Consider the following 54,225-nt stretch of genomic DNA (forward strand, 5'->3'; position numbering starts at 1 on the left):
TCGGCAACGGCACCACCACCGACAGCCTGGTTCCCGTCCAGGTCCCCGGCCTCACCGGCGTCACGGCCATCGCCGCCAGTGGCAACGCCGGGTACGCGCTGCGCTGGGACGGCACCGTCTGGGCCTGGGGTTACAACAGCCTCGGCCAGCTCGGCAACGGCACCACCACCGACAGCCTGGTTCCCGTCCAGGTCCCCGGCCTCACCGGCGTCACGGCCATCGCCGCCGGTGACACCAGCGGGTACGCGCTGCGCCGCGACGGCACCGTCCGGGCCTGGGGTGGCAACTTCTTCGGCCAGCTCGGCAACGGCACCACCACCAACAGCCTCCAACCCGTCCGGGTCCCCGGCCTCACCGGCGTCACGGCCATCGCCGCCAGTGGCGCCAGCGGGTACGCGCTGCGGCGCGACGGCACCGTCCGAGCCTGGGGTTACAACAGCCACGGCCAGCTCGGCAACGGCACCACCACCGACAGCCTGGTCCCCGTGCCGGTCACCGGCCTCACCAACGTCCGCGCCCTCGCCGGCAACTTCCTGCACGCCTACGCGCTGCGCGGCAACGGCACCCTCTGGGCCTGGGGCAACAACACCCAGGGCCAGCTCGGGAACGGCACCACCACCAACAGCTCGGTTCCCGTTCCCGTCAGTGGCACCACGGGCCTGGTCGGCGTGACCGCGATCTCCGCCGGCTTCGTCAGCGGGTACGCGGTGCGCCAGGACGGCACCGCCTGGGCCTGGGGGAGCAACTTCCTCGGCCAGCTCGGCAACGGCACCACCACCGACAGCTCGTTGCCCGTCCCCGTACTCGGGCTGAACAACGTCCGCGCCATCTCGGGCAGTGACTACAACGGCTACGCGATGGTGAGCGACTAGGCCTGGTGAGCCGTACCTTGGCTGGCCGTACTGGCCAGCCAAGGTGCCGATCACCACACACAGCGCGCCCGGCCGAGTCAGCGCTGGGCGGCGAGGGCCTCGGGCATGAGTTCGGTCAGGACCCGGCGCATGTAGGCCAGGGCCTGGTGGTCGTCGAGGCTCGGCTCGGGTGGGGCCGCGGGCTGTGGGACGGCCCGCGCCGCCGCGTCGATGATCTGGCGGGCGGCGGCGACCAGGGTGGCCCAGTAGGGGGCCGTGTGGTCGAGGTGGCGCAGGATGCGGGCGGCCTCGGGCAGGCGGTCGACCTGGACCATCATGTTGACGAACTCGACGGCGGTGACGCACACGGCCTGCATGTTGCCGGAGTCGAGCAGCTCGTCGACGTAGCCCCGCAGGACGGCGAACGCGCGGCCCGCCTCGCCGCGCCGGAAGTAGGCGCCGGCCTCGACGCACCGGTTCGGCGAGTGGGTGCGCGCCGGCACCTCGACACCGACCGCCTCGCCGAACAGCTCCTCGGCGCGGTCGCGCCGGCCCCGCAGCATCGCCGAGTAGCCGAGCAGGATCAGCGACACGTTCAGCAGCGTCGGCGGGCCGCCGGCGCGGTAGCGGTCGACCAGCGCCGCGACGATCGGATCGCCGTCGTCGAACCGCCCCGCGAAGATGAGCGCCGCGGCGACGTCGATCTCGAAGTGCTCGGCCAGATCGTGGTCGCCGCGGCGGCGCAGCCCCGCGATCAGAGGTGGGGTCGCTTCTTCTAGCGCCGGGTAGTCCTGGTGGACGCTCGCGCGGGCGTGGCGGGCCGCCGCGTCGTCGCGCGTGCCGTGGCGGGCCGCCAGGCGCTCGAACGCCGCCGGGTCCTGGGCGAGCTTGTAGCGTTGACCGGCCCAGGTCAGCCCGAACGCGACCACGTCGGTGTCCTCGGGGTCGGTGTCCTCGGGCGGGATCATGGCGAGCAGCCGTTCGACCCAGTCGCCGAGCTCGCCGCGGCTACGGCGCGGGATCTCCGTCACGATCGGCCGGACCAGCGCGTGCGCGAGCCGCCGGTCGCCCCGCGCGTGGGCCCAGCCGAACGCGGCCCGCAGGTTCGGCCACAGCTCGTCGAGCCGCGCGACCCCGGCGACCTCGCCCTGGCCGGTCAGCAGCCGGTGGATGGCGCCGAGCCGCTGGACGCACCAGGCGGCGTGGTGCTCGGCCATCAGGTCCGCCTCACCGGAGGCGGCCAGCTGCTCGGCGGCGAACTGGCGGATCGGCGCGAGCAGCCGCAGGCGCCGGCCAGACGGGCCGGGCTCGGCGATGACCATGGAACGGGCCACCAGCCTGCCCAGCAGCTCGTCGACGCCGGTAGCGACCGTGTCGGCCTCGATGGTCGCGTCTCCTCCGGCGCGCCCGCGTGCCTCGGCGTCCGCGCCCTCCTCGGCCGCGGCGGCCCACGCGGTGACGGTCTCGGCCGCGGCGACGTCGAACGCGCCGACGAAGACCGCCAGCCGGCGCAGCAGCCGCCGCTCGGCCGGGTCGAGCAGGTCATGGGACCACCGGATGGTCGCGCGCATCGCCCGGTGGCGAGGCGCGCCGGACCGGCCACCGCCGACGAGCAGCCGCAGCTGGTCGTCGAGCCGGGCGAGCAGGTCCGCCGGAGTGAGGGTGGTCGTCCGGGCGGCGGCCAGCTCGACGGCCAGCGGGACGCCCTCCAGGCGGCGGCAGATCTGGACGACCTCCTGGTGCGCGGCGGCCGGGTCGAAGGCCGGCGACAGCGCCGTCGCGCGCTCGGTGAACAGCTCGACGGCCGGGCCGTCGGGCACCAGCGGGCCCACCGGGACGACCCGTTCGTGGCCGTCGCGCAGGCCGAGCGGCTCCCGCGACGTGGCGAGCACCCGCGTGCCCGGGCAGCCGTCGGCGATCGTCTGGGCGAGCGCCGCGGCCCCGTCCACCACGTGCTCGCAGTTGTCCAGGACGAGCAGGACGCGGCGCGCGCGCAGGGACGCGACGACGGACGCGGTCAGCGCCCGCCCGGCGCTCTCCTTGACCCCGAGGGCGACGGCGACCGCCCGGGGGACGTCGGCGTCCGAGCCGATCTCGACCAGGTCGACGAGCCACGCGCCGTCGGCGTCGTCCTCCCGGCTCGCGGCGGCGACCGCGAGCCTGGTCTTGCCGATGCCGCCGGGCCCGACGAGGGTGACGACCGGAGCCGCCGCCAGGGCGGCGCGCACGGTCGCCAGGTCCTTCTCCCGGCCGATGAGCCGCCCGAGGCGCGGCGGCAGGTTCCCCGGCCGGCCCGTCCCCGCCGTCGGCGAGGCCAGCGCTGGCGAGGCCGGCGTCGGCCGGGGCGCGGGGGCCAGCCGTTCGTCGTGACCGAGTACCTGGGCCTCGAGCTCGCGCAGCCGAGGCCCGGGCTCGACGCCGAGATGCTCGACGAGGACACCCCGCGCCTTCTGGTAGGCGGCCAGGGCGTCCGTCTGCCGGCCCGACCGGTACAGCGCCGTCATCAGCAGCGCCCACAGCCCCTCCCGGAACGGGTGGGTGGTGGTGAGCTCGGTCAGCCGGCCGACCGCCGCCTCCGGGTCGGTCTCGACCCGGCGCGTGAGCTCGGCCTCCACCACGGCCAGCCAGCGCTCGACCAGCCCGTCCACCGCGGGCGCCAGGCCGGGGACGTCCAGGCCCGCGAGCGGGACCCCGGACCACTCGGCGAGCGCCGCGTCCAGGTCACCGGCGTCGGCGTGCCGGGAGAACCGGACCACGTCGATCGCCTCGGGCGCCAGGTCCAGGCGGTAGGCGGCGTTCACCGTGGCGATCGCGGACGGGCCGAGGGCCTGGCGCAGCCGGACGACGTAGGACTGCAGGGTCCGCTCGGCCGTGCGCGGCCGCTCCTCGCCCCACACCAGTTCCACCAGCCGCCGGACGGGCACCGCCGCCCCGGGCGACAGGGCGAGCGCGGCGAGCAGCGCCTGGCACTTCGGCGGGCCCACGTCGGCCGGTTCGCCGCGTCCGGTGACGGCGCCGACGCCGCCCAACAACGTGACCCGAACATCCAGGAGGATTCGGGCGTCCTGGACGGCCACGGCGCTCACCGCCCTCCCCGCGCGCCGATCCTGCTCCGCGTCGGTCCTTCTCGGTGCCGGTTGGCTTCGGCGCCCCGATCCTCGCGCACCTGGACGGGCCGTCGGGTCCGAAAGCCGCCTCAACCGTATCTCAACAGATCTTCGACAGCGGCCAGGCAGCGTCGAGGGAGAACGGCACCGAGCGTGGGAGGCGGACGGCGATGACAGGCCCGGCGGCGACACCGATGATTCCGAGGGCGACCGTGACGAGCCCGAGAGCGGCAACGACACGCGTGGCGGTGGCGAGGACAGGTCCGATCGCGCCAGGCGGCCGCGACGGCGGGATCGTGTCGCCGCTTCGAGCGGCGGGTGCCACCAGGCAGGCGGACGCTGCCTGGGCGGCGGCGCACGCCGCGCCGGACCCCGCCGTGGACGGCGCGGATCGCGCGGCCGACGGGCTCGCGCCGGGGCGCGACCCGTCGGGCAGGTTCGCGCGCGGTGTGCCGCCAAGGCTGTGGGGCGGCCTGCTGCTGGCCGGCTTCGGGACGATCGCGGCGATCCAGCCGGGACCGGAGGCCCGTCCGCCGACCCAGCCGCCGTGGGCCGACGCAGCCTCGGCCGTCACCGTGGTGCTGCTGCTGGCGTCCGCCGCCGCGCTGCTCGCCGGCCGGCGCTGGGCGTTCGGCCCGGCGAGCTACGCGGCTGGCGGCCTGACCGTGCTGTCGGCGCTGTGCCCGACCTGGCAGCACCACCAGGTCGGCGCGTGGTGGGTGGCCCAGTCCGTCATCAGCGCCGCGCTGCTCGCCGGGTCGCTGTACGCGCGGTCCCAGAAGGCCGGCGACGTTCTCGTCGGCGGGTGCGCGCGTGAGGCCGTCCGATGAAGGCGATCGTCCAGGAGCGGTTCGGCCCGCCGGACAGCCTGCGGCTCGCCGACGTCGACATGCCCAGGGTCGGCCCGGACGACGTGCTGGTCCGGGTGCGCGCCGCCGGGCTCAACCCGTACGACTGGCACATGCTGCGCGGCGACCCGTACGTCGCGCGCCTGATGGGCGGGGTTGGCGCGCGGCGGCCGAAGGCCCGGGTGGCCGGCATCGACGCGGCCGGGACCGTCGAGCGGGTCGGGGAGAACGTGCGCGACGTGCGGCCGGGTGACGAGGTGTTCGGCCTGTGCGCCGGCGCCCTCGCGGAGTACGCGCTCGTCGCGCCGCGCGGGCTGGTAATCCGGAAGCCGGCGGGCCTGACCTTCGAGCAGGCGGCGGCCATCCCGCTGGCGGGCGGGACGGCGCTGCGGGCGGTCCGGGACGTCGCCCGGCTGCGCGCCGGGCAGCGCCTGCTCGTCAACGGCGCCGCCGGCGGAGTCGGCACGTTCGCGGTCCAGATCGCGGTCGCGCTGGGCGTCGAGGTCACCGGGGTGTGCGGCACCCGCAACGTGGAGCTGGTGCGCGCGCTGGGCGCCACGCGCGTCGTCGACTACACCGCCGAGGACTTCCTCGACGGGCCGGAACACCACGACGCCCTTCTCGACAACGTCGGCAACCGGCGGCTGCGTCACCTGCGCCGCGCGCTGACGCCGACGGGAACCCTCGCGATGAACAGCGGTGGCGCGCCCGGCCAGGTGATCGGGGCGGTCGCCAACTTCCCGCGCGGTCTCGCGCTCAACCTGTTCGTGCGGCAGCGGATCCGCCCGTTCGTCTGGAAGCCCGAACGCGCCGACCTGCTGACCCTCGCCGAGCTGGTCGAGGGCGGGAAGCTCACCCCGGTGCTCGACCGGACCTACCCGCTGCCCGACGCCGCCGAGGCCCTGCGTCACGTCGAGGGCGGCCACGCCCGAGGCAAGGTGGTCGTCACCGTCGGCTGAACAGGCGCGGTTCGGCCGTCAGCGCGGCGCGCCGGCGGATTCGTGCCGGGCCAGCAGCGTCGCCGCGCTGTCGCCGGACAGGCGGGGCAGCGCGCCGTCCGGCCAGCCAGCAGGAGCATTCATTCGCACGGGGGGTCGTAGGGCGTGTCTGGGAGGACGATCCTCCACTCCGCCTCCGTGAGATTGTTGACGGGGTCGGCGCAAGCGCCAGCAACTATCCGGGTGGTGTCGAGCTCCCATAGTCGTGCGCCTGTGGGATTTCCAGTGGCGAGCAGACCTCCGTCCGAAGTGAATTCCGCGTCGTAAACGGCTTTCCCGTGAACCAGGACGGCTAGTGGACGGTCTATTTGGCCCCGGCTGGAGGAATCCCACAGCCGTACGCCCCCGTCTGGACTGACCGTGGCGATCAGGGAACCGTCGGGGCTAAAAACGGGGTCGTAAAGCGTTGAAGCTCCTCCCAGCGATGCCAATAGGCCCCAGCCGTTCCCGTCCCACAATCGAACAGTTCCGTCTGAACTGCCGGTGGCTAGCAGATCGGCGCCTGCGGGGGTGAACGCGACGTAGTCAACCGTGTCATTGTGTCCGAGTGTGGCGACTGGAGAGTTGGCTTTGCTGGCAAGGTCGATCTTCCAGACCATAGTTGTCTTATCCTCACTGCCCGCTGCTATCACTCTGCCATCGGAGCTAAAGGCCAGGTTGTTAATCGCGTCGAGATGTCCGACAAGAGTCGATGCTGGACGATCTGACTTATCTAGGTCCGAAATTCTCCATACGTATACCAAACCCTCGTCGTCACCACTGGCAAGCAAATCGGATCCTGCGGGGCCGAAATCCACGGCATTCACGGGGGAACTTGAGCTTCCGAGGGTTGCAAGGGGTCGATCTACCGATCCGCGGCTGGTAGTGTCCCACAACCACACCTTGCCCGTCTGGTCACCCACCGCTAGAAACTCCCCGCCGGGACTGAATGCCACATTCGAGGTGCTCACGTTGGATCCCTTGAAGGTGGCCAGCGGCCGGTCGACCAGACCTTGGCCCGCGAGTCCCCACAATAGTATGGTGCCATTTTTCGCCACGGTCGCGAGCAAATCAGTATTCCTCGGCCCGAAAACGACGCCATCGTACACGTCGCCCAACTGATGACGTCCAAGAGTGGCTAAGGGTTCGTCGATCTCGCCACGGCTTCCAGTGGTCCAGAGCCTAACGTCAGCGTCGTTGTCTCCGGTGGCGAGAAGGTCGCCATCAGGGCTTAACCCGAGACTAAATACTTCTTCCGGATGTCGCAGCAGGGCCAGCGGCCGATCAGTTGGTACGAGTAGGTCGATCACGGCAATACGGGCCTCTCTGGTCGGTGCTACGCGGTAGGCGGCAATAGCATAACGGCGCGCGAGCGCTGGCCGGTCGTCGACAACAGTTGACGCGGCAGTGGCGAGTTGTCGTGAGGAAGCCTCGGCATCAAACGCTTGATGATCACTGTCGAGATTATTCCATGGACTCCAATGCGCTAGCATTGATGCTGCAGATACTAGTGCTAGCAGCGCGGCGGTGAGCATTAATTTTCGTGGCGGCCTGTGCGTGAGAAGAAAACCCTGAGGCGTGATGGATGTCTTCACCATACGGCGCCTTGGGATATCACTCGCAACATGATCGTATGGGCCTGGCTTGCTGATCGGCGTGACATCGAGGAACTCGCCGCGCCGATGTGGGAGCGCAGCCGCGTACCTGCCGCCGTCTTTAGACCATCGACTGGCGCCAGTCTCTCCTTTGGGCGGATGCGATCGCTGCTTCCGGCCGATTCGGTACTGTGAGTCAACAGGGGCTGGTCGCTGGCCCGGAAAATCGGGCGCCACGTCCGAAAGACCTGACATCGGGGCGGGCGGTACCACCTTGGTCGGGAAAGTTGGCTCAGACTGCGGTTTCGCGCGACCGTCAAGCGCCGCTCGTATCTTGGTCAACAAGAGGCTGCGGGCTTCGTCTGTCTCAAGATCGAACAAGTCAAAGGATACAACGCCGTCTAGAAGAGCGGGTCGCGGACATTCCTCGACCCTGATAGGGATAACCTTTCTAGTGAATCCATCGGGATCCTGTATGTAGGCCGCCTGCCATTCTGCTTGCCCGTAGACGGAGGTCAAATATGCGTGTGAAAGGATGGAGATAATCCGATCCGCGCCTCGCACTCCATCTATCATCCGGCTCATCCAATGGGCGCCCGGGACGAAGTCCCATGCTTGAACTAGGACGCTGAACCCTTCGTCCTCGAGTTGCCATGCGATCCACTCCGCCCATTCTCGATCGGCTCCTGAATAGGAAACGAAGAAATCCCAGTGGTCGCCGCTGGATGGGGTCACCATTGTGAAAGCGACACAAGCGCGTCGCGCCGTTCGATAGCCACGACATCCCCCGATGTCCACTCTGCGAGGTCCTAGGACCGGCGCGCCTCAGACTTGAGATGGTCATGACGATAGTCGGTCGGCTGTAGCGATCCGGCGACGAACCGGTGGTACTCAGGTAGAGCCAGTCCTCGATCTGGTCCGGTGCCAGAGATCGACGGCGATGCCTTCGAAGCGCTCGTAGGGGGTGACCAGCCGGCGCCGGGCGGGCGCGTGCGGCAGATCACGGGGCTGAGTTCGGCGGCGCGGATGACGTAGACGGTTCGACGAGTATCTGGCGCACAAGACCTGCTCACGGGCATGTTCGTTCGACGGCGTTGTGTGCTCGGCGCCGTCATCACGACACACTGGCCTTGGCGTGGAACCTCGCGCCGGACCGGGCGTGCTACCCATCGATCGTCATTCGCTTGTGGAGGTGGTCGCCGCGACGCGTCGTTGGCCGCGATTTCCCCAAGCATTTGGCGATCACGGCACGGCCAGGCCCGGCCGTCGCATCGTCGGGACAGGCGGAAGCCGCGGTCCGAGTATCCGTCGGTGGGATGGGCAGTCCGATACGGTTGGGGCCGTGCCGGCTCGGTCATCTCCACGTCGCGGTGCCTCGTCGGGGCCGCGGGAGCCCGCGCCGCCAAGGGTGCCCACGTCACTCGGCGTCGCCACCTCGCCGGAGCACGACCTGTACGACGAGGCGGCGTTCCGGCGGCTCGACTTCACCGACATCGACCTCGGTGGCCAGGCGGCCGACGCGGTCGAGTTCGAGGAGTGCGGCTTGCGCCGGGTGAGCCTGGCGGGCGTCGCGCTGGAACGGGCCAGGTTCACCGACTGCCTGGTGGAGGGCAGCGACTGGGCGAACCTGCGGGCCGCCAAGTCGGACATGCAACGGGTCAGGCTCGCCGCGGTGCGACTGACCGGGGTGCACTGGCTCGGCGGCGTCCTGCGTGACGTCACCTTCAGCGAGTGCCGGATGGACATGGCGACGCTGCGGTTCACGTCGTTCAAGGACGTCGCCTTCGTCGGCTGCAACCTGACCAGGGCCGACTTCACCAACGCGGACCTGCGCGGCGCCCAGTTCACCGACTGCGACCTGAGCGGAGCTCAGTTCACGCAGGCCGACTGCGCCGGGACCCGGTTCATCCGCTGCGAACTGGCGGGTATCGGCGGCGCCGCCAGCCTGCGGGGCGCGACGATCGGCGCGGCCGATCTCGTCGCGCTGACCTACGCCCTGGCGGCGGCCCTAGACATCACGATCGAGGAGAGCTGACCCGCTCCGCGGACCACGCGGTCGCCGCCTGGTGCTCCGCGTCGGCGCGGGGCATGCGCCGTGCCGCAACCTTGGCCGCCACCGCCACCGCCACCGCCACCGCCACCGCCACCGCGCCCGGGCGCCACTCGTCGATGGCCTCCCCGGCTCGCTGACGGGCACGGCCAGGTCCCAACCGCTTCTCCCCGGGGGCGCGAAGGCGGCGTGCCGCCCTCCCGTCGCCTCGTGGGCGAGATGTGGTCCCCTCGGGCCGGCCGTCGACGGCTGATTGTCCGCGCGCAAGCGGGGCAGGTCGACGAAAGAGGCGCCGCCCGAGCCGAACGGGCGTGCTGATCATCACAGGAGGTGACGACATGGCCGTCAAGGCCGCGGAGCGTGAGCGTGAGGAGGCCGCCCGGCTCCCCGAGGGGGACGTGGTGCGCACGCTGCTGGAACAGCACGCCCGGATCCGGGAGCTGTTCGGCGACCTGCGGACGGCGCGGGGCGAGCACCGGCGGCAGGCGTTCGACGAGCTTCGCGCCCTGCTCGCGGTGCACGAGACCGCCGAGGAGATGGTGCTGCGGCCGGTGACCAAGCGGGTCGCCGGCCCCGAGGTCGCCGACGCCCGCGACCGGGAGGAGGCCGAGGCGACCTGGGAGCTGCGCGAACTGGAGAAGATGGACATCTTCTCGCCGGAGTTCGCGGCCCGGCTCGACGCGTTCGAGCGGTCCGTCAGCGAGCACGCGGACCGGGAGGAGCAGGAGGAGTTCCCGGTGGTGCGCGCGCAGTGCGAGCCGGACAAGCGGCGTTCGATGGGCGACAGCCTGCGCGCCGTGGAGCGGTTCGCGCCTACCCATCCGCACCCGAGCGCGGCGGGCTCGCCGCTGCGACAGTGGACCGTAGGGCCGATCGCCTCGATCATCGACCGGTCGAAGGACGCCATCCGGTCGCGGGCCCGCGTCGGTGACGGGGGCGCCTGACCCCGAGACCGCGTTCGGTGGAACACGTCGACCTCCTCGGCGGCGCTCACGACCGCCGAGGAGGTCGACGTATGTGGCGGGGACGCCCGTGTGTGCGAAAGGTCGTCGCCGCCAACCGCCAGGGGCAAATTATTCACTTATCCGGTCGAATCAGCCGACAATGGCCGTCGGCGCATGATGGATGACTGGTGATCACCCTGGCCTCCTCCTCGCCGGGGAGGGTCGGTCGCGTGGTGCGTGGCGACGGTGGCCATGGTCGCGTTGGCGGAGGGCTGGGCGCGTCGCCGACCGCTCCCAGGGCACGGTCGTCGCGGCATTGGGAGCGGTGCTGGCACGCTGACGCCCGGGCGGGGGAGCGGGCGCTGGCCGTGGCGCGCGTGACAGGCGCGTGTCGTCATTATTTCAAGTTTTCCCATCGGGATTGACGGGAAATCGTCTCCGCGGTTAGCGTGACCAGGCGGTCGTCGCCCGGCGCGGCCCTTGCGCGAGGCGCCAGAGGAGAGGGGACAGCGTGCAGCGGTCAGGTCGCCACGACTTCGCCGTGCCGTCGCGTCGCTCGCTGGCGACATTCTCGCGCCGGCACATCGACCTGCAGCGGGTGACCAGCAGCCTGTGTCGCGGCGAACGCGAGTCCTGAACCCTCCAGCCCGCCTGACGCCTCGCGTCGCCGGACCGCCCTCGCCCGGCTGACGGCGCGGCACCACCTCGAGGCGGGCGGTGCCGACCGCGGCCGTGTCCGGGGTACCTCCTCGTGCCACCTGGCCCGTTCCGCCTCCAGACAGCGCCTTCCCACGCCCGTGCCCCGGGCCGGGTGGGCGCGCCCACCCACGCCTACCAGGCCGACGGGCCGGCGCCTCATGGCGTCGCGACCCGCCGGCCATCCGAGCGCGCCGTTCTTCCCGCCGCCCGGCCCCATCCGCGTTCGACGCCCAGCTACCGAGGAGGCCGGCTGGCGACCGGACGGCCTGCTCACCGGACGGCTGACCGACCGGCGGGCCTCATGCCCTGACCTGAATGCCCCTGACCTGAATGCCTTGGACCTCGCGAGGAGAGACGCCGTCGTGAAACGATCGATGCGGTCCAGACCCACCCGGTGGGCGGTGGCTGTCGCCGCGGTAGCCGTCAGCTCGACGCTGCTGGCCGCCTGCGGCTCGGACGGCGACGGTGATTCCCCGGCCGGCGGCGCGGGCGGCGCCGCGTCCGCCGCGCCCAAGCGCGGTGGCACGCTGACGTTCGCGGTCGGCTCGGACTCCGCCTGCGTCGACCCGCAGCAGGTGGGCAGCAACGACACGGTCTACTCGATGCGCCAGACCGTCGACTCGCTGACCGACCAGGATCCCGAGAGCGGCGAGATCGTGCCGTGGCTCGCCGAGAAGTGGGAGATCAGTCCGGACGCGAAGACGTTCACCTTCCACCTGCGCGCCGGCGTGACGTTCAGCGACGGCACGCCGCTGAACGCCCAGGCGGTGAAGGACAACTTCGACACGATCCCGAACCTCGGCGCGTTGGCGAGCCTGGGCCGTGGCTACCTGACCGGCTACGTGGGCACCAAGGTCGTGGACGACCTCACCGCAGAGGTGAGTTTCTCCCAGCCGAACGCCCAGTTCCTGCAGGCGACGTCGACGTTCTCGCTGGGCCTGCTGTCCAGCGCGAGCCTCCAGAAGACCCCGCAGGAGCGGTGCGCCGACGGCGTGATCGGGTCCGGGCCGTTCGTGCTGTCCAAGTACGTGCAGGGCCAGTCGATCTCGCTGACGAAGCGCGCCGGCTATGCCTGGGGCTCCTCGCTCTGGGAGAACAAGGGCGAGGCATACCTCGACGCCGTCGAGTTCAAGGTCATTCCCGAGGCCGGGGTGCGCACCTCCAGCCTGCAGTCCGGCCAGGTCGACGCGATCGGCGCGGTGGCGCAGTCCGACGAGGCGGCGCTGGAGGGCAGCGGGGTCACGCTGCAGGCCCGCGCGAACCCGGGCGTCGTCTTCAACCTGAGCCTGAACAACTCCCGCCCGATCTTCGCGGACCCGAAGGTGCGCCAGGCGCTCCTGCTCGGCGTCGACCGGCAGGAGATCGTCGACACGGTGTTCCCGACCGGCACCAAGCCGGCGACGAGCATCCTCGCGCACACCACGCCCTACTACACCGACCTGAGCGCCGACCTGACGTTCGACAAGGCGCGGGCCGGCACGCTCCTCGACGAGGCGGGCTGGCGGCCTGGCTCCGACGGGATCCGGGAGAAGGACGGCCAGCGGCTTTCCCTGCGGGTGGTCTGGTTCGCCAACGCGGCCACCAACCAGCCGGCGCTGGAGCTGATCCAGCAGCAGCTGAAGGCGATCGGCGTCGAGATCGAGCTGGCGCAGCTGCAGATCGCCCAGGTGACCGCGGCCCTGCAGGCGGGTGAGTTCGACGCCGCGTGGGGCAACGTGACCCGCGCCGACCCGGACATCCTGCGCAGCCAGTTCCTCACGACCGGCACCAACTTCTACAAGCTGCCCGCGAGCGAGCTGGACGCGGTGCTCACGAACCAGGCGGCGGAGCCGGACACGACGAAGCGCGCGGCGCTGGTGGAGCAGGCACAGGGGCTGGTCGTCGACAACGCGTACGTCATTCCGGTCGTCGAGCTCGAAACCGAGCTCGGGGTGTCGAACAAGGTGCACGACCTGCAGTTCGAGGCCTCCAGTCGGATCCAGCTGCACAACACCTGGAAGGAGTAGCGCCGGCCGGAAGAACGGCCCGGGCGAGGACCAGCCGGCGGCGCCACGCCGCCGGTCATGCCCCGAAAGCCGGCCGGCACCGCATCGCCCTCGGCGTTCTCCGAGGGAGGCCGGGCCGGACCGGATGGGGCCGGTTCGGTGCCGGGAGCCCCTGGCGGGCTCCCGGCACCGGCCGGTGTTCCAGGCGACGGGCATCCCAGCCGCGAGGACCAGCGGACGCGGCAGGAGCGCGCGGACGACCGCGGACCGCGGTGAACAGCGCGCGGCGAACATCGCGCGAGACCGACAGAGCGCGAGACCGACAGAGCGCGAAACCGAACGGCGCGCGAAACCGAACAGCGCGAAACCGAACAGCGCGAAACCGAACAGCGTGAAACCGAACGGCGCGAGACCGGACAGCGAGCAGGACAAGGAAGGGCGGCCCCGGATGTGGTGGTACGTGGTTCGTCGGGTCGCGCAGGCGGTCGGCGTGCTGTGGGCCGCCTACACGGTGTCGTTCCTGGTGCTGGACTTCCTGCCCGGCGACCCGGTCTCGGCCATGGCCGGCGCCGGGATGGACTCGACGCCGGCCGATCCCGCCCAGCTCGAGGCGCTGCGCCAGGAGTACGGGTTCGACAAGCCGGTGCTCGCGCAGTACTTCGACTACCTGTTCAGGGCCCTGCGGGGCGACTTCGGCGACTCGGTGGCCGCCGGCCGGTCGGTCACCTCGGTGCTCTCCGCGGCGCTGCCGCAGACGCTGCAGCTCACCGGCCTGGGAATGGCGCTCGCCGCGGTCTTCGGCACCACGCTGGCGGTGGTCGCGACCTACACCCGGTGGCGCTGGCTGCGCCAGCTGCTGCTGAGCCTGCCCTCGGTGGGCGTGTCCGTCCCCGCGTTCTGGATCGGGCTGATGCTCGTCCAGCTGTTCTCGTTCCGCGTGCGGCTGTTCCCGGCGTTCGGCAACGACGGGCTGCGCGGCCTGATTCTCCCGGCCGTCACCATGGCGATTCCCACCGGCGCGATGGTCGGGCAGGTACTCGCGAAGAGCCTGCTCGCCACGCTCGACGAGCCGTATGTGCAGACCGCCTGGGCCAAGGGCGCCGGGCGCGTCCGGGTTCACCTGCGGCACGCGCTGCGCAACGCCTGCCTGCCGGCGCTCACCGTCCTCGGCGTGCTGGTCGGCCAGCTCATGGCGAACGCCGTCGTCATCGAGACGGTGTTCTCCCGAAACGGCGTCGGCCGGGTGACCGCCGCCGCCGTCACCGCGCAGGACATCCCCGTCGTGCAGGCCGTCGTCGTCCTCGGTGCCCTCGTCTTCGTGACGGTCAACCTGATCGTCGACCTCCTCTACCCGCTGATCGATCCGCGCATCGTCGTGGGCGGTTCCGGCAGGAGCCGTCCGACGCGTCGAAAGGACATTCCGACGGACACCATCTCCGGCGGCGGCGCGCCGATCTCCCCGGTCGCCGGGATCGGCGGGCCGGTCCCGGGGAGCGCCCGGTGAGCCGCGCGACGGAGCCGACGGCCACGGAACCCGGCCCGCTGAACCTGACCACCGAGGAACCCACGGCGACGGAACCCATGGCGGCGGGCGCCGTGGCGGTGGGAGCCGCGGAATCCGCGCCCCGGCTCGTCTCCGCCTTCGGCCCGGGAGGCGCCTTCGATCCGGGGGGTGCCTTCGGCCTGGGAGACGACGAGGAACGGCTGGGAGACGACGAGGAACAAGGGGACGGCCCCGGCGGGTCGCGGCGAAGGATCGACCTGGGCCGTCTTGGCGGGTTCCTCCTGCGCCGGCCGGGGCTGGTGATCTCGGCCGCCGTGGTCGTCCTGGTGGTGCTGGCGTCGTTCTGGCCCACGCTGTTCACCTCCGACGACCCGTTGCTCGGCGTCCCGAAGGAGCGGTTCCACGGGCCCAGCGGTGCCCACTGGTTCGGCACCGACGAGCTGGGCCGGGACGTGTTCGCCCGGGTGGTGCACGGCGCCGCCCTGTCGATGAAGGCGACGCTGATCGCGGTCGCGGTCGCGTTCGTCGTCGGCGGCCTGCTCGGCCTGGTCGCCGGCTTCGTCGGCCGCTGGATCGAGGACGTGATCATGCGGTTCGTCGACGTGATGCTCTCGATCCCGACGCTGTTCCTGTCGCTCGCGCTGATCACCGCGCTCGGCTACGGCACGGTGAAGGTGGCGGTCGCGGTCGGGATCGCGAGCGTGGCGAGCTTCGCCCGGGTGATGCGCTCCGAGGTGCTCAAGGTCCGCCAGGCCGTCTACGTCGAGGCGGCCCGGTCGACGGGCGCGCGCTGGTACAGCGTGCTGTGGCGGCACGTGCTGCCGAACGCCATGGGACCGGTGATCGTGCTGGCGACCCTCGACTTCGGTGTGTCGGTGCTCGCGGTCTCGTCGCTGAGCTTCCTGGGATACGGCGCCGAGCCGCCCGCGCCGGAGTGGGGCACGCTGATCTCCAGCGGCCGCAACTACCTGGCGAACGCCTGGTGGCTGACGACCCTGCCCGGCGTGACGGTGGCCGCCACGGTGCTGGCGACCAACCGGATCGCCCGGGCCCTCGACGGCGAATGGACGGCTGGGCGATGACCGCGGCTGGCGACCCGAACCTGCTGGAGATCCGCGGGCTGTCGGTGTCGTACCGGACCAGGACCAGGACCGGGACGGTGCGGGCGGTCCGCGACGTCGACCTCGACGTGCGGCCGGGGGAGATCGTCGCGCTCGTCGGCGAGTCGGGCTCCGGGAAGAGCACGACGGCGCACGCGGTCATCGGCCTGTTGCCCGCCGGCGGGCGGGTGGACGCCGGCAGTATCACCTTCGGGCTCACCCCCGGCCCGGCGGGCGTCGGCCGGCGCGACCTCGCCGCGCTCACGCCGCGCGAGCTCCGCGCGGTTCGCGGCGCCCAGATCGGGCTCATCCCGCAGGACCCGACGGTCTCGCTCAACCCGGTGACGCGGATCGGCGCCCAGGTCGCGGAGGTGCTGCGCATCCACGGGCTGGCCGGCCGGCGCGGCGCCGACGCCGCGGCGGTCGAGCTGCTCGAGCGGGCCGGGCTGCCGGACCCACGGACCCGCGCCCGGCAGTACCCGCACGAGCTGTCCGGCGGCATGCGCCAGCGCGCGCTGATCGCCATCGCGATCGCCGCCCGGCCGAGCCTGATCATCGCCGACGAACCGACCAGCGCGCTCGACGTCACCGTGCAGCGGCTGATCCTCGACCACCTCGAGCGGCTGACCACCGAGCTCGGCACGGCCGTCCTGCTCGTCACCCACGACCTGGGCGTCGCCGCCGACCGGGCCGGGCGCATCGCGGTGATGTCGCGCGGCCGGATCGTCGAGAGCGGCCCGACCCGCGAGATCCTCGCGAACCCCCAGGACCCCTACACCCGCCGGCTGCTGCGCAGCGCCCCGAGCCTGTCGGTCGCGCGCGCGAAGACCGTCGTCCGCCCGGTGTCCGCTGGCCAGACGGTGTCCGCGAACCAGACGACGGCCGCCGGTCAGGCGGTGTCCGCCGGTCAGACGGTGGCCGCCGAACGGGCGCTGGTCGTCGTCGAGAACCTGGTGAAGGACTACCCGCTGCCGCGCGCGGGCGGCGGGGCCCGCGCGCTGCGCGCCGTCGACGACGTCAGCTTCACCATCGGCCGCGGCGAGACCCTGGCGCTGGTCGGCGAGTCCGGCTCCGGGAAGTCGACGACCGCCCGGCTCGTCCTGCGGCTCGTCGACCCGACCGGCGGCCGGATCGTCTTCGACGGCGACGACGTCACCAGGGCTGGCGGCGGGGCGCTGCGGGCGCTGCGGCGCCGCGCGCAGCTGATCTACCAGAACCCGTACGCCTCCCTCGCCCCCCGGTTCTCGATCGCGGAGGTGATCACCGAGCCGCTGCGGGTCTTCCGGGTGGGCGACCGGGCGTCCCGGCTGGCCCGCGCCCGGGAGCTGCTCGAGCGGGTGGCCCTGCCGGCGTCGACGCTCGAGCGCCGCCCGGCGGAGCTGTCGGGCGGGCAGCGGCAGCGGGTCGCGATCGCCCGCGCGCTGGCGCTCGCCCCCGACCTGGTGGTCTGCGACGAGCCGGTCTCCGCGCTCGACGTGTCCGTGCAGGCCCAGGTGCTGGAGCTGCTCGCCGAGCTGCAGGCCGAGATCGGCCTCGCCTACCTGTTCATCTCGCATGACCTCGCCGTCGTCCGGCAGATCGCGCATCGGGTCGCGGTGATGCGGGGCGGCCGGGTCGTCGAGACCGGCCCGACGGCCGACCTGTTCGCCCGTCCCGAGCACGAGTACACCCGCACGCTGCTCGCGGCGATCCCGGGTGCCGGGTACGCCACGGCCGGGCGGACCGCGTGACGGCCCCGCCCGCGCCGGGCGAACGCCGCGCGCCGGCTTCGAGCCCCGCGCCATCCCCGGGTCCCGCGTCGCCGGCCCGGTGCGCGGGTGGCGCGCCGGCCCGCCGCTTCGTCGATGACCGACGCCCCGGGAGGGAGATTCGATGACGGCCGAGTCCGGCGACCGAGCGAGCGCCGTCGCCGATGCCAGGCAGCCCGACGGCTCGTCGCCCCGGATCACGTCGCTGGCGTTCCTGACGCCGGGGAACTACCCGGACGACGACCCGTACTCGGGCCTGGAGGAGACGCTGAGCCTGTTCGAGCTGGGGGAGCGCCTCGGCTTCGACGGGGGCTGGATCCGCCAGCGTCACCTGGAGCACGGGGTCTCGTCGGCGGCGGTGTTCCTCGCCGCCGCGACCCAGCGCACCCGGCGGATCGAGCTTGGCACGGCCGTGATCCCGATCGGCTACGAAAGCCCCTTCCGGCTCGCCGAGGACCTGGCCACCGTCGACGTGCTGGCGCGCGGCCGGCTCCAGCCGGGCTTCAGCGCTGGCATGCCGCCGCACGCCGACCTGATGGGCGACCTCGTCTTCGACGGCGACTGGCGGTCGTACGACCTGTCCTACGGCCGGATCGCCAGGCTGGTCGAGGTCCTGCGCGGCGGATATCTGGGCGACGAGGACACCCTCATCCACTCGCCCGGCAACGTCCAGCGCCCCCGTCAGCAGCCGCACGCGCCGGGACTGGCCGACCGGGTCTGGTATGGCGGGGGCAGCCTGCGCTCGGTCCGCTGGGCCGCCGAGTCCGGGCTGAACCTGCTGACCGGCAACGTCATCAACGGCGAGGTCATCAACGGCGAGGTCGTCGACGGCGAGGGGTTGGACGGCGGGGGCTTGGACGGTGCCGGCACCGACGACTTCGTGACCGCCCAGCTGGCGGCCATCCGCGAGTACCGCCGGCTGCTCGCCCCCGGCCGGCCCGGCCGGATCGCGCTCGGCCGGGTCATCGTCCCGTTCGACGGCGCGGACCGGGCCACCCGGGATCGCTACCGCGCCTACGCCGCCAGCCGCTACGAGCGCACGCTCAAGGCACATGGCGAGCGGCGCATCCTGTTTGCCGTCGATCTCGTCGGCGACGCCGAACAGATCGTCGAACAGCTGCTTTCCGATGCCGCTGTCGCGGCCGTCAGCGAGCTACGCATCGAACTGCCCTACGAGTTCGACCGGGCTGACTACGAGCAGATCCTGCGCGACGTCGCCACCCTGGTCGCCCCCGCGCTGGGCTGGCGCCCCGCGACGGACCGGGCCGAGCCGGGACCGGGCGCGCCCCCCGCGCCCGCGTCGTCTCCGTCGGCCACATCGTCTCCGTCGGGTACGTCGGCCACGTCGGCCGGATCGGGCGGAGCCCTGCGTCATGACTGACGGCTCGGGCTCGCCACTGGCTGGCGTCGTCCGCGCCTGGCGAGGGCACCTCGTGGAACAAAATTCCGACTATGCCGGTCGTTAAATGAGAGAATTGTGGCCGCCCGAGAGGGGAACCCCGAGATGAGCAAGCCGATCAAGCAGGTCCATCTGGCGGCCCACTTCCCCGGCGTGAACAACACGACCGTGTGGAGCGACCCGGCCGCGGGCAGCCACATCGAGTTCGCCTCGTTCCGTCATTTCGCGCAGACGGCCGAGCGCGGCAAGTTCGACTTCTTCTTCCTGGCCGAGGGGCTGCGGCTACGCGAGCAGAACGGGCTGATGTACGACCTGGACGTCGTCGGTCGGCCGGACACGTTCACCGTGCTCGCGGCGCTCGCCGCCGTCACCGACCACATCGGCCTGACCGGCACGATCAACTCCACCTTCAACGAGCCCTACGAGGTCGCCCGCCAGTTCGCCAGCCTCGACCACCTCTCCGGCGGCCGGACGGCGTGGAACGTCGTCACCTCGTGGGACGCGTTCACCGGCGAGAACTTCCGCCGCGGCGGCTACCTGCCGCAGGAGGAGCGCTACGCGCGGGCGAAGGCGTTCCTCGCCGCCGCCCTGGTGCTCTTCGACTCCTGGACGGGCGACGAGATCGTCGCCGACCAGGAGAGCGGGCAGTTCCTGCGCCGTCCCTTGCCGGGTGCGTTCGAGCACCGCGACGCGTACTTCGACATCAGCGGCCACTTCAACGTGCCGCGCGGCCCGCAGGGACGCCCGGTCATCTTCCAGGCTGGTGACTCGGACGAAGGCCGTGAGTTCGCGGCATCGAGCGCTGACGCCATCTTCACCGGCCATTCCACCCTCGAAGCCGGGCAGGCGTTCTACACGGATGTGAAGGGACGGCTCGCGCGCTACGGCCGGGCGCGTGAGTCGCTGCTGGTACTACCGGCGGCGACCTTCGTGCTTGGCGACACCGATGCCGAGGCGGCCGAGCTGGCCCACGAGGTCCGGCTGGCGCAGGTCAGCGGCCAGACGGCCATCAGGTTCCTCGAGCAGCTGTGGAACCGCGACCTGTCCGACCACGACCCCGACGGCCCGTTGCCCGCGGTCGACCCGGTGGTCGGCGAGAACACCATCGCGCGCGGCCGGGCCAGCGTGCGGATGTTCCGCGACCCGGTCGCCGTCGCCCGTCAGTGGCGGGCGCTCGCGGAGGCGAAGAACCTCACCAGCCGAGAGCTGATCATCGAGGTCACCGGCCGGCAGACCTTCGTCGGCTCCGCGGCGACCGTGGCCGGGGCGATCAACGACCTGGTCCAGGCGGACGCGTCCGACGGCTTCATCCTCGTCCCGCACGTCACCCCGGGTGGGCTGGATTCCTTCGTGGACACCGTCGTGCCGCTGCTGCAGGAGCGCGGCGTCTACCGGACCGAGTACGAGGGCACGACCCTTCGCGACCATCTCGGCCTCCCGCCGCTCGGCGCGCCCACGCAGGCGGGTGAACGGGGCCAGGCCGCGGGATAGGCGAGGCAGGCCGAGGTGACGAGCCGACGGCGTCGGGCGGATGACCACACCCGGCCGGTAGCCGCGCGGGCCGGTCCGCTCCGCGTGGCCGTGGCCATGGCCGTGGCCGTGGTCATGGCCGGGCCGACGGCGCGAGCGCGTGTCCGCGCCCTCGCGCGCGCCCGGGTCCCACGCCTCCTCTCCCGCGCCTCGTCCCCGCGCGGTACCGCCGTCGGAACGATCTTCGGAAGGGCGCCCATCACATGGCCACCACCCCACTTGCCGTACTGGACCTGATCCCGATTCCGGCTGGCTCGACCGCCGCGCGGGCGCTGCGCAACACCATCGACCTGACCCAGCAGGCGGAGCGCCTCGGCTACACCCGCTACTGGTTCGCCGAGCACCATCTCAACCCGGGGGTCGCCGGCACCTCACCCGCGGTCGTCCTGGCCCTGACGGCGGCGGCGACCTCGACCATCCGCATCGGTTCCGGTGGTGTCCAGCTCGGGCACCGCACGGCGCTGTCGACCGTCGAGGAGTTCGGGCTGATCGATGCCCTGCACCCCGGGCGCCTCGACCTGGGCCTCGGCCGTTCAGGCGGTCCGAGCGTGACCAAGGTGCCCGTCCTGGCGGGCTCCGGCGGCGCCGGCGCCGACGTCGTCGACGGGCGGGCGCCCAACGGCCTGCGCATCCCGCCGAAGTTCTCCTTCGAGCACCTGCTGGGCTTGCCGCGGTTCGCGTTGCAGCGCGGCCTGCTCGCCCTTCCCGGCGCCACATCCCAGGACTTCGGCGAGCAGATCGACGACATCCTCGCTCTGCTCGCCGGCACCTACCGCTCGGCCGACGGCGAGGAGGCCCACGTCGTGCCCGGCGAAGGCGCCCAGGCCCAGGTCTGGATCCTCGGCAGCAGCGCCGGCGAGAGCGCGGCCGTGGCCGGCGAGCGCGGCCTGCGGTTCGCGGCGAACTACCACGTCAGCCCGGCCACCGTGCTGGAGGCGACCGCGGCCTACCGCGCGGCGTTCCGCCCGTCGCTCGAGCTCGCCGAGCCCTACGTCGCCGTGTCCGCGGACGTCGTCGTCGCCGAGGACGACGTCACGGCGCGCGAGCTCGCCACCGGCTATGGGCTGTGGGTGCGCAGCATCCGCACCGCCGAGGGCGCCATCCCGTTCCCGACGCCCGACCAGGCGCGCCGGCACGAGTGGACCGACGCCGACCGCGCGCTCGTCGCCGACCGGGTCGACACCCAGTTCGTCGGCTCCCCGGCCCGGGTCGCCGACCAGCTCGAGCAACTGCGCGACGCCACCGGCGCCGACGAACTCGTCATCACGACCATCACCCACGACCACGCCGACCGCGTGCGTTCCTACCAGCTGCTCGCCGACGAGTGGCTGAGCCGGTGAGCAGACCCGCTCCCGCCTGGGCGCGGGGACCGGTCCCGCCTCCCGGGCCACCGCGGCCGGGCCCGGACCAGACATCGGCGCCGCCCGCGCGCGACGCCGCGCAGAAGGGACGACTTCCATGACCGACGGCCCGACGATCCATCTCGCCGTCGCGCTGGACGGCGCGGGCTGGCACCCGGCCGCGTGGCGCGAGCACGACGCCCACCCCACCGAGCTGCTCACCGCGAGCTACTGGCGTGACCTGGTCCTGGAGGCCGAGCGCGGCCTGCTCGACTTCGTCACCATCGAGGACTCCCTGGGCCTGCAGTCCACCCGCTTCGACGGTCCGGACGAGCGCGTCGACCAGGTGCGCGGCCGCCTCGACGCCGTCCTGATCGCGGCGCGGGTCGCCCCGCTGACCAGCCACATCGGGCTGGTGCCGACGGCGACCCTCACGCACACCGAGCCGTTCCACATCTCCAAGTCGATCGCCACCCTCGACTACGCCAGCGAGGGCCGGGCCGGTTGGCGGGCCCAGGTGTCGCGGCCGGCCGAGAACAGCCACTTCGGCCGGCGCGCGTCCCGGCCGTTCACGCTGGCGGACTACGAAACCCCCGAAGCCCAGGCCGTCATCGCGGAGAGCTTCGACGAGGCGGCCGACTACGTCGAGGTGGTCCGCCGGCTGTGGGACAGCTGGGAGGACGACGCGGAGATCCGCGACGTCGCGACCGGCCGGTTCGTCGACCGGGAGAAGCTGCACTACATCGACTTCGAGGGCCGCTGGTTCAGCGTCCGCGGCCCGTCGATCGTGCCCCGCCCGCCGCAGGGGCAGCCGCTGGTCACCGTGCTGGCGCACGCGACCGTGCCCTACCGGCTCGGCGCCCGCGCCGCCGACGTCGTGTACGTGACCCCGCGCGACGAGACCGACGCGGCCGCCATCGTCGCCGAGGTACGCCGCGAGCAGGAGGCGGCCGGCCGCGCGGCCGAGACCGTCCACGTCTTCGGCGACCTCGTCGTCTTCCTCGACGAGTCCGCCGCGGCGGCGCGCGACCGCAAGGCCCGCCTCGACGACGCCGCCGGCGAGGAGCTCCGCGGCGACGCCGTGGTGTTCACCGGCACGCCGGTCGAGCTCGCCGACCTGCTGCTGGCCTGGCGGCGCGCCGGCCTGTCCGGGTTCCGGCTGCGCCCGGGCGTGGCTCCGCGTGACCTGACGGCGATCAGCCGTGGCCTGGCGCCGGAGCTCGCGGCTCGTGGCGCCTTCCGCCGTGGCTACGAGGCGGACACCCTGCGCGGTCTGCTGGGGCTGCCGCGCCCCGCGAACCGCTACGCCGCCAGGGCCTGACAGCCGGCGCGCCCGCGCGGGCGGGATCCCGCGGGCGCCCGGCCGTCGGTCGCCGGGAACAGGTGAGGAAGGCGGGGCAGGTCTGGTGATCGGTCAGACAGGGATCGGCGGGGCTGCCGTGGCGTCGCGCCCGTCGGCTGTGACGTTGAAGTTGTCGCGGAAGACGTTGTCGGGGTCGTAGCGGCGCTTGAGGGCGCGCAGCCGGCGCAGGGTGGCGGGTGGGAAGGCGTCGGCGACGCGCTCGGGGCGCTGGTCGGTCTCGAAGTTGAGGTAGAGCCCGGAGAAGTGCGGCCGCATCGCGTCCCAGGCGCGGTCCAGGCCGGCGCGGCTCGCGCCGAAGGCGACCAGGGAGAAGTTCGCCGACCGGCCGGCGTAGGCCGTCGCGTCGGCCGGGACGTCCGCGACCGCCCCACCGACCGAGCGGACCTGGAAGAAGTACGCCTGCCCGTTCTCGAGCAGCCGGGCCGCGGCGTCGGCCAGCTCGGGGGTGAGGTGGTCGGCCAGCGCGGAGCGGCTCACCGGCTCGCCGACGCCGCCGTGCTCGGCGCGCGGGGCTTCCATGATCGCCGAGTACGGCACGATCTGGATGGCGTGGTCCAGCAGCGGGCCGGCGTCGGCCAGCGGCTGGAGCCGGCTGACGACCGTCTGCGGGTCGGCGCTGTCGACGACGGCCATCACCCGCGCGAGCGCGGGCAGCCCGCGCCGCGGTGGGCTGAGGATGACGAAGCTGGTCAGGTCCCGCGGCGCCGCCTCGAGCGCCGCGCCCCAGCGGCGCAGGAACCCGGCGGTGTCGCTGGCGTCGAGCACCAGCTGGGCGAACCCGACGTCACCCACCTCGTCGGCCTCGAACTCGAACGACGTCACGATGCCGAAGTTCGCGCCCGCGCCGCGCACCGCCCAGAACAGGTCGGGGTTCTCGGTGTCGCTGGCGCGCACCCGCGTCCCGTCGGCGAGGACGAGATCGGCGGCGCGCAGGTGGTCGATGGTCAGGCCGTGCTCGCGGGCCAGCCAGCCGACGCCGCCGGCGGTCGCGAGCCCGCCGACGCCGACGCCCCCGTAGTCCCCGGAGCTCAGCGCCCAGCCGTACGGCGCGAGCGCGGCGGCGACGTCGGCCCAGCGCGCCCCCGGGCCGACGCGCACCCGGCGGGTCGCCTCGTCGAGGACCTCGATCGCGTCCAGCCGGCCGAGGTCGAGGACGATGCCGCCGTCGTTGGTCGAGCGGCCGCTGACGCCGTGCCCGCCGCTGCGGATCGACAGCGGCACCCGGCGGGTCACCGGCTGCGCGCGGGCGAACGCCAGCGCGTCGGCGACCTCGTCGACCGTGCCCGGCCGCAGGACCAGGCCGGGCGACCCGCCGCGCAGATACGTGGACCGCACGGCCGCGTACCCGGGGTCACCCGGCTCGATCACGGCGACGTCGCTGCCGGCGACGTCGCTGCCGGCGACGCCTGTGCCGGCGACGCCTTTTCCGGTGGTGTCGCTGTTGGCGCCGCCCGCGCTGCCGGTGGCGCCCACGCTGGCGGGGCCGGTCAACGAGGCCGGGACGGCGTCGTAGTCGATGCCGGGGCGGCGGCGGGAGCGGACGGCGCCGCCGCGCACGTCATTCATCTGGGTGCCAGGGGCGGCGCGCCGCGCGCCGGCCGCCTCGCGCGGGGCGGGCACGACGTCCCCGGCCACGGGCAGGACATCCTCGGCCACAGGCACGACGTCCTCGGCTAACCGGGGCGGCGCGTCCCGCTCGTCCTCGAAACCGGTCGCCGAGGAGCTGGAGGGCGTCGCGGGGGCTCGTTCCTTCGCGACGAGTGCGCGCAGGGCCGGGGCGACCTCCTGGCCGAAGATCTGTACCGTGGCCGGGTCGTCGGCCATGAGGATGAACGCGCTGAACCCGAGTTCCAGCGTGAGTGGCGCCAGTTGCTCGACCCACGCGGCGGGCGGGCCGGTGAGGAACCCCTCGCCCGTGCCGGCGCGGCCGAACCGGCCGCCGATGTTGAGCAGCCGGCGGATCGCCGCCGGCGACCGGCCGGCCGTCGCCGCGGCCTCGTCGATGATCTCGTTGCTGTCCCGGGCCTCGGCGAGCCCACCCTGGAAGTAGGGGAGGGACGGCAGCCAGCCATCGGCCTTCGCGCCGGTCAGTCGCAGCATCTTCGGCTTGTAGGCGCCGAGCCAGATGCCGATGTCGTGCGCCGGCGCCGGGCCACGCTTGGCGCCGTGCACCTGGTAGTAGGCACCGTCGACGCGGAACAGCGCCGGATTGTCCGCGTCCCAGGTGCCCCGCAGGATGTCGATCGCCTCGCCGAGCGCCTCGGCGGCCTGCCCGGCGGTCAGCCGCCGGCCGCCCATCGCCTCGATCGCGTCCCAGAATGCGCCGGCGCCGAGCCCCAGCTCGAGGCGCCCGCCGGAGAGCAGGTCGAGGCTCGCCGCGGCGCGGGCCAGCACGGCGGGCGGGCGCAGCGGCAGGTTGAGGACGTTCGGGGCGACGCGCACGCGTTCGGTGCTGGCCGCGACGGCGGACAGCAGGGTCCACGTGTCGAGGAACCGTGCCTGGTAGGGATGGTCCTGGAAGGTCACCAGGTCCAGGCCGGCCGCCTCGGACGCCTGGGCCAGCTCGACCGCGTGGCGCGGCGGCGCGCTGGTGGGCGTGACGAACGAACCGAAGATCAGGTCGTGGCCGTAGTCGGGCATCCCGTCCACCTCTTCACCGGGTCCACCCGCCGTCGTCGCCGGGCGGACCGCGTCCTGTCGGCCGATCGTGGGCATCGCCGGCCGCATGGTCTGTCGAACAGACTATCTGTTCAGCAGATTTCCTGCCCATCGGTGGTGATCGTCACAGGCAGGGCGCCGCCACTGGAAGGTGGGCTCGCGCACGGGATCGCGGCGTGCCATGCCGTGCCAGCTCGGTCGGCGCGAGGGCGAGAACAGGGACGATGCGGCGGCCTCAGGGTGCGACGGCCTCGGGGTGGGACGACGTTGGCGCGGGACCGAATAGCTGAGGCCGGAAAGGCGGCCGGGATCCTCGTGCCGTACCGAGCGACGCTCGCCCGGCCGCTGGCCACCCGGTCCCGTGGGTGGCGGCCCCGAAGTGTCCGCCAGAACGCGAGCCAGGGACCGCATTCTGACGGACAAGTCCAGGGACACGACACAAACGACCAAAGCAACCGGCCGCCCGACCCTGGCGGGCCGGTCTCCGGACCTGTCCGCTGTCACGCGAGCCAGGGACCGCGCTACCGCGGACACTTCACCGGCACCGGCCCACGGCGCGGGCAAACCTTCGCTGATGCGGCACCAGCTCGGCGAGACGGGCGCGCTGGGTCGCTGGCTATGCCTGGGTGCTCGCCCGGGAGGACACCCAGGCGGCGAACGACTCGATGCCGTCGACGACGGCCTCGAAACGCGGCGAGTGGAACAGGTCGAACCCGTGCTGGCTGCCGGGCAACTCGGCATAGACGACCGGGCTCGCCGACACAGCGCGCAGCCGGGCGGCGAAGTCCCGGGCGCTCTCCACGGCGACGACGGTGTCCCGGTCGCCGTGGGCCACGAAGAACGGTGGCGCGTCCGGCCGCAGGTAGCCGAGCGGCGAGGAGGGCGCCCGCCAGTCCGGGCCCGCGTCGTAGTCGCCGTAGTACCCGCCCAGGCAGACGACGGCGGCGGCCGAGGTGTCCGCCGCCTCGAAGCCGGGCTGGTGGGCGGGGTCGCCCGCGGTCAGCGCGGCCAGCGCCATCAGGTGCGCCCCGGCGGAGCTGCCGGCCACGAAGATCCTCGACGGGTCGGCACCGTACTCGGGGCCGTGTTCGCGTGCCCAGGTGATCACCTTCTTGGCGTCGACCAGGTGCTCGCGCAGCCCCGCGTCCGGGCGAAGCCGGTAGTTCGCGCTGACGCACACCCAGCCGTGGCCCGCCAGCCGGTGCAGGAGGGGCAGCGACTGGGTGCTCTTGCGCCCGCCGCGGTAACGCCCGCCGTGGAGATGGATCAGTATCGGGCCGCCGGTCGGGCGGGAACGGCCGTGATAGACGTCGAGCAGGTTCCTTCGGCCCGCGTCGCCGTACTGAATGTTCTTCACCCGCCGGACGCCTGGCCCGCGGACCGGGAAGGGGCCGAGCAGGATCCGGCCCCACCGGCGGCGACGCGGCCCGTTCGGCTTCCGCGTGCCACCCGCGGCCGCGGCGCTGGGGGCGGCACGCCAGCCGGCGCCGAGGCCCTCGCGCAGCGCGTCCTCGACCACCGGCCGAGCCCGCGCGCCGCGCCAGGCGATGACGGCCACCCCGCAGGCCACCAGCACGGCCCCGCCGAACGTCACCCATCCACCGAGCGAGTCGACGTCCCCCGCGCCGAACGCCAGCAGCGTCGTGACGAGCAGGTAGGCGAACGCGAGAAACGGCAGCTCGGTGACGGCGACGCTCCACAGGAACCCAAGTGTGGCGACGCCCGGCGGCCGGCGCGGCGGCGCGAGCGCGACCAGGATCGCGCACCCCACCAGAACGACGGTCACCAGATACCCCACCGGCATCGCGCGCCTCCCTCAGGTCGGACGGCTGGCCGGCACCTCGGCTCCGGGGCGTCGCCGTTAAAGTGATATCAGATTATCGCCCGCATGATGCCCCGTTCGCGACTTCCTCCGGTCCCATGCCGAATGCCGGGTCGTCGCGAGAGGGGCTCGTCGCACGGGCAAGTCCGTACCGGAGCGCCACCTCCCCGCCGCGCCCTGTCCCGCCTCGCCAGCAGCCGCGAGCAGGTGGCCGTTCCACGTGGCTGAGCGCTGAGCGTCGTGCGTCGAACCGCTCACCTGGAGCCGAGGCGGCGGGACGCCGCCGCGGCCAGATCGCGGCAGGCGACCGCGAGGTCGAGGCCGGCGGCGTGCAGGGCCATGGGCCAGGTGCTGGTGTCGGTCAGGCCGGGGGCGACGTTGACCTCCAGGAACTGGGCGGTGCCATCGGTGTCGATGATGAAGTCAGCGCGCGACAGGTCGCGCAGACCCAGAACGCGGTGGGCCGTGACAGCGGAAGCGGCGGCGGCACGCAGCACATCCTGACCAAGACGTGCCGGGATGTGGAAGGCGGTTGCCCCGGGGGTGTACCTGGCCGCGTAGTCATAGACGCCGGAGACTGGCTGGATCTCGACAGCGGGAAGGGCGACCGGGCCGTCGCCGGTGTCGAGGATGCCGACAGCGATCTCGACCCCGGCGACGGCGCGCTCGATCAACGCCCAGTCGTGGTAACCGAAGCAGGCCATCAGCGCCTCCGCGAGCTGACCCGGCTCCTCGACGAAGCTGACGCCGAACGCCGATCCACCCGCGCGGGGCTTCACGACCAGCGGCAGGCCGAGCCTGGCCACGAGACGGTCGATAAGCGCGGCGGCCCCGAGGTCGTGGAACGCCTCACGGGGGAGAGTCACCGCGGGCGGCGTCGCGATGCCGGCCGCGCTGGCGGTCGCCTTCGCGGTCGCCTTGTCGAACGCCGCTCGGCAGGCGACGGGCGCGGCGCCCACATACGGCAGGCCGAACAGGTCAAGGACCTCGCGGATCGTGCCGTCCTCGCCCGAGGCGCCATGCAGGACGGGGATCACGACGTCGGGCCGGGCCGCGGCGAGCGTGGGAAGCGTCGAGCCATCGACGTCGCGCAGCTCGGCGTCGATGCCGACGCGTTCCAGTTCGTCGCGCAGCCTGCGTCCCGAGCGCAGGGACACCTCGCGCTCGGGGGAGAGCCCTCCGGCAAGGACAAGCACACGGCCCAGGTCGGTCACGGTCACGTCCTTCACTCGCGGGGAAAGTCGGTGGCAGGGTGAGAAACGAACGTGCGCCGTAGGAGGATCTCTGCCCGCAGTACATCGGCGAGTCGTTTCACGCCGTCCTGGATGCGTTCCGGCGGCGGGAAGCAGTACGACAGCCGCATGGCGTTCCGACCCGACCCGTCGGCGTAGAAGCCGGTGCCGGGGACATAGGCAACCCTCGCGGCGATTGCCCGCGGGAGCATCGCCTTCGCGTCCACGCCGTCCGGCAGCGTCAGCCAGACGAAGAATCCGCCCTCGGGCCTTGTCCAGGTCGTACCAGGCGGCATCGTCTCGGCGAGGGTCCTCAACATGGCGTCGCGGCGGTCGCGGTACATCTCGCGAAACGCCTTGATCTGCTCGGGCCAGGGCTGGGTCGCCAGATACCGTTCGACCGCGAGCTGGGTGAACATCGAATGCGACAGGATCGCCGATTCCGCCGCGAGCACCAGCCGCGCCGCCACGGGCTGAGGCGCGAGTGCCCAGCCCACGCGCATGCCCGGCGCCAGCGTCTTGGAGAACGACCCCAGGTAGACCACGTCGTCTGGAGCGTCCGCGCGCATTGCCCGCACCGGTTCACCCGCGAACGACAGGAGGCCATACGGGTTGTCCTCCACGACGAGCACGCCTGCCCGCCGGCAGATGTCGAGAACCTCGGCGCGACGCGGCGCCGTCAAAGTGATCCCCGCCGGGTTCTGGAAGGTGGGAACGGTGTACAGCAACTTCACCCGCGCACCCTCGACGGCCAGCCGGGACAAGGTTTCACGAAGCGCGTCAGGAACCAGGCCGTCATTGTCCATCGAGATATGGACGACCCGCGCCTGGTAGGCCGCGAACGTGTTGATCGCCGTGACGTAGGTGGGACCCTCGGTCAACACCACGTCGCCAGGATCGATGAACACCCTGGTCAGCAGATCGAGCGCCTGCTGCGAGCCAACCGTCACCACCACGTTGTCCGGATGCGCGTCCGCGATGCCCTCCATCGCCATCACGTCGCAGATCCGTGCCCGAAGTTCCGGGTCGCCCTGGGCGGAGCCGTACTGCAACGCCACCGGGCCCCGGCTCGTCACGAGATCGGCCACAGTCGAGGCGACCGCGTCGAGCGGCAGCGCGTCGACGGCGGGCATGCCACCCGCCAGCGAGACGATCTCAGGGCGGCTCGCGACCGCGAACAGCGCGCGCACCTCGGAGGCGACCATCCCGGACGCACGGGCGGCGTACGAGTCCCACCAGCGGTCCGTCGGCTCCGTGCCCCCCGTCCCTTGATCCCGGTTCACCCGTCCACCCCACCGTCGCTGCCAGTGCGCCGCCGTCCCGTCGTCATCACGACGACACCCGCCGTGCGCCAGCCAACCAGCCCACCGAGCCCCAACGCCAGCCGATTTGACGACCGGTGCGCCGGTCGAGCTTCCCGATGATCTTCAAGGGGTCGTCCTTCAGCGCGGCGCCTGGTCGGGCTGGGACCACAGGGCGCGGGCGGCATGGATGAGGGCGGCGTTGTCGGCGGCGGGGCGGCCGGCGGGGTCGGTGAGGGTGTCTTCGAGGCCGATGCGGGTCGGGAGGCCGAGGCGGCCGGCGAGGGCGACCAGTGGCCAGGTGGCGGGGCCCTCGCCGTGGAGCAGGCGGGGGCCGGGCACGCGCAGGTCGTCGAGCCGGGTCAGGACGGCCGTCGCGGCGTTCTCGGCGTCGGTCGCGGGAGCGTTGATGATCTCCACAAGCAGGCGGGCGCAGTGGCCGGCGAGACCGGACGCGGCCAGCGCCTCGGCGTCGGCGACCGACCAGACGCCCGCCTCGACGGCGATCCCGGCGGCCAGAAGCGACTCGACGACCGCCGCGAAGCCGGGTTCGCTCACGTTCACGGACGCGAAGTCGGGGCGCTCGGCGGGCGGCAACCGCGCCCAGGAGTCGACGGCCGCCTGCCGGGCGCCCGGATCGCCGCCGGTGATCCACAGTCCGGTGCTGACGCCGACGGGTATGCCCGGGCAGCGCTCCCGCACGGCGCGCACCGCCGGCCCGATGTGCGCCGCGGCGAGCGACTCGGCGCCGGAATGGTCGCGCGGGTGCAGGTGCACCGCCTCGGCGCCGGCCGCGACCGAGCCCGCCGCGGCGGCGGCCAGTTCGGCCGGCGTGACCGGCACCGCCGGGTGGTCCGCGCGCCCGCGGCTTCCGTTGAGGCACGCCTTCATGTGTCGGATCCGCACGTCGGCCATTGTCCAGTTCGACCGCCGGAGTCCCGCGCGGAACGGGACCTGACAGCTACACCGAACGTTTTCGACGATTTCCAGCGAGGGGTCCTCCCGCCCGGGACCGGGCTGTCACCATGATCGCCGGATGCTTGGGGAAGTGGCGCGGGACGCCGCTTCGCCGCGAACCATATCCCGGAGCAAATGGCGATCATGCAACGGTGACGGTCCCCGGGACCGGCGGGGGGAGCGTCGGAAAGTACATCGCGCCGAGAGTGGTAGTGGCAGGGCCATGACCGTGCCGCGTCCGGTGACTACCGTCGGACGGGTGACCGACAACGAGCTGGGGCTGTTCCTGCGCCGTCGCCGGGAGGCCGTCAGCCCGGCCGAGGTTGGGCTGCCGACGGGTCATGGCCGGCGCACCCCGGGCCTGCGGCGCTCCGAGCTCGCCACCCTCGCCGGGGTGAGCGTCGAATACGTGACCCGCCTCGAGCAGGGCCGTGACCGGCGGCCGTCGCCGGAGGTGCTCGCGGCGCTCGCCGACGTCCTGCGCCTCGCCCCCAACGAGCGCATCCACCTGTACCGGCTCACCAAGGGGGCGAACGGCTTTAGCTGCCTGGGTGACGCGGCGCCGGCGCGGACTCCCCGGTCGACCGTGCTCGCGCTGCTGCACCGGCTGGAACCAGCGCCGGCCGTGCTGCTCAACCGGGTGACGGACCTCGTCGCGCACACCGCCGGCTACGCGCGCCTGGTCGGCCCCATCGGCCAGCTTGACGGGAGTCCGCCCAACCTGGCCCGGTTCGTGTTCACCGACCCGCGGGCGCGCGCCGCCTATCCGGACTGGGACCGGGTCGCGGACGAGGCCGTCGCGACGCTCAAGGAGGGCCCGTTCCGGGTGAACCGGTTCGTCGCGACGCTCGCCGACGAGCTGACGATCGCGGCCGGGGAGGCCTTCGTCGGCCGGGTCGAGACGGTGAGCGGTCTGCCGCGGGCCAGTGGCGTCGTCCGACTGGTCCATCCGGAGGCCGGCGAGCTGCGGCTCGCCTACGAGACCCTGGAGTTGCCCGTCGACGACGACCAGCGCCTGGTCGTCTACCTCCCGGCCGACGAGGCCACCTCCGCGGCGCTGGACTCCCTCACCGGCCGCCGCCCTGGCGCCCTGCGCGCCGTCTCAGGCTGACGCCGGGGCCGCCGGGAACACGCCGACCTCGGACACCTGCCACGCATGATCGGCGATTGTGCCCTCCGGGGGTCGCGAACAGGGCGAGATCACGACCCCCGGAGGGCAGAATCGCCGATCATGGCCGGCGTCGCGGCCGGGTGACGGTTGAGGGTTGAGGGTTGAGGGTTGAGGGGTGAGCGCTAGATGCCCCGGTTGTCGGTCACGGGCACCTCGGCGAGGTAGCCGTTGTCGAGCAGGTACTGGGTCTGCAGGTTCCCGGCCGAGTCGCACTGCTGGGACGTCTCGGACCCCGGGATCAGGGCACAGACCACCTGGTACTGAATGCCGTCACCGGGCTGGTCGAACCAGGGGCGGATCCCGCCGGCGTAGACGGTGAACCCGCGCAGCACCTGGTAGACGTGGTAGTTGCAGCTGCCCGGGTTCCCGGGGTCGTTCAGATTGGTCGGCGGGAGCGACCGGTCCTCGTAGTCCGTCCCCTGGGGCGCGAGGAAGCTGCCGGTCGCCCGGCCGAAACGGTCGATCTGCTGGCCGGGGGCGAGCACCAGCGCGGAACGGATCGGCGAGCCGTCCGCGTTGAGGTAATAGCCATTCTGCGGCGGATACATCCAGAATCCCGGTGTGGCCGGGTACGGGGAGAAGCTCGCCGACGGGTCCCACCACGTGGCCAGGAACTGCCGCGTCGGCTCATTCCCGGTCCTGTCGTAGTCGCTGACCTGCTCGCCGACCTCGCCGAAGAGCGGGAGTTTCGCCGGCCCCAGGCGAGGATCGTTCTGGAAAGAGGCGGCCGAGCACTCGTCGAAGGGCACGATCAGCGGCCCGTCGCCAATCGCGGCCCGCGACGGGCCCGCCATGGCGACGAGCAGCCCTCCGGCCGCCAGTGAGACGAACGTCTTGCGGAAGCGCACCCGTTCCTCCAGGAGTGATCACGACCGACGTGACGACTCCGGAGAGTAGTTGGATGATCTCCACTTTGGTGGCGGGGTCGGACTGAGCGCGGTATTCCGCGCGTCGTCGCTTAGGACTGGCCGGGGTTGATGCGGGAGGTATTTCCGTTTCCGTTCGGAGCGGCCAGAAACGCTGCCGGGGCGCTGTTCCGCTCGGAGCCGCCGTTCATGGAGACAGGTCATCTCCCGGCCGGGAGGTGAGCGCGGCCGGGCCTTCGTGATCCTCCTTGATGAGCACACCGGAGGTGCCGGCCGCCCGCATGGATTCCGTCAGAGCGAGGATGCGGGCGACCGCCGCGGGGATGTCGACGCCGCGGGCGTGGATGTTGGAGATGAGGTTGCGGTCGGCATCGGTGTGGCCCGGGCGGGGGCGCCAGGCGACGTAGGCCGAAAGGCTCTCGGCGGTGACCAGACCGGGGCGTTCGCCGATGAGCAGGACGACGGCGGCGGGGTCGAGGAGCTCACCGATCTCGTTGAGGAGGCCGACGCGGGCGTTGCGGACGGCGAAGACCTGGCCGACGCTCCGGCCCGCCTCGCGGGCGGTGTCGAGCAGGGCGGGCAGCAGCTTGGGCACCTGCGCGTCGACGGCCGCGACCGACAGGCCGTCGCCGACGACGACCTGAAGGTCCGCGCCGCGCGGGCAGCGGCGGGTGACCTCGGCCCGGCCCTCGGGCGAGAGCGCGCGGCCGAGGTCGGGGCGGCGCAGGTAGGTGGCCCGGTCGGCGGCGGCCGAGTCGACGGCGAACAGGCCGAACTGGTCGACGAGCGGCGCGAGCGGGCCGGATTCCAGGTCGAGCATGGCGTGCACGGCGTCCTGGGCGGCCGCGTGGTCGGCGCGCAGGGTGAGCTGGTCGGCGGTCCGGTACGACGTGCCCGACCGGCCGAGGAACAGCCTGGCCGGGGTGACGGTCCGCACCCGGTGCTCGAAGTCGCCCCGGCCGGGGCTTGGGGAAGCGATTGCCGGTTCCGCGGAACCGCCGTCGACCGGGGCCGCCGGCTCGGCGCCGACCAGGGGTATCGGCTCGGCGCCGAGCAGGACCGCCGGCTCGGCGTCGACGACGGTCGCCGGTTCGGCGCCGCCTCGAATCGCCGGTTCGGTGCCGGCCCAGATCATCGGATTGGCGTCGGCCGGGGCAGTCGGTTCGGTGTCGGCCGAAAAGTCGGGCACCGCGGTCACCGGCCGTTGGTCAGCGCGCGGACGGGGGACGGGACGTCGAGGACGGCCTGGTCGAGGCCGGCGAGCAACGCGGCGGCGACGTCCGGGCCGGGGTCGGCGAGGCGGCCGGCGTGCAGCAAGCCGCGGGACTCGAGCCAGGCGGTGTATTCCGGTGTGGGGGAGAGGGCGAACAGGTCGCGCATTCCCGCCGCGTCGTGGTAGCTGGTCGACTGGTAGGAGAGCATCACGTCGTCCGCGCCCGGGACGCCCATGACGAAGTTGCAGCCGGCGGCGACCAGTAGCACCAAAAGGTCGTCGTTCGTGTTCTGGTCGGCGTCGACATGGTTCGTGTAGCAGACGTCTATGCCCATCGGCAGGCCGAGCAGTTTCCCGATGAAATGGTCCTCGAGCCCGGCGCGGGTGATCTGGCGGGCGTCGGCCAGATATTCGGGCCCGATGAACCCGACGACGGAGTTGACCAGGAACGGCGCGTAGGCGCGGGCGACGCCGTGGGCGCGGGCCTCGACGGTGAGCTGGTCGAGGCCGCCGTGGGCATCCGCCGACAGGGCGCTGCCCTGGCCCGTCTCGAAGTACATGACGTCGTCGCCGAGGAACTCGCCGGGCCTTTCCCGGTGGTGCGCGAGCACGGCCTCGCGGCCCTCGGCGAGCATCTCCAGGCTGATCCCGAACGACCGGTTCGCGGCCTCGGTGCCGGCGATCGACTGGAACAGCAGGTCGACGGGCGCGCCGGCGGCCAGCGCGGCGAGCTGGGTCGTGATGTGCGCCAGGACGCAGGTCTGTGTCGGCAGGGAGAACCGGCGGATGAGCGCCTGCAGGCCGTGCAGGACCGCGCCGACCCCGGCGACGGACTCCGTCACCGGGTTGACGCCGAGGACGGCGTCGCCGCAGCCGTAGAGCACGCCGTCGAGCGTGGAGAGCAGGATGCCCTCGACGTCGTCGGTCGGGTGGTTCGGCTGCACCCGGACGCCGAGCACGCCGGCCTCGCCCATGGTGTTGCGGCAGCGGGTGACGGTGCGCAGCGGCTTCGCGCCGACGATCAGGTCCTTGTCGCTCATGAGCTTCGCGACGGCGGCGGCCATCTCCGGGGTGATCGCGCCGGCGAGGCCCCGTTCGGACCACGCGGTGGCGAAGCCGGGGGCGAGGACGAGCTCGCGGAACTCGCCGACGGTGAGGCTCGCGAGCCCCGCGTCGGTGAACAGGGCGGCGTCGTGCTCGCGCAGGATGAGCTCGGTGACGGCGTCGTCGAGCAGGGGGGTGGCGAGGATGTCGGCGAGGGGCACGTCGGCGAGCGCGAGCTTGGCCGCGACCCGCTCGGTGGCCGTGGCGGCGGCGATCCCGGCGAGCTGGTCGCCGGACTTCTCCTCGTTCGCCTTCGCGAGCAGCGTCGCCAGGTCCCCGAAGACGTAGCTGGTGCCCCGCACCGTCGCGCGGAACGTCATCGTCGGCTCACCCCTCTCCTTTCTCTCACCCTGTCTCTCGGAATTCTCCTGGCTCCCGCGCGCGGCCCGCGATGATCGCCGTTTCTGCCCTCCCGGGGTCGTGATCCGGCCCCGCCAACGACCCCGCGAGGGCAGAAACGGCGATCAGGCCACGCCGCCGGGGCGAGTTCACCAGCGCGATGTTCGGCGGGTGGGTCGGCCCGGCCGGCGCCACCGCCACGGTCATCGCGGCGGACGCCGGCCGGGTCGGCCCAGGCGCGTGCGGAACCGGTCCGGTCAGGTGGTGGCCGTCTCGCCGGCCGGCTGGGCGGGGATGGCGCCGGCCGGTGGCAGGGTGCCCTCGGGGGCCCGCTCGTGGCTTTCCTCCATCACGATCCGGCCGATCGTCGCGTACTTCTCCGGGTTCGTGAGCCGGATGCCGATGGAGACGGCGAGGCCGAGCACGAACACGCCGAGCGCGATCCAGGGCGACGCCTTGAACACCGGGCTGCCGGAGGCGGCGCCGGCGGCGAAGTCGAGGTTCTGGAAGAGCAGGACGATGACGTAGATCTGCAGGCCGGCGCCGAGAATCGGCATGAGCAGCGTCCGCCACCAGGAGGCCGTCTCCGGGTGCATCTTGCGGATGTGGAAGTAGCCGATGACCGCGATCGACGAGATGGACTGCACGAACAGCAGCGCCATGGTGCCGAGGATCGCCATCAGGCCGTACAGGTAGACGTAGGGGACGTCCGCGACCTCGTCGGTCGGCTTCTGCAGGAAGAAGAACAGCAGGACGATGACCAGCGTGATCGCGGTCTGGACGAGCGAGGAGATGTGCGGCGAGCCGTGCTTCTTGTGGGAGGCGCCGAGCGTCTTGTCCAGGCCGCTCGCGAGCCCCTCGCGGCCGATCGCGTACAGGTAGCGCGAGGCGGCGTTGTGGAACGCCAGCGCGCAGGCGAAGGAGCCGGTGACCGTCATGACCTTGTAGAGGTCGAGGCAGAAGGCGCCGAGCAGGTCCTCGGTGGGCGCGTAGAACAGCGAGAACGCGTCGGTGCGGGAGGCCTCGATGGAGCCGCTCTTGCCCGAGTAGGCGACCGCCATCCAGGAGACGAACGTGTAGAACACGCCGAGGCCGATGACCGCGATCATCGTCGCCCGGGGGACGATCTTCTTCGGGTCCTTCGACTCCTCGCCGTAGACCGCGGTCGTCTCGAAGCCGACCCATGACCAGAGGGCGAAGAAGATGCCGAGCCCGGCGACGCCGACGATCGCGCCGTCCGCGCTGGGCGCGACGGACTCGAACGCCCCGACCGGGTTGATCGCTTCCGGCACCAGGCCGTCCGGGCCGCCGCCGGTGACCAGCACGCCGAACGCCATGGCGAGCAGCAGCAGGACCTCGGTGACCAGGAAGACGCCGAGCACCTTGCCGGAGATCGAGATGTTGAAATAGCCGAGGATGGCGATGACCACGACGCTGACGAGGCCGTACCAGACCCAGGAGACCTCCGGCGCCGAGAACACCGTCTCCATCGTCGTCTTGGCGAACGACGACAAGATCCCGATGAGCGAGGCCTCGAACACGATGTAGCACATCGTCGCGAGGAAGCCCGCGGCCATGCCCATGGCCTGGCCGAGGCCGTGGGAGATGAAGCCGTAGAAGGCGCCGGTCGCGGTGATGTGCTTCGTCATCGCGACGTAGCCGATGGAGAAGATCGTCAGGATGACGGTGGCGACGAGGAACGCCGCCGGGCCGTGGAACCCGTCGCCGTAACCGACGGCGATCGGGGTGTTGCCGGTCATGGCGGTGATCGGCGCCGCGTTCGCCGTCACCATGAACAGAACCGCGAACAGGCCAATTGTTCCCGGCTTCAGCCGCTGCACCTCGCCGGTGCCGGCCGCTACCGGAGGCGCGGCCTCGCTCTGCACGCTCACCTTGTGGCTACCTCCCGCTGTGCGCGGCCGCTGGGGCGGCTGGCGCGTGGGGCGATGGTTGCGCCTCGGTACACCCGTCGACAAGGCGGAGGCAGACCTTTTCACATAACGAAACAGGCCACAACGTTGCCGAAACCTAAACGGTACGTACCTTTACCAGACCGCTGGCGTTGGGGCGCGCTACGGTCGACCCGTGGGCAACCGTGACAGCGCCGCGGGCATGGGGGACATCCCGCGAGACGACCTCGTCGACCGACTGCTGGCGACCCCGAAGGCCGACGTGCTCGCCGCGAGCGAGCGCTACTGGAACCCGGGCAAGACCCGGTTCTGGTCCGACGCCGGCACCCCCCTGGTGATCGGCGAGCGCGAGGGCTACCTGCTGCACGACCTCGCCGGCCACACCCTCGTCGACGTCCACCTCAACGGCGGCACCTACAACCTCGGCCACCGCAACCGGGAGGTCGTCGCGACGCTGGTCGCGGCGCTGGAACACCTCGACATCGGCAACCACCACTTCGCGGCGCTCGGGCGCGCGGCGCTGGCCGAGGCGCTGGTCACCTCCGGGCCGATCCCCGACGGCAAGGTCGTCTTCGGGGTCGGCGGCGGCGAGGCGATCGACATCGCGCTCAAGTCGGCCCGCTACGCCACCGGCCGCCGCAAGATCGTCTCTGCGGTCGGCGCGTTCCACGGCCACACGGGCCTGGCCGTCGCCGCCGGCAACGACCGCTACGCCGAGCGGTTCCTCGCGACCCGCCCCGACGAGTTCGTCCGGGTCCCGTTCAACGACCTCGACGCGATGGCGGCCGCTCTCGAAGGCGGTGACGTCGCCGCGGTGCTGCTGGAGACGATTCCCGCGACCTCCGGCTTCGTCATGCCCGAGCCCGGCTACCTGGCCGAGGTCGCCAAGCTGTGCGCCGCCGCCGGCACGCTCTACATCGCGGACGAGGTCCAGACGGGCCTCGGCCGCACCGGCGAGCTGTGGTGCATCAGCAAGCACGGCGTCACCCCTGACCTGCTGGTCACCGGCAAGGGCCTGTCGGGCGGCGTCTACCCGGTGTCGGCGACGATCCTCGGCCCGGCCGCCGCCGGGTGGCTGGAGGAGGACGGCTTCGCGCACATCTCGACGTTCGGCGGCTCGGACCTGGGCTGCGTGGTCGGCCTGCGCACCCTGGAGATCACCCAGCGCCCGGCGACCCGGGCCCGGGTGGACGCCCTGATCGGGACCTTCACCGCCGGCCTCGGCGCGATCGCCGCGGACAACCCCGACTGGCTGGTCGAGATCCGCCAGGACGGCCTGGTGATCGGCCTGCGGTTCGGCCACCCGCAGGGCGCCCGGTTCGTCTCCCGCCGCCTCTACGAACACGGGATCTGGGCGATCTTCTCGGCGCTCGACCCGCGGGTGCTGCAGTTCAAGCCGGGCCTGCTGCTGTCCGACGACCTGGCCGCCGACCTGCTGGACCGCACCGCCACCGCGGTCCGGCTGGCCGCCGACGACGCCCGGTCGGGCGTCGAGCTCGCGCCGGACCGCGCTCCGGACCAGGCATCGGCGAGCCGATGACGACACCGATGACGACGACACCGATGACGACGAGGCCGATGACGACGACGCCGGGCGCGCGGACCACGCCGGCGGCGCCGAGCGCGCCAGACGCGCCGAGCGCGCCGGTGACGCCGGCGGCCGAGCCAGGGACCGCCGAGACCGTCACCGGCGAGCTGCGGGCGCTGGAGGCGCTGCTGCCCGAAGTGCTCGCTGCCTACGACCTTGGCCCGCGCCCCGAGGTGTCGCTGCTGAACCTGTCCGAGAACGCCACCTACCGGGTGGACGACCCGGACAGCGGACGTCGGTTCGCGCTGCGGCTGCACCGGCCCGGCTACCACGGCGCCCAGGAGATCCACGGCGAGCTGGCGTGGGTGGCGGCGCTGCGCGCCGAGGGCGTCGTGCTCACCCCGCCGGTGATCCCGAACCGGGCTGGCGCGGCGGTCACCACGGTGACGCCGCCGGGCGTCGGGGACCGGCACGCGGTGCTGTTCGACTGGGTCGACGGCCGTCCGCCGGAGCCGGACGACTCGGGGGCGCTCATCGCCTCCTTCGGCACCCTCGGCGACATCGCCGGCCGGATGCAGCTGCACGCCCGCCGCTGGGCCCGGCCCGAGGGCTTCGCCCGGTTCGCCTGGACGCTGCCGATGACGATCGGCCCGGACGGCCGTTGGGGTGACTGGCGGTACGGCCTCGCCTGGGCGCTGGCCGGCGGTGGCGACGCCCGCCCGGCGCGGGGCGGAGTGCCCGCCGCCGAGCGGGAGCTGATGACCCGGGCCGCGGCGACGGTCGAGGAGCGTGTCGGGGCGTTCGGCGCCGGCCCGGACCGGTACGGCCTGATTCATGCCGACATGCGGCTGGCGAACCTGATGGTCACCGCCGACGGCGCCATCACCGTGATCGACTTCGACGACTGCGGCTTCGGCTGGTACCTGTTCGACCTGGCCGCGGCCCTGTCCTTCATCGAGCACCATCGGGTCGTGCCCGACCTGGTGGCGGCGTGGCTCGCGGCCTACCAGCGCCATGTCCCCCTTGACGCCGAGGAGCTGGCCATGGTCGGCACGTTCGTGCTGCAGCGCCGGCTGCAGCTGACGGCCTGGCTCGGCACCCATCCGCACGCCGACGCCGTCGACGACGTCACCGCGTTCGCCCGCGCGAGCCTCGACCTGGCGGAGCGCTACCTGTCGGGGACGCTGTTGCCCGGGTCGGCCGCGGCCTGAGACACCCGGCCCGTACCGGGCCCGGGACCAAGGAAAGAGGGGGATCGCCTAGATGTTCACGTCCGTCGCGGGCCGCACGGTGGTCGTCACCGGCGGCTCCCGGGGAATCGGCAAGGGCATCGCCCGGGTGTTCGCCGGCGCCGGCGCGAACGTCGTCCTCACCGGCCGGGACGCGGCCGCCGCCGAGGCCGCGGCGGCGGAGCTCTGGAAGGCGGGCGGCGGCGCCGTCTCCTATGTGCTCGGCGACGTGGCGTCGGCCGCCGACTGCGCGCGCCTCGCCGCCGAGGTGCTCGACCGGCACGGCGGCGTCGACGTCGTCTGCGCCAACGCGGGCATCTTCCCGAGCGCGCCGCTCGCGACCATGACAGAGGGCGACCTTGACGAGGTGCTCGGCACCAACGTCAAGGGCGCGATCCTGACGGTCCAGGCGTTCCTGCCGGCGCTGAAGGCGTCCGGCCACGGCCGGGTGATCCTGACGTCGTCGATCACCGGGCCGCACACCGGATACCCCGGCTGGTCGCACTACGGGGCGTCGAAGGCCGCCATGCTCGGCTTCATGCGGACGGCCGCGATCGAGCTCGCCCCGCAGGGGATCACCGTCAACGCCGTCCTGCCCGGCAACATCGTCACGGAGGGCCTCGCGGACCTCGGCGAGGACTACCTGCGCTCGATGGAGGCCGCGATCCCGATGCGCCGCCTCGGCGAGGTCGACGAGATCGGCCACGCCGCGCTGTTCCTCGCCACCGACGAGGCCGCCTACATCACCGGCCAGTCGCTCGTCGTCGACGGCGGCCAGATCCTGCCCGAGTCGCCCGCCGCGCTGGAGACGGTCTGACGGCTGCCGGCGGCGACGAGGCCGGGCCGCGGCCAGCGACTGTGCCAGGTCGACCGCCGCCGGCGGCTATGCCAGGTCGACCGCCGCGGCCCGCCCGGTCCGCGGCCGCCGTCGGCCACACTGGACGGGTGGTGTTAGAGCGCGACCTGTCCGGTTCCCTGGGTCCGACGGCCGCCGACGTGCGGCGCCGGCTGCGTCAGCTGGTGGCCGACCCGGCGCGCCGCCCGGGGGAGCGCCTCGGCGGGGAGCGGGACCTCGCCGCCGCGCTCGGGGTCAGCCGCGCGACCCTGCGCCAGGCGCTGACCGCGCTGGAGCGGGAGGGCGTCGTGCTGCGGGTCCGCGGCCGCGGCGGCGGCACGTTCGTCGCCCCGCGCAAGGTCGAGCGGGACCTGTCCAGGATCGTCGGCATCCCGGAGATGCTGCGAACGCAGGGCTTCACCGCCGGTTCGCAGGTCATCAGCGCCGCGCTGGAGCCCGCCGACGAGACGGTCGCGAAGGCGCTGGCCCTCGCCGTCGGCGACCCCGTGGCCCGGGTGGTGCGGCTACGGCTCGCCGACGGCGGCCCGATCTCGCTGGAGAACGCCTGCTTCCCGGTCAGCCGTTTCCCCGGGCTGTTCAACCAGCCGCTCGGCGGCTCGCTCTACGAGTTGTTCGCCGAGGAGTACGGGGTGCGCCCCGGCGAGGCGCTCGAACAGATCGAGGTGGTCCTCGCCGGCGACGACGAGGCCACGCTGCTGCGCACCACGGCCGGCGCGCCGCTGCTCGCCCTGGACCGCACCACCTACGACTCCGCCGGCGAGCCCTTCGAGTTCTCCCACGACCTGTTCCGCGCCGACCGCATCCGCATCCTCGTCCGCTCCACCGGCGCCACCGTCGCCACGACCCGCTGACCGCCGCTCCCGGGCCTGGCCCTGGAGCGGCGGCACGCCGGCCACGGCGCTCGGGCTATGCCGTGGGGCTGGCGCCTTCGGGCGTCGCCGTCGCCGGCCGGGCGGCCGCCGGGCTGGCGACTGCCAGGTTGGCGGCTGCCGGGCTGGCGCCGGTCGCGCCGGCGCCGGCGAGGTCGGCCTGCTGGGGGACGGCGGCGAAGTCCTTCGCGCGGATGAGGACGAGCGCGAGCACGCCGCCGGCGATGGCGAGGATGCCGCTCGTGACGAACAGGTCGTTCAGCGCGCCCGCGAAACCGGCGTCGATCGCCTCGGCGAGGGTGCCCCGGACCGCCGCGGGCGCGGCCCCGATCACCTCGCCGGCCCCGCCGCCGCGCACGGCGTCGGCGATCTGCTCGCCACGCCCGGCCAGCTCCGGGACTCCGGCGAGGCGGTCGCCCAGGCCGTCCGCGAGCTGTGCCGCGAAGATCGAGCCGTAGGCGGCCGTGCCGACCGCGATGCCGACCTGGCGGAAGGTGGTGTTCACCCCGGACGCCATGCCGGACCGGAACGGGTGCACGACGCCGACCGCCGTGGAGGCCAGCGGCGGGTTCACCAGGCCGGAACCGGCGCCCGCGACGATGAACCCGGGGATCAGGTGCGTCCAGCCGGAGTCGGCGTCCAGCCCCGCCATCAGCAACAGCCCGACGCCGACGAGCACCAGGCCCGGACCGATGAGCCACCGCACCGGCAGGCGCGTCGACGCCCGGCCGGCGACGGTGGAGACGACCATCGCCGTGGCCGACAGGATCAGGACGCGCAGGCCTGCCTGCAACGCCGAGTAACCCAGGGCGTTCTGCAGGTAGACCGTCAGGTAGAGCAGCATCGCGAACAGCGAGCCGTTCATCGCGAACGCCGCGACCGAGCCGCCGAGGAAGGTCGGGATCCGCAGCAGCGACAGGTCGAACATCGGGTGGGCCACCCGTGTCTCGACCACGATGAACGCGACGAGCAGCACCGCGGCCAGCACGAAGCAGGTGAGCACGCCGCCGTCGCCCCAGCCCTGCTCGCTGGCTCGGATCAGGCCGTAGACGAGGGCGACCAGCCCGGCGGTGAGCGTCGCGAACCCGGGCAGGTCCGGCCGGTGGGCGTGCGGGGCGCGTGACTCGGTCACCTTCCACAGCGTGATCGCGATGGCCGCCGCGCCGATCGGCAGGTTCACCCAGAAGATGCCGCGCCAGCTCACCCCGCTGGTGATCAGCCCGCCGAGGATCGGGCCGAGCGCGGTCGAGATGCCGGTGACCGCGCCCCACACGCCGAACGCGACGCCGCGCTCCCGGCCGTGGAAGTTCATCGCGAGCAGCGCGAGCGAGGTGGCGAACAGGACCGCCCCGCCGACGCCCTGCAGCGCGCGGGAGGCCACCAGCATCGTCGGGGTCTGCGCCGCGGCGCACAGCGCCGACCCGGCGGTGAAGACGCCCAGGCCGATGAGGAACAGCAGGCGGCGGCCGTACCGGTCAGCCAGCGACCCGGCGGTCAGCAGCAGCGCGGCCAGCGTGAGGGCGTAGGCGTCGACCACCCACTGCACCTCGCCGAAGCTGGTGTGCAGCACCCGCTGGATGTCCGGGAGCGCCACGACGACGATCGTGATGTCGAGCAGCAGCATGAAGGTCGCCGAGCAGACCGCGACCAGCGTCCACCACTTACGTTCCATCGGCCTCACACATCCTTGGGCGGGCACGGGCCCCCGGCCCGGGTGGCCTCGACGGCGGGACCCTCCCGCGGCGCGCCCTCCACTCTGCCGGCAGCCACGAGACGAACGGTCGAGTGCGCGGGGCCTGACGTAGATTCCTGTCCGTGACAGCGACCGCTCCGCGGAAATCCGTCACCGCGCCGGCTGGAGACGTGGTGACCGACCCGGTCGACCTACGGGTCATCCGCGCCCTGCAACTGGCGCCCCGGGTGCCCTTCGCCCGGATCGCCGCGGTGCTCGGCCTGCCGGAGCGCACGGTCGCCCGGCGCTACCAGGCGCTGCACCGCGACGGGATCCTGCGGATCTTCGGCGCCGTGAACCCCTTTCGGACCGGCGAGCACCCGTGGACGGTCCGGGTGCACTGCCGGCCGGACAGCGCCGAGGCGCTGGCCACCGCGCTGGCGCGGCGCGACGACATCGTGTGGGTGGCCCTCGCGGCGGCGGGATCCGAGGTGGTCTTCTCGATCCGGTCGCCTTCGGCCGAGCAGCGCGACACGCTGCTGACCCGCCGGCTGCCGCGCGCGAGCCACGTCCTGGACGTCGAGGCGTCCGTCCTGCTGCACTCCTTCGTCGGGCAGCGCTCCGACGACTGGGGCGGGCTGGCGCACCACCTCACCGCCGACGAGACCGCGCGGCTGCGCGCCGACGCCCTGCCGACGGCCGCCGAGGCGGCCGAGCCAGTACCCCTCGAACCGGTGGACCACGCGATCATCGCGGCGCTGGCCCGCGACGGCCGGGCCAGCTACGCCGAGCTCGCCGCGGCGGGGATCAGCGAGGGGCGGGTCACCCGCCGGCTCGCCGCGCTGCTGGCCAGCGGCACGGTGCTCATCGACATGGACCTGGCCATGGACGCCCTCGGCTTCGCCGCGAAGGCCCACCTGCACATGCGGGTCAGCCCGGCGCGGCTGCACGAGACCGGCCAGGCCCTCGCCGAGCTTCCGGAGGTCGCCTTCGCCGCGGCCCTGTCCGGGCCGCACAACCTCGTGGCCGCGGTCGTCTGCCGCGACCTGGCCGACCTCTATACCTTCACCACCCGCCGCGTCGGCCAGCTCGAGGGCGTGCAGACGATGGAGGTCTCGCCCATCTTCCGCGCCGTCAAGCAGGCCGGCGCCCGGACCGACGAGGGCCGTCTCCTCGATCCCCTGCCCGACGCCCGCCCGCGCCGCCGGCCGGCCGGGCCAGGCGGCGCACCGTAGCTTCCAGAGCCTTCCGCGGACCGGCGACCGCCGCGCGAGGCGGTCGGGGCGGAGACGACGACCGGAAGGCGAACGTGGAAACGAAGGGCGAACAGAAACAGGTGCGGCCGTGGATTCCCACGGCCGCACCCAGGAGATCCGGACTTGCCGGCCTTTCAGTGCCGGAAAACGCGCCGCCGGGCGGCTACGACACGGGCTCCCCGCACCAGAAGCCGTTCGAGTCGGCGGTGGCGGGCGGGACGGGCTGGAAGGTGGAGCCCGCCGGGTCGGCCTTGACGAAGTTGAAGCAACTGGCCGGGGCCGTCGGGTTGGACAGGTCGGTCGGCGCGATGAGGCCGCCGCCGTCGAAGTCCTTCACGTTGCGCAGGTTGGTGATGAACGCGTCCCGGGTCGGGCATGGCCCGGCGAGTTCGAGGCCGGCGAGCATCTCGTCGGCGGCCACGTAGGAGGCGAGCGCCGTCTCCACGTTCGGGTCGGCGAGCTCGGGGGCGTAGGTGGCCATCGCGGTCTGGTAGGCCTGCATCGCGGGGGTGCTGGCCTCGAACGAGGTGTAGCCGACGACGACCGACATGCCGCCCACGGCGCTGCCCTTGGCGAGGAGCTCCTCGCCGTAGCCGGCGGCGCTCAGCGCGACGTCGACCGTCACCCCGCCGGCCTTGGCGGCGGCGTAGGCGTCGGCGAACCGCTGCGGCTGGACGAGGCCGATCATGGTGTCGGCGCCGGCGCGGCGCAGCGCGTCGACGACCCGGGCCGGGCTCGCGGAGGCGGAGAAGTCGAACCGCTCCACGGCGACGCCCTGGCTCGCCAGGCTGGGCTCGAACCGGTCGGCGAGGGCGCTCGCGCCCGGGGCAGCCGGGTCGAGGACGATGAGCGCCTTCGTCCCGCCATTCGCCGTCACGTATCGGCCGAACGTGTCCACCGGGTCGCCCTGGGTGTTGAACAGGCTGGCGAAGGTGAACACGTTCTTGTGCTGACTCCAGCTCGCGTCGATCGCGTTTCCGGTCAGCGGGATGCCGGTCTCCTCCAGCCACTTGGTGGACGGGCCGGCGGCGGTCGTCTGGACGATCAGGCCGAACACGTTCTCGTTGGTGATCAGGTCGCGCGCCGCGTGGGCGAAGACGTCCGGGTCCGCCTGGTCGTCGCGCCAGACGACCTCGACCTCGCGGTTGTGGACCCCGCCGGCCTCGTTCTGGGCGGCGATGCGGGCCTCGACCGCGCTGCGCACGGCCTTGAAGTTCGTCGCGAGCGGGCCGCCGCTGTCCGGGTAGACGAGCCCGATCCGGACGGTTTCGTCCGTCACGCCGGGTGACGGGCAGACGCCGGCGGCGGGCGCCTGGTCCGACGACGGCGAGGCGCAGCCGGCGAGCACGGCCGGCAGCCCCGTCACCACGGCCGCGGCCGCCGCGGCCGCCACCGTCCTGGCGCGCCTGTGCCGACGATTCATGACATCTCCTCGTTCCCCCGCGAGATCAGCGCGAATGGTGACCAACGCGCTGATCACCACAACTGCACGCTAACGTGCCGCGCCTTTCCTTTTCCGCCGGGTCGCGCGACCTGGGGCGATCGCGGTAGGTGAGTTATGCTTTGCAACGGTTTCGTCTGGGCGTTTCCGGGTTTGCCAAGGGTGACGGATCAATTCTGATCGCTACGATAGGCAGTCACATAGTGGTATATATGTAATATTCGCGAGGCTGTCGGGAGGCCCGGCTCGCGGGCCCCGGATGACCGGAGTGCCCCCGCTGTGACCGTCTTCACGGCAGGTGACGATTTTCATGGGGAACCCGCCGCGCGGGCGGCCGTGGCGGTGTGGAAGAGGGCGATCCGTGCTCGCCGGATCCGGGGCCGCCGACGATCGCGACCCGCGAACGGCGCGCGTCAAACCCGGCCGTGGCGCCGGGGGTATGCGGAGCGTGGGCACCCTTGGCCGGCGCGCCCGTCAGGAGGCGGCGCGCGGCCCGTTACGAGGCGGCGTCGGCGGTGGCCGTGGCCAGCTCCCAGGCCCGGCCGAGCGCCTTCTCGAAGGTCTCGCGGGACTGCGCGCCGCTGATGGCGTAGCGGGACTGGACGAGGAAGTACGGGACGCCGGAGATGCCGAGGCGCCGGGCACGTGCCTCGTCGGCGCGCACCTGGTCGGTGAACTCGGTCCCGGCGGCGATGGCCCGGACCCGGGACCGGTCGAGGCCGAGGACGGCCATGGCGTCGGCGAGCTCGTCCGGGTCGGCGAGGTTCGCGCCCCTGGTGAAGTAGCTGGCGAACAGCTCCTCCGCGGCGGCCGCCTCCAGGTCCTCGGTCGCCGCGTACTTCAGGACCCGGTGCGCGGCGAACGTGCTGGTCGGCTTGAGGGCGGCGAAGTCGAAGGCCAGGCCGACGGTCGCCGCCATCGCCGAGACGCGCTCGTTCATCGCGACTGCCTGCTCGACGGAGACGCCGTACTTCGTCGCGAGCAGCTCGTGGATGCCGCCGGCGGGCGTCGTGGGCGCGTCCGGGTCGAGCTCGAAGCTGTGCCAGCTGACCTCGACCTCGTCGGCGTGCTCGAACGTCGCGAGCGCCCCCTCGAAGCTGCGCTTGCCGATGTAGCAGAACGGACACGCGACGTCCGACCAGATGTCGATCAGCAGCATGGCCTCTCCCGTCCCCTCGCCCCACGCGGCCCGTCGTCGCCCCCGCTTACCGCCGGGGTGACGCTACTGGCCACGCTGGTCGTTCACTGGAACCGGGGTGGCTGGCCCGTGGCTTCCAGGACCGACATCCACAGGTCGCCCGACGGGTCGACCTGGTTGCGGTGGCTGATCGCGAGTGGGAGCGGGATGTGAATGAACCGGCGGCGCCAGCGGCCGACGACCATCTCGGTGCGGCCCGCCATCGCGGCGTGCACGGCGGCGTGCGCCAGGCGGATGGTGTACACGCTGTCGTAGGGGTTCGCGGGGACGCTGCGGATCACGTAGCTCGGGTCGATGTACTTCAGGTTCATCTCGACGCCGACGGACGCGAAGTAGTCGGTGATCCGCCGGCTGAGGAACACCCCGACGTCGTGCAGCTTGCGGTTGCCGGAGGCGTCGGTGCCGGTCGACTGGCCACCGTTCTCGGCGGCGGACAGCTCCTGACCGGCGCCCTCGGCGACGACGACCAGCGCGTGGCCGGTCTCCTCGATCCGCCGGCGCAGGTAGTTCAGCAGCCCGCCCTCGCCATCGAGCGTGAAGGGAATCTCGGGGATGAGGACCACGTCGGCGTCGGACTTCGCCAGCGACGCGTAGCAGGCGATGAAGCCGGAATGGCGGCCCATGAGCCGCACCAGCCCCAGCCCGCCGGGCGCGCTGGTCGCCTCCGCGTGCGCCGCCACGATCGACTCGGAGGCCTTCGCGAACGCGGTCTGGAAGCCGAAGCTCTGGTCGATGAACGGGATGTCGTTGTCGATGGTCTTCGGGATGCCGACGACGGCGATCTTCTCGCCGCGCTCGTTCGCCACCCGGGCGATCTCGCCCGCGCCGCGCAGTGTCCCGTCCCCGCCGATGACGAAAAGAATATTGATGTTCATGCGGGACAGGCAGTCGACGATCTCCTCCGGGTCCTGCTGCCCGCGGGAGGTGCCGAGTATCGTGCCGCCGTCCTCGCCGATCGTCGCCACCGTCTGCGGGGTGAGGTCGACGACGTCATGGCCATACCTGGCGATGAATCCCTGGTAGCCATTCCGGAAACCGAAGATGCGAGTCACGCCGTAATGCGTGGTGAGCTCGGTCACCACGCCTCGGATGACGTTGTTGAGGCCCGGGCACAGGCCGCCGCAGGTGACGATGCCCACCCGTGTCTTGGCCGGATCGAAGTAGATCTTCCGGCGGGGCCCGGCAGCCTCGAAGCTGGGCAGTTCCTCGATCGGCACTTTTCGTGACGACACCATGGCCAATGTGTCGTCGAACAGGACCTTGTCGCCCTCGTCGATGTAGTGCTGCGTGGTTGGTCTCGCGCTGAGAAGTGGTAGCAGCGGAGAGGTCACCCGGCACGGCCCGAGGGTCCGGACCGCCAGTGCCTCGTGATCGACGGTCAGTGGTTCGCCCAGCGTAGCCACCGTGCCCTGACCCTCTCCTCGCCCACTCCGCCCGGTACCCCGGGCAATCTCCTGGCAGATCTGATGACCGCGATCCCGATAACCGTGATCCTGGCGGTCCAATCGTGGCCCTGGCTGTCGTGGTCCCGCCCGTTCCGAGATCCCCAGCCGTTCCAGGACTTTGTCCGAGCCTACCGCCTCGCCGCGCCGTCAACTGGTCCCTGCCGGAGCGCACCGGGTGACCCGAGCAAAACGGCCACCCAGCGTCACCGTCCGGCGTCGGACGATCCCGTTAGGAACCGCTCGGCGGGCCGATCCGCCGCCGGAGAGGGAAAGCCGTCCCCCAGGACGGCCCCTGGTTAGTGGATATGGAAAGCGACGTCGAGCACGGCCCCGTCATCGTTCCCGGTCGGGCTCGGGGTAGGGGAGCGTGCGCGGGGCGCCGAGGAGCCAGACCAGGATCGCGGCCGCGTAGGTCTCGGCGGTGAGCAGCGCGACGAGCACGACCAGTTGGAAGCGGGCGGCGTCGGCGGGGCTCGCGCCGCCCAGAAGCGCGCCCACGAAGGCGCCGGGCAGCGTCACCAGGCCGACGGTGCGGGTCTGGTCCAGGGCCGGCAGCAACGCCTCGCTGGCGGCGGTCCTGGCGATGTCGGCGACTGCCCGGCGCGGCGTCGCGCCCAGGGCCAGCGCCGCCTCGACCTCGTCGAGGCGGCGGCGCAGGCCGTCGAGCAGCCGGCGGCCGGCCAGCGTGCAGGCGGTCATCGAGCCGCCGAGCACGATGCCGCCGAGCGCGATCAGATAGCGGGGCTCGCGCGGCAGCGCCGGCAGCGCGAACAGGACCCCCAGGGTGAGACCGGCGCCGCCGAGGGTCGCCAGCGCCACCGCGCGCCGGGCGCCGGGCAACCCGGCCAGGCGGCCCGCCGCCGTGTGGATCGCCACGGCGGCCATCACGGCCAGCATCGCGGCGCTGGCCACCGGCACCGTGAAGACCGCCCGCACCACGAGCGCCACGAGGACGAGCTGGACCGCGGCGCGCGCGACCGCGGTGACGACGGCCGCCCGTAACCGCAGCCGGGCCCAGACCTGGCACGCGATCGCGAGCCCGGCCAGCAACCCCAGGGTGACGGCCAGCCGGGCGTCGGCGCTCAGCGGTCCGGCGCCGCGCCGACCGGCTCGGCGGGCATGGCCAGCATCTGGGGCGTCAGCTCGATGACGAGCTCGCCGGGCCGGACGGGGAGCACGGACGCGGTCGCCTGGTCCGGGTAGACGTCGACCCGGGTGAAGACGCCGCCGGTGAGGCCGGTGTAACCGCCGGCCGGGCCGAGCACGCCGGACACGTACGACGTGGCGCCCGCGACCCAGACGGGGATGCCGGCGAGCATCCCGCAGCAGCCGTGGTGCGCGTGCCCGGCCAGCACGATCTTCACGTCGGTGCCGGCGACGACCCGGGCGAGCCGGTGCGGCTCGGCCAGCGCCAGCGCGTTCATCAGGCCGACCGGCGACGGCACCGGCGGGTGGTGCAGCGCGAGCACGGTGCCAGCGGGCGCCGGGGTGGCGAGCTCGGCGGCGAGCCAGTCGAGCTGGGCGTCGGTGAGCAGGCCGGCGGCCTGGCCGGGCTCGGTCGAGTCGAGCGCGACGATGCGCAGCCCGTCCACCCAGCGGACGTAGTCGTAGGGCTCCGTGGTCGGCTCGGCGTCCAGCAAGGCCGCGCGCAGCGCGCCGCGGCTGTCGTGGTTGCCCATCAGGTACAGCACGGGCGCGCCGATCCGGGCGGCGCGCTCCTCCACCAGGGCCCGCAGCCGGCGGTAGGAGACCTCGTCACCGGCGTCGACCAGGTCGCCGGTCAGCAGCAGGGCCGCGACCTCGATCCCGGACCGCTCGACCTGGTCGAGGGCGGCGGCGACGTTGCCCAGCGTGTCGACGACCCCGTGGTAGAGCTCGCCCTCCGGGACGATGTGCGGGTCCGACAACTGGATGACGGTGTGTGTCGGCGTCGGCGGGTCGATCAGATAACGCACAAGGCACCGCCCACAATGCACCCCCGGGACTGGTCGATGGACTGGGCCGAGGCCCGTGCCATCGTGCCGACTCCAGGCGCCACGGTACGCCTGGAGTCGCCCATTGGTCATGCCCGGCGTGCCTGGTCAGGCGGGTTCGGCGTCGACCAGCAGAGCCTCGGTGAGCGCGTCGAGCTGGGCGGGGGTGGCGCCGTGGGCCAGCAGGTAGCCCCGGGCGCCGCCGTGGCCCGCCCGCACCCGCGCCAGGGCACGCCGGATCAGCTCCGGCGGGCACGCCATCAGGTTCGCCGGCAGCGGCTCGCCCTGCCCGTCGGCGGCGGTGACCGTGCCGAGGCGGCGCAGCGCCGCGATCGCCTCGTCGTGCAGCAGCTCGGCGGTGAGCGCGTAGTCGCTGGCGATGACGTCATCGTCGACGCCGAGCAGGTCGAGCACCAGCATGATGGTCAGGCCGGTGCGGTCCTTGCCGGCGCTGCAGTGCACGACGGCGGGCAGGGCGCCCGGCTCGGCGAGCGCGAGCACCGCGGCGGTGAGCCGGTCACCCTTGTTGTCGATCATGAAGTCGTAGATGTCGGCGAGGTCCATCCGCACCCCGGTCGCCGCGGCGGCGCGCACCCCGTCGGCCGCGGCGGCGCCAGACCCTGGCGCGTTGCCGGCCGCGGCGGCTCCGTCCGTCCCGGTCCCGGCCGCCGCGGTCACGTCCTCGGCCGACGGCACGACGGCGCCGCTGGAGTAGATCGGGATCCGGCGGGTGGCGGCCGTGAGCCCGTCGAGCGCGTTCGGCTCGTGCGCGGCCTCGGTGTCCTCGCGCAGGTCGACGACCGTGCGCAGCGGGAGCGCCGCGAGCGCCGCCCGGGCCTCGTCGCCGAGACCGTGCATCGCGGCGGAGCGCAGCAGCGCGCGGCGCCGGACCCGGCGCCCGTCGGCCGCCGGGTAGCCACCCACGTCCCGCAGGTTCAGTGCTCCCGGTAGGTTCAGCACCCGGTCGGCGTCGGCCGGGTTGTCGAGGCTGGGGGTCGTGTCCAGATCGAGTGTCATGGCCCTCAGGTTTCCAGTTGGGCCGGCCCGGCGCGCGGGCGGCGGTGGGACGGACGGTCGGCGGCCGGGATCAGCGCCGGCCCACGCTCAGCGCAGGCCGGAACGCACGAAGGCGTCGATGACCTGGCGCTGCAGGACGACGTAGAGGGCGAGGATCGGCAGGCAGGCGAGGCCGGAGGCCGCCATGATGGCGCCCCAGTTGTTGCCCTCCTGAGCCATGTAGCCGCGGATGCCGAGCTGGATCACCGAGTTGGCCCGCTGAAGCACCAGGGCGGGCCAGAAGTACTCGTTCCAGGCGGTGATGAACAGCAGGATGCTGAGCGAGGCCAGCACCGGGCGCAGGTTCGGGACGACGACGGTCCACAGCGTCGACCACGAGCCCCGCCCGTCGATCCGGGCGGCGTCGAGCAGCTCGCGCGGGAACGCCTGCATGTGCTGGCGCAGCAGCAGCACCGCGAGCGCCGAGCACAGGCTCGGCACGACGACGCCGGCCAGCGTGTTGAGCAGGCCGAACTGGTTGAGCACCAGGTAGTTCGAGATCATCGTGATCTGGAACGGGACCAGCCAGGTCGCGACGAACAGCAGGAACAGCACGCCCTTGCCCCGGAAGTCCCACGCCGCGAACGCGTAGGCGGCGAGCAGGCAGACCAGCAGCTGCCCGACCGTCGTCCCCACCGAGATCATCAGCGTGTTGAACAGCAGCACCGGGACGTCGAGGGTGTCGAGCACGTACCGGTAGCTCTCGAGGGACAGCGGCCAGGGCAGCGGGTTCGAGCTGAGGATGTCGCCGGGCCGGCGCAGCGACCCGGCGTACATCCAGTAGATCGGGACGATGCTGACCAGGCTGAGCACGATCATCACCGCGTGCCGGCCGGCATGGCCGAACGCGGCCCGTCCCCGGGCCCGGCTCGGTGCCGTGGCCGCCGTCGACCCGCCGTCGCCCTTCGGGTCTCCCGCCACGGGGCCGCCGGCCGCCGGGGCGGCCGCGCGCGGGGCGGACGACCCCGCGGTCTGTGCCGAGGTGCCGCTCATCGTGGGCCGCTCATGGTTGCCAGCGCTCCTAGGGGCTAGTCGGGTAGCCGGGGCAGTCGGGTAGCCGGCCGGGACTACCTGGTGGTTGCCAGCCGGCTGGTGGGTGGCGGCTGGTGGGTGGCTAGTTGTCGTGGAAGCTGAACCGGTCCGCGAGCGCGACGAGCCCGGCCGCGATCAGCCCGAACGCCAGGAAGAAGACGATCCCGGCCGCCGAGGCGAGGCCGGAGTCGAAGCTGCGGAAGCCGAGCTCCCAGAGGATGTAGTAGACGTTCGTCGAGCTGTCCGCCGGACCGCCCTGGGTGAGCGCGTCCAGCAGGGGGAACGTCCACTGCCCCGACAGCAGCACGGTCATCAGCACCAGGAACAGCAGCGTCGAGCGCAGCAGCGGCAACGTGACCCAGCGCAGGATCTGCCAGCTGGTGGCGCCGTCGACCGCGGCCGCCTCCTCGTAGTCGGAGCTGATCCCGGTGAGGCCCGCCGAGACGACCAGCACCGCGAACCCGAGCATCGACCAGGCGGTGATCGTGAGGATCGCGGGCAGCGAGGTCGACGAGTCGCGCAGGAAGTTGTGCGGCGCGAGGCCGAACCAGCCGAGGGCGTTGTTCGCCAGGCCGGTCGGGTCAAGCAGCCAGCGCCACACCGCCGCGGTCGCGATCGGCGCGATGAGCATCGGCAGGAAGATCAGCGCCCGGTACACGTTGCGTGACCGCGCGCCGAGCCGGCGGGTGACCAGCGCGACGGCGGTCGGCAACACCACCGAGAACGGCAGCAGCCCGACGATGTAGATGACGGTGTTCAGGGTCGCCGTGCGCAGGGCCGGCTGGGTGAACACCTGCTCGTACTTGTCGAACCCGACGTAGGTCATCGGCGACGTCGGCAGCAGGTTCCAGTCGTAGAACGACAGCTGCACCGCCTCGACGAGCGGCTTGTAGGTCCACAGCACCAGGCAGGCGAGCGCCGGCAGCAGGTAGAGGTACGGAGGCGCGGCCGCGACCAGGCGGCGGGCCAGCGGGGGCCGGGCCCCGCGGGCCGCGGGCCCGCCCGCGGGGCCCCGGGGGGGGGGGGGGCCGGCCGGGCGCCGGGACCGCCCGGGCCC

Annotated in this window: 40 protein-coding genes and 1 pseudogene; 20 read left to right on the forward strand and 21 right to left on the reverse strand. The window is 72.7% G+C overall.

Annotation, left to right across the window (positions count from 1 at the left end):
- The coding region (locus tag I6A81_RS30085; RefSeq protein ID WP_203010378.1) for an RCC1 domain-containing protein at nt 1–872 on the forward strand (872 nt) is incomplete at its 5' end.
- Between the two features lie 77 nt (nt 873–949).
- Here the strand turns inward: I6A81_RS30085 and I6A81_RS30090 are convergent.
- Nucleotides 950–3,928 carry a BTAD domain-containing putative transcriptional regulator gene (locus tag I6A81_RS30090; RefSeq protein WP_203002712.1) on the reverse strand — a complete coding sequence of 993 codons (2,979 nt, stop codon included), beginning with the start codon at nt 3,926–3,928 and terminating at the stop codon, nt 950–952.
- 326 nt (nt 3,929–4,254) lie between these two features.
- Here I6A81_RS30090 and I6A81_RS30095 point away from each other — a divergent pair, with 326 nt between their 5' ends.
- Together I6A81_RS30095 and I6A81_RS30100 are read left to right on the forward strand one after the other, a co-directional pair.
- Nucleotides 4,255–4,788, forward strand: a complete 534-nt coding sequence (locus I6A81_RS30095) for a hypothetical protein (RefSeq protein ID WP_203002696.1) — start codon at nt 4,255–4,257, stop codon at nt 4,786–4,788.
- Nucleotides 4,785–5,765: an NAD(P)-dependent alcohol dehydrogenase gene (locus I6A81_RS30100; RefSeq protein WP_203002695.1), complete on the forward strand. Its 981-nt coding sequence runs from the start codon at nt 4,785–4,787 to the stop codon at nt 5,763–5,765. Before I6A81_RS30095 ends, I6A81_RS30100 begins: the two co-directional genes overlap by 4 nt.
- Nucleotides 5,766–5,884: 119 nt before the next feature.
- Here the strand turns inward: I6A81_RS30100 and I6A81_RS30105 are convergent, their stop codons facing one another.
- Nucleotides 5,885–7,381 (reverse strand): WD40 repeat domain-containing protein, encoded by a 1,497-nt coding sequence (locus I6A81_RS30105; RefSeq protein WP_238428972.1) that lies wholly within the window; start codon nt 7,379–7,381, stop codon nt 5,885–5,887.
- A gap of 363 nt (nt 7,382–7,744) precedes the next feature.
- Nucleotides 7,745–8,116, reverse strand: a pseudogene (locus I6A81_RS44120) (toll/interleukin-1 receptor domain-containing protein); the annotation flags it as partial.
- Nucleotides 8,117–8,786: 670 nt separating this feature from the next.
- Here I6A81_RS44120 and I6A81_RS45830 point away from each other — a divergent pair.
- From I6A81_RS45830 to I6A81_RS30155, 11 genes are all read left to right on the forward strand, one after another.
- On the forward strand, nt 8,787–9,413 hold the full coding sequence (locus tag I6A81_RS45830; protein WP_203002693.1) for a pentapeptide repeat-containing protein: 627 nt from the start codon (nt 8,787–8,789) through the stop codon (nt 9,411–9,413).
- 353 nt (nt 9,414–9,766) lie between these two features.
- Nucleotides 9,767–10,372 carry a hemerythrin domain-containing protein gene (locus tag I6A81_RS30115; RefSeq protein WP_203002692.1) on the forward strand — a complete coding sequence of 202 codons (606 nt, stop codon included), beginning with the start codon at nt 9,767–9,769 and terminating at the stop codon, nt 10,370–10,372.
- 511 nt (nt 10,373–10,883) lie between these two features.
- Entirely contained in the window at nt 10,884–11,009 is a 126-nt protein-coding gene (locus tag I6A81_RS45155) for a putative leader peptide (protein WP_285222649.1), read from the forward strand.
- Between the two features lie 436 nt (nt 11,010–11,445).
- Nucleotides 11,446–13,077: an ABC transporter substrate-binding protein gene (locus tag I6A81_RS30120; RefSeq protein ID WP_238428970.1), complete on the forward strand. Its 1,632-nt coding sequence runs from the start codon at nt 11,446–11,448 to the stop codon at nt 13,075–13,077.
- 427 nt (nt 13,078–13,504) lie between these two features.
- Nucleotides 13,505–14,560 (forward strand): ABC transporter permease, encoded by a 1,056-nt coding sequence (locus I6A81_RS30125; protein WP_203002812.1) that lies wholly within the window; start codon nt 13,505–13,507, stop codon nt 14,558–14,560.
- A complete protein-coding gene (locus I6A81_RS30130) occupies nt 14,557–15,642 on the forward strand; it encodes an ABC transporter permease (protein WP_307875008.1) in 1,086 nt (361 codons plus the stop codon). Before I6A81_RS30125 ends, I6A81_RS30130 begins: the two co-directional genes overlap by 4 nt.
- Nucleotides 15,639–17,390 (forward strand): dipeptide ABC transporter ATP-binding protein, encoded by a 1,752-nt coding sequence (locus I6A81_RS30135; RefSeq protein WP_238429008.1) that lies wholly within the window; start codon nt 15,639–15,641, stop codon nt 17,388–17,390. Before I6A81_RS30130 ends, I6A81_RS30135 begins: the two co-directional genes overlap by 4 nt.
- A 142-nt stretch (nt 17,391–17,532) precedes the next feature.
- Nucleotides 17,533–18,789 (forward strand): LLM class flavin-dependent oxidoreductase, encoded by a 1,257-nt coding sequence (locus I6A81_RS30140; protein ID WP_203002803.1) that lies wholly within the window; start codon nt 17,533–17,535, stop codon nt 18,787–18,789.
- 123 nt (nt 18,790–18,912) lie between these two features.
- The gene (locus I6A81_RS30145) at nt 18,913–20,298 is read left to right on the forward strand and encodes an NtaA/DmoA family FMN-dependent monooxygenase (protein WP_203002802.1); all 1,386 of its coding nucleotides are present in this window, start codon (nt 18,913–18,915) and stop codon (nt 20,296–20,298) included.
- Nucleotides 20,299–20,540: 242 nt separating this feature from the next.
- Nucleotides 20,541–21,677 (forward strand): LLM class flavin-dependent oxidoreductase, encoded by a 1,137-nt coding sequence (locus tag I6A81_RS30150; protein ID WP_203002801.1) that lies wholly within the window; start codon nt 20,541–20,543, stop codon nt 21,675–21,677.
- Between the two features lie 118 nt (nt 21,678–21,795).
- Nucleotides 21,796–22,998: an LLM class flavin-dependent oxidoreductase gene (locus I6A81_RS30155; RefSeq protein WP_203002800.1), complete on the forward strand. Its 1,203-nt coding sequence runs from the start codon at nt 21,796–21,798 to the stop codon at nt 22,996–22,998.
- Nucleotides 22,999–23,091: 93 nt separating this feature from the next.
- Here I6A81_RS30155 and I6A81_RS30160 read toward each other — a convergent pair whose 3' ends face one another.
- The 5 genes from I6A81_RS30160 to I6A81_RS30180 form a co-directional block, all read right to left on the reverse strand.
- Nucleotides 23,092–25,680 (reverse strand): LLM class flavin-dependent oxidoreductase, encoded by a 2,589-nt coding sequence (locus I6A81_RS30160; protein WP_407661404.1) that lies wholly within the window; start codon nt 25,678–25,680, stop codon nt 23,092–23,094.
- A 634-nt stretch (nt 25,681–26,314) separates the two neighbouring features.
- The gene (locus I6A81_RS30165) at nt 26,315–27,502 is read right to left on the reverse strand and encodes an alpha/beta hydrolase (RefSeq protein WP_203002798.1); all 1,188 of its coding nucleotides are present in this window, start codon (nt 27,500–27,502) and stop codon (nt 26,315–26,317) included.
- Between the two features lie 272 nt (nt 27,503–27,774).
- Nucleotides 27,775–28,734, reverse strand: a complete 960-nt coding sequence (locus I6A81_RS30170; protein ID WP_203002797.1) for a D-alanine--D-alanine ligase family protein — start codon at nt 28,732–28,734, stop codon at nt 27,775–27,777.
- Between the two features lie 11 nt (nt 28,735–28,745).
- Nucleotides 28,746–29,957 (reverse strand): aminotransferase-like domain-containing protein, encoded by a 1,212-nt coding sequence (locus I6A81_RS30175; RefSeq protein ID WP_203002810.1) that lies wholly within the window; start codon nt 29,955–29,957, stop codon nt 28,746–28,748.
- Nucleotides 29,958–30,194: 237 nt separating this feature from the next.
- A complete protein-coding gene (locus tag I6A81_RS30180; RefSeq protein WP_203002796.1) occupies nt 30,195–30,968 on the reverse strand; it encodes a 3-keto-5-aminohexanoate cleavage protein in 774 nt (257 codons plus the stop codon).
- A gap of 301 nt (nt 30,969–31,269) precedes the next feature.
- Here I6A81_RS30180 and I6A81_RS30185 point away from each other — a divergent pair, with 301 nt between their 5' ends.
- Nucleotides 31,270–32,121, forward strand: coding sequence for a helix-turn-helix transcriptional regulator (locus I6A81_RS30185; protein WP_203002795.1), 852 nt, complete (start codon nt 31,270–31,272; stop codon nt 32,119–32,121).
- Between the two features lie 182 nt (nt 32,122–32,303).
- Here the strand turns inward: I6A81_RS30185 and I6A81_RS30190 are convergent, their stop codons facing one another.
- The 4 genes from I6A81_RS30190 to I6A81_RS30205 all read right to left on the reverse strand — a co-directional run bounded on the left by I6A81_RS30190 (nt 32,304) and on the right by I6A81_RS30205 (nt 37,595).
- Nucleotides 32,304–33,029, reverse strand: coding sequence for a TNT domain-containing protein (locus I6A81_RS30190; RefSeq protein ID WP_203002794.1), 726 nt, complete (start codon nt 33,027–33,029; stop codon nt 32,304–32,306).
- Nucleotides 33,030–33,234: 205 nt separating this feature from the next.
- Entirely contained in the window at nt 33,235–34,245 is a 1,011-nt protein-coding gene (gene eutC, locus I6A81_RS30195; RefSeq protein WP_307875009.1) for an ethanolamine ammonia-lyase subunit EutC, read from the reverse strand.
- Nucleotides 34,242–35,684, reverse strand: coding sequence for an ethanolamine ammonia-lyase subunit EutB (gene eutB / locus I6A81_RS30200; RefSeq protein WP_203002793.1), 1,443 nt, complete (start codon nt 35,682–35,684; stop codon nt 34,242–34,244). The genes eutC and eutB overlap by 4 nt, the downstream gene beginning before the upstream one ends.
- Before the next feature lie 276 nt (nt 35,685–35,960).
- A complete protein-coding gene (locus I6A81_RS30205) occupies nt 35,961–37,595 on the reverse strand; it encodes an APC family permease (protein WP_203002792.1) in 1,635 nt (544 codons plus the stop codon).
- Between the two features lie 220 nt (nt 37,596–37,815).
- Here I6A81_RS30205 and I6A81_RS30210 point away from each other — a divergent pair, with 220 nt between their 5' ends.
- From I6A81_RS30210 to I6A81_RS30225, 4 genes are all read left to right on the forward strand, one after another.
- Entirely contained in the window at nt 37,816–39,153 is a 1,338-nt protein-coding gene (locus I6A81_RS30210; RefSeq protein ID WP_203002808.1) for a class-III pyridoxal-phosphate-dependent aminotransferase, read from the forward strand.
- A gap of 8 nt (nt 39,154–39,161) precedes the next feature.
- Nucleotides 39,162–40,352: a phosphotransferase enzyme family protein gene (locus tag I6A81_RS30215; RefSeq protein WP_238429007.1), complete on the forward strand. Its 1,191-nt coding sequence runs from the start codon at nt 39,162–39,164 to the stop codon at nt 40,350–40,352.
- 52 nt (nt 40,353–40,404) lie between these two features.
- Complete coding sequence (gene fabG, locus I6A81_RS30220) at nt 40,405–41,187, forward strand: 3-oxoacyl-ACP reductase FabG (protein ID WP_203002791.1); 783 nt, start codon at nt 40,405–40,407, stop codon at nt 41,185–41,187.
- Between the two features lie 128 nt (nt 41,188–41,315).
- On the forward strand, nt 41,316–42,077 hold the full coding sequence (locus tag I6A81_RS30225; RefSeq protein WP_203002790.1) for a GntR family transcriptional regulator: 762 nt from the start codon (nt 41,316–41,318) through the stop codon (nt 42,075–42,077).
- 55 nt (nt 42,078–42,132) lie between these two features.
- Here I6A81_RS30225 and I6A81_RS30230 read toward each other — a convergent pair whose 3' ends face one another.
- Nucleotides 42,133–43,767: an MFS transporter gene (locus tag I6A81_RS30230; RefSeq protein WP_203002789.1), complete on the reverse strand. Its 1,635-nt coding sequence runs from the start codon at nt 43,765–43,767 to the stop codon at nt 42,133–42,135.
- Nucleotides 43,768–43,910: 143 nt separating this feature from the next.
- Here I6A81_RS30230 and I6A81_RS30235 point away from each other — a divergent pair, with 143 nt between their 5' ends.
- Nucleotides 43,911–45,002, forward strand: coding sequence for an Lrp/AsnC family transcriptional regulator (locus I6A81_RS30235; RefSeq protein WP_203002788.1), 1,092 nt, complete (start codon nt 43,911–43,913; stop codon nt 45,000–45,002).
- A 184-nt stretch (nt 45,003–45,186) separates the two neighbouring features.
- Here I6A81_RS30235 and I6A81_RS30240 read toward each other — a convergent pair whose 3' ends face one another.
- From I6A81_RS30240 to I6A81_RS30275, 8 genes are all read right to left on the reverse strand, one after another.
- Nucleotides 45,187–46,446, reverse strand: a complete 1,260-nt coding sequence (locus I6A81_RS30240; protein ID WP_203002787.1) for an ABC transporter substrate-binding protein — start codon at nt 46,444–46,446, stop codon at nt 45,187–45,189.
- A gap of 514 nt (nt 46,447–46,960) precedes the next feature.
- Nucleotides 46,961–47,623: a DsbA family oxidoreductase gene (locus tag I6A81_RS30245; RefSeq protein WP_203002786.1), complete on the reverse strand. Its 663-nt coding sequence runs from the start codon at nt 47,621–47,623 to the stop codon at nt 46,961–46,963.
- An 83-nt stretch (nt 47,624–47,706) separates the two neighbouring features.
- Nucleotides 47,707–49,056 carry an ATP-dependent 6-phosphofructokinase gene (locus I6A81_RS30250; RefSeq protein ID WP_203002806.1) on the reverse strand — a complete coding sequence of 450 codons (1,350 nt, stop codon included), beginning with the start codon at nt 49,054–49,056 and terminating at the stop codon, nt 47,707–47,709.
- A 384-nt stretch (nt 49,057–49,440) separates the two neighbouring features.
- On the reverse strand, nt 49,441–50,157 hold the full coding sequence (locus I6A81_RS30255; protein WP_238429005.1) for an ABC transporter permease: 717 nt from the start codon (nt 50,155–50,157) through the stop codon (nt 49,441–49,443).
- 32 nt (nt 50,158–50,189) lie between these two features.
- Nucleotides 50,190–51,062 carry a metallophosphoesterase gene (locus I6A81_RS30260; RefSeq protein ID WP_203002785.1) on the reverse strand — a complete coding sequence of 291 codons (873 nt, stop codon included), beginning with the start codon at nt 51,060–51,062 and terminating at the stop codon, nt 50,190–50,192.
- 126 nt (nt 51,063–51,188) lie between these two features.
- A complete protein-coding gene (locus I6A81_RS30265; RefSeq protein WP_203002784.1) occupies nt 51,189–52,097 on the reverse strand; it encodes a tyrosine-protein phosphatase in 909 nt (302 codons plus the stop codon).
- A gap of 87 nt (nt 52,098–52,184) precedes the next feature.
- The gene (locus I6A81_RS30270) at nt 52,185–53,129 is read right to left on the reverse strand and encodes a carbohydrate ABC transporter permease (RefSeq protein WP_203002783.1); all 945 of its coding nucleotides are present in this window, start codon (nt 53,127–53,129) and stop codon (nt 52,185–52,187) included.
- Nucleotides 53,130–53,250: 121 nt separating this feature from the next.
- On the reverse strand, nt 53,251–54,138 hold the full coding sequence (locus I6A81_RS30275; protein WP_203010379.1) for a carbohydrate ABC transporter permease: 888 nt from the start codon (nt 54,136–54,138) through the stop codon (nt 53,251–53,253).
- Nucleotides 54,139–54,225: the final 87 nt, after the last annotated feature.

It is taken from the genome of Frankia nepalensis (assembly GCF_016786325.1).
Lineage (GTDB): Bacteria > Actinomycetota > Actinomycetes > Frankiales > Frankiaceae > Pseudofrankia > Pseudofrankia nepalensis.

Coding starts and splice junctions, on each gene's coding strand:
- I6A81_RS30100 (WP_203002695.1), top strand. CDS start 4,785: ATGAAGGCGATCGTCCAGGAGCGGTTCGGCCCGCCGGACAGCCTGCGG.
- I6A81_RS30105 (WP_238428972.1), bottom strand. CDS start 7,381: ATGGTGAAGACATCCATCACGCCTCAGGGTTTTCTTCTCACGCACAGG.
- I6A81_RS30115 (WP_203002692.1), top strand. CDS start 9,767: ATGGCCGTCAAGGCCGCGGAGCGTGAGCGTGAGGAGGCCGCCCGGCTC.
- I6A81_RS30120 (WP_238428970.1), top strand. CDS start 11,446: ATGCGGTCCAGACCCACCCGGTGGGCGGTGGCTGTCGCCGCGGTAGCC.
- I6A81_RS30125 (WP_203002812.1), top strand. CDS start 13,505: ATGTGGTGGTACGTGGTTCGTCGGGTCGCGCAGGCGGTCGGCGTGCTG.
- I6A81_RS30135 (WP_238429008.1), top strand. CDS start 15,639: ATGACCGCGGCTGGCGACCCGAACCTGCTGGAGATCCGCGGGCTGTCG.
- I6A81_RS30140 (WP_203002803.1), top strand. CDS start 17,533: ATGACGGCCGAGTCCGGCGACCGAGCGAGCGCCGTCGCCGATGCCAGG.
- I6A81_RS30145 (WP_203002802.1), top strand. CDS start 18,913: ATGAGCAAGCCGATCAAGCAGGTCCATCTGGCGGCCCACTTCCCCGGC.
- I6A81_RS30150 (WP_203002801.1), top strand. CDS start 20,541: ATGGCCACCACCCCACTTGCCGTACTGGACCTGATCCCGATTCCGGCT.
- I6A81_RS30155 (WP_203002800.1), top strand. CDS start 21,796: ATGACCGACGGCCCGACGATCCATCTCGCCGTCGCGCTGGACGGCGCG.
- I6A81_RS30160 (WP_407661404.1), bottom strand. CDS start 25,680: ATGCCCGACTACGGCCACGACCTGATCTTCGGTTCGTTCGTCACGCCC.
- I6A81_RS30165 (WP_203002798.1), bottom strand. CDS start 27,502: ATGCCGGTGGGGTATCTGGTGACCGTCGTTCTGGTGGGGTGCGCGATC.
- I6A81_RS30175 (WP_203002810.1), bottom strand. CDS start 29,957: ATGGTCGCCTCCGAGGTGCGCGCGCTGTTCGCGGTCGCGAGCCGCCCT.
- I6A81_RS30180 (WP_203002796.1), bottom strand. CDS start 30,968: ATGGCCGACGTGCGGATCCGACACATGAAGGCGTGCCTCAACGGAAGC.
- eutB (WP_203002793.1), bottom strand. CDS start 35,684: ATGACGTTCCGCGCGACGGTGCGGGGCACCAGCTACGTCTTCGGGGAC.
- I6A81_RS30210 (WP_203002808.1), top strand. CDS start 37,816: ATGGGGGACATCCCGCGAGACGACCTCGTCGACCGACTGCTGGCGACC.
- I6A81_RS30215 (WP_238429007.1), top strand. CDS start 39,162: ATGACGACGACACCGATGACGACGAGGCCGATGACGACGACGCCGGGC.
- fabG (WP_203002791.1), top strand. CDS start 40,405: ATGTTCACGTCCGTCGCGGGCCGCACGGTGGTCGTCACCGGCGGCTCC.
- I6A81_RS30230 (WP_203002789.1), bottom strand. CDS start 43,767: ATGGAACGTAAGTGGTGGACGCTGGTCGCGGTCTGCTCGGCGACCTTC.
- I6A81_RS30240 (WP_203002787.1), bottom strand. CDS start 46,446: ATGAATCGTCGGCACAGGCGCGCCAGGACGGTGGCGGCCGCGGCGGCC.
- I6A81_RS30245 (WP_203002786.1), bottom strand. CDS start 47,623: ATGCTGCTGATCGACATCTGGTCGGACGTCGCGTGTCCGTTCTGCTAC.
- I6A81_RS30265 (WP_203002784.1), bottom strand. CDS start 52,097: ATGACACTCGATCTGGACACGACCCCCAGCCTCGACAACCCGGCCGAC.
- I6A81_RS30270 (WP_203002783.1), bottom strand. CDS start 53,129: ATGAGCGGCACCTCGGCACAGACCGCGGGGTCGTCCGCCCCGCGCGCG.